The 55,967-nt window shown below is 69.8% G+C and carries 51 protein-coding genes (2 of these 51 running past the window's edge); 31 read left to right on the top strand and 20 right to left on the bottom strand.

Going from position 1 to position 55,967, the window contains the following annotated elements; all coding sequences use genetic code 11:
- On the bottom strand, nt 1-513 hold the 5' portion of the coding sequence (locus tag ACYVKZ_RS12835; RefSeq protein WP_460992639.1) for a dihydrodipicolinate synthase family protein. The gene continues 432 nt to the left of window position 1, outside the view; 513 of the gene's 945 nt are visible here — the first part of the coding sequence; it begins with the start codon at nt 511-513; its stop codon lies beyond the left edge, outside the window.
- Nucleotides 514-623: 110 nt separating this feature from the next.
- Here ACYVKZ_RS12835 and ACYVKZ_RS12830 point away from each other — a divergent pair, with 110 nt between their 5' ends.
- The gene (locus ACYVKZ_RS12830) at nt 624-1,670 is read left to right on the top strand and encodes a LacI family DNA-binding transcriptional regulator (RefSeq protein WP_460992638.1); all 1,047 of its coding nucleotides are present in this window, start codon (nt 624-626) and stop codon (nt 1,668-1,670) included.
- Between the two features lie 67 nt (nt 1,671-1,737).
- Nucleotides 1,738-2,532, top strand: a complete 795-nt coding sequence (locus ACYVKZ_RS12825; RefSeq protein ID WP_460992637.1) for a potassium channel family protein — start codon at nt 1,738-1,740, stop codon at nt 2,530-2,532.
- An 18-nt stretch (nt 2,533-2,550) separates the two neighbouring features.
- Here the strand turns inward: ACYVKZ_RS12825 and ACYVKZ_RS12820 are convergent, their stop codons facing one another.
- The 4 genes from ACYVKZ_RS12820 to ACYVKZ_RS12805 all read right to left on the bottom strand — a co-directional run bounded on the left by ACYVKZ_RS12820 (nt 2,551) and on the right by ACYVKZ_RS12805 (nt 7,130).
- A complete protein-coding gene (locus tag ACYVKZ_RS12820; RefSeq protein WP_460992636.1) occupies nt 2,551-4,044 on the bottom strand; it encodes a long-chain-fatty-acid--CoA ligase in 1,494 nt (497 codons plus the stop codon).
- 108 nt (nt 4,045-4,152) lie between these two features.
- The gene (locus ACYVKZ_RS12815; protein WP_460992635.1) at nt 4,153-4,914 is read right to left on the bottom strand and encodes a maleylpyruvate isomerase family mycothiol-dependent enzyme; all 762 of its coding nucleotides are present in this window, start codon (nt 4,912-4,914) and stop codon (nt 4,153-4,155) included.
- On the bottom strand, nt 4,911-5,714 hold the full coding sequence (locus ACYVKZ_RS12810) for an alpha/beta fold hydrolase (RefSeq protein WP_460992633.1): 804 nt from the start codon (nt 5,712-5,714) through the stop codon (nt 4,911-4,913). The genes ACYVKZ_RS12815 and ACYVKZ_RS12810 overlap by 4 nt, the downstream gene beginning before the upstream one ends.
- Nucleotides 5,715-5,723: 9 nt before the next feature.
- Nucleotides 5,724-7,130, bottom strand: coding sequence for a wax ester/triacylglycerol synthase domain-containing protein (locus ACYVKZ_RS12805; protein WP_460992632.1), 1,407 nt, complete (start codon nt 7,128-7,130; stop codon nt 5,724-5,726).
- A 147-nt stretch (nt 7,131-7,277) separates the two neighbouring features.
- On the opposite strand from ACYVKZ_RS12805, the gene ACYVKZ_RS12800 reads away from it, so the two are divergent.
- Nucleotides 7,278-9,971, top strand: a complete 2,694-nt coding sequence (locus ACYVKZ_RS12800; protein WP_460992631.1) for a PD-(D/E)XK nuclease family protein — start codon at nt 7,278-7,280, stop codon at nt 9,969-9,971.
- Nucleotides 9,968-13,189: a UvrD-helicase domain-containing protein gene (locus ACYVKZ_RS12795; protein ID WP_460992630.1), complete on the top strand. Its 3,222-nt coding sequence runs from the start codon at nt 9,968-9,970 to the stop codon at nt 13,187-13,189. Before ACYVKZ_RS12800 ends, ACYVKZ_RS12795 begins: the two co-directional genes overlap by 4 nt.
- Before the next feature lie 154 nt (nt 13,190-13,343).
- Here ACYVKZ_RS12795 and ACYVKZ_RS12790 read toward each other — a convergent pair whose 3' ends face one another.
- Nucleotides 13,344-13,772, bottom strand: a complete 429-nt coding sequence (locus tag ACYVKZ_RS12790) for a hypothetical protein (RefSeq protein ID WP_460992629.1) — start codon at nt 13,770-13,772, stop codon at nt 13,344-13,346.
- 149 nt (nt 13,773-13,921) lie between these two features.
- Between ACYVKZ_RS12790 and ACYVKZ_RS12785 the strand changes: the two genes are divergently transcribed.
- The gene (locus ACYVKZ_RS12785; protein WP_460992628.1) at nt 13,922-14,158 is read left to right on the top strand and encodes a hypothetical protein; all 237 of its coding nucleotides are present in this window, start codon (nt 13,922-13,924) and stop codon (nt 14,156-14,158) included.
- A gap of 117 nt (nt 14,159-14,275) precedes the next feature.
- Nucleotides 14,276-14,512, top strand: a complete 237-nt coding sequence (locus tag ACYVKZ_RS12780) for a hypothetical protein (RefSeq protein ID WP_460992627.1) — start codon at nt 14,276-14,278, stop codon at nt 14,510-14,512.
- A 67-nt stretch (nt 14,513-14,579) separates the two neighbouring features.
- Here the strand turns inward: ACYVKZ_RS12780 and ACYVKZ_RS12775 are convergent, their stop codons facing one another.
- Together ACYVKZ_RS12775 and ACYVKZ_RS12770 are read right to left on the bottom strand one after the other, a co-directional pair.
- Complete coding sequence (locus tag ACYVKZ_RS12775) at nt 14,580-16,136, bottom strand: polysaccharide deacetylase family protein (RefSeq protein ID WP_460992626.1); 1,557 nt, start codon at nt 16,134-16,136, stop codon at nt 14,580-14,582.
- Nucleotides 16,137-16,229: 93 nt separating this feature from the next.
- Entirely contained in the window at nt 16,230-17,474 is a 1,245-nt protein-coding gene (locus ACYVKZ_RS12770) for a S53 family peptidase (RefSeq protein WP_460992625.1), read from the bottom strand.
- Between the two features lie 248 nt (nt 17,475-17,722).
- Here ACYVKZ_RS12770 and ACYVKZ_RS12765 point away from each other — a divergent pair, with 248 nt between their 5' ends.
- Genes ACYVKZ_RS12765 through ACYVKZ_RS12755 form a run of 3 tightly spaced genes read left to right on the top strand, consistent with a single transcriptional unit; the run spans nt 17,723 to nt 21,088 of the window.
- Nucleotides 17,723-19,513 (top strand): MFS transporter, encoded by a 1,791-nt coding sequence (locus ACYVKZ_RS12765; protein WP_460992624.1) that lies wholly within the window; start codon nt 17,723-17,725, stop codon nt 19,511-19,513.
- Nucleotides 19,510-19,974 (top strand): MarR family winged helix-turn-helix transcriptional regulator, encoded by a 465-nt coding sequence (locus ACYVKZ_RS12760; RefSeq protein WP_460992623.1) that lies wholly within the window; start codon nt 19,510-19,512, stop codon nt 19,972-19,974. The genes ACYVKZ_RS12765 and ACYVKZ_RS12760 overlap by 4 nt, the downstream gene beginning before the upstream one ends.
- A 13-nt stretch (nt 19,975-19,987) precedes the next feature.
- Nucleotides 19,988-21,088 (top strand): aminotransferase class V-fold PLP-dependent enzyme, encoded by a 1,101-nt coding sequence (locus ACYVKZ_RS12755; protein ID WP_460992622.1) that lies wholly within the window; start codon nt 19,988-19,990, stop codon nt 21,086-21,088.
- Between the two features lie 45 nt (nt 21,089-21,133).
- Here the strand turns inward: ACYVKZ_RS12755 and ACYVKZ_RS12750 are convergent, their stop codons facing one another.
- The 3 genes from ACYVKZ_RS12750 to ACYVKZ_RS12740 form a co-directional block, all read right to left on the bottom strand.
- The gene (locus ACYVKZ_RS12750; RefSeq protein WP_460992621.1) at nt 21,134-22,423 is read right to left on the bottom strand and encodes an NAD-dependent epimerase/dehydratase family protein; all 1,290 of its coding nucleotides are present in this window, start codon (nt 22,421-22,423) and stop codon (nt 21,134-21,136) included.
- Between the two features lie 248 nt (nt 22,424-22,671).
- Nucleotides 22,672-23,967 carry a S53 family peptidase gene (locus ACYVKZ_RS12745; RefSeq protein ID WP_460992620.1) on the bottom strand — a complete coding sequence of 432 codons (1,296 nt, stop codon included), beginning with the start codon at nt 23,965-23,967 and terminating at the stop codon, nt 22,672-22,674.
- Between the two features lie 159 nt (nt 23,968-24,126).
- Nucleotides 24,127-25,524, bottom strand: coding sequence for an FAD-binding oxidoreductase (locus ACYVKZ_RS12740; RefSeq protein ID WP_460992619.1), 1,398 nt, complete (start codon nt 25,522-25,524; stop codon nt 24,127-24,129).
- A 280-nt stretch (nt 25,525-25,804) separates the two neighbouring features.
- On the opposite strand from ACYVKZ_RS12740, the gene ACYVKZ_RS12735 reads away from it, so the two are divergent.
- From ACYVKZ_RS12735 to ACYVKZ_RS12725, 3 genes are all read left to right on the top strand, one after another.
- The gene (locus tag ACYVKZ_RS12735) at nt 25,805-26,041 is read left to right on the top strand and encodes a hypothetical protein (protein ID WP_460992618.1); all 237 of its coding nucleotides are present in this window, start codon (nt 25,805-25,807) and stop codon (nt 26,039-26,041) included.
- A 67-nt stretch (nt 26,042-26,108) separates the two neighbouring features.
- Nucleotides 26,109-27,182, top strand: coding sequence for a DNA polymerase IV (locus ACYVKZ_RS12730; protein WP_460992617.1), 1,074 nt, complete (start codon nt 26,109-26,111; stop codon nt 27,180-27,182).
- Between the two features lie 75 nt (nt 27,183-27,257).
- A complete protein-coding gene (locus tag ACYVKZ_RS12725; protein ID WP_460992616.1) occupies nt 27,258-28,085 on the top strand; it encodes an alpha/beta fold hydrolase in 828 nt (275 codons plus the stop codon).
- Nucleotides 28,086-28,109: 24 nt separating this feature from the next.
- Here the strand turns inward: ACYVKZ_RS12725 and ACYVKZ_RS12720 are convergent, their stop codons facing one another.
- Together ACYVKZ_RS12720 and ACYVKZ_RS12715 are read right to left on the bottom strand one after the other, a co-directional pair.
- Nucleotides 28,110-28,616, bottom strand: a complete 507-nt coding sequence (locus tag ACYVKZ_RS12720) for a shikimate kinase (protein WP_460992615.1) — start codon at nt 28,614-28,616, stop codon at nt 28,110-28,112.
- Nucleotides 28,609-29,505 (bottom strand): LysR family transcriptional regulator, encoded by an 897-nt coding sequence (locus ACYVKZ_RS12715; RefSeq protein WP_460992614.1) that lies wholly within the window; start codon nt 29,503-29,505, stop codon nt 28,609-28,611. The genes ACYVKZ_RS12720 and ACYVKZ_RS12715 overlap by 8 nt, the downstream gene beginning before the upstream one ends.
- An 84-nt stretch (nt 29,506-29,589) precedes the next feature.
- Between ACYVKZ_RS12715 and ACYVKZ_RS12710 the strand changes: the two genes are divergently transcribed.
- The 5 genes from ACYVKZ_RS12710 to ACYVKZ_RS12690 all read left to right on the top strand — a co-directional run bounded on the left by ACYVKZ_RS12710 (nt 29,590) and on the right by ACYVKZ_RS12690 (nt 34,472).
- The gene (locus ACYVKZ_RS12710) at nt 29,590-30,849 is read left to right on the top strand and encodes an FAD-dependent oxidoreductase (protein WP_460992613.1); all 1,260 of its coding nucleotides are present in this window, start codon (nt 29,590-29,592) and stop codon (nt 30,847-30,849) included.
- Nucleotides 30,849-31,706: an NAD-dependent epimerase/dehydratase family protein gene (locus ACYVKZ_RS12705; protein ID WP_460992612.1), complete on the top strand. Its 858-nt coding sequence runs from the start codon at nt 30,849-30,851 to the stop codon at nt 31,704-31,706. The genes ACYVKZ_RS12710 and ACYVKZ_RS12705 overlap by 1 nt, the downstream gene beginning before the upstream one ends.
- A gap of 80 nt (nt 31,707-31,786) precedes the next feature.
- Nucleotides 31,787-32,590 carry an ABC transporter ATP-binding protein gene (locus tag ACYVKZ_RS12700; RefSeq protein WP_460992611.1) on the top strand — a complete coding sequence of 268 codons (804 nt, stop codon included), beginning with the start codon at nt 31,787-31,789 and terminating at the stop codon, nt 32,588-32,590.
- Complete coding sequence (locus tag ACYVKZ_RS12695) at nt 32,587-33,465, top strand: ABC transporter permease (protein ID WP_460992610.1); 879 nt, start codon at nt 32,587-32,589, stop codon at nt 33,463-33,465. Before ACYVKZ_RS12700 ends, ACYVKZ_RS12695 begins: the two co-directional genes overlap by 4 nt.
- On the top strand, nt 33,462-34,472 hold the full coding sequence (locus ACYVKZ_RS12690) for an ABC transporter substrate-binding protein (protein WP_460992609.1): 1,011 nt from the start codon (nt 33,462-33,464) through the stop codon (nt 34,470-34,472). The genes ACYVKZ_RS12695 and ACYVKZ_RS12690 overlap by 4 nt, the downstream gene beginning before the upstream one ends.
- A 76-nt stretch (nt 34,473-34,548) precedes the next feature.
- Here the strand turns inward: ACYVKZ_RS12690 and ACYVKZ_RS12685 are convergent, their stop codons facing one another.
- Entirely contained in the window at nt 34,549-35,478 is a 930-nt protein-coding gene (locus ACYVKZ_RS12685; protein WP_460992608.1) for an HNH endonuclease family protein, read from the bottom strand.
- 440 nt (nt 35,479-35,918) lie between these two features.
- Between ACYVKZ_RS12685 and ACYVKZ_RS12680 the strand changes: the two genes are divergently transcribed.
- On the top strand, nt 35,919-36,980 hold the full coding sequence (locus ACYVKZ_RS12680; protein ID WP_460992607.1) for a ribbon-helix-helix domain-containing protein: 1,062 nt from the start codon (nt 35,919-35,921) through the stop codon (nt 36,978-36,980).
- Nucleotides 36,981-37,056: 76 nt separating this feature from the next.
- Nucleotides 37,057-38,895, top strand: a complete 1,839-nt coding sequence (locus ACYVKZ_RS12675) for a hypothetical protein (RefSeq protein WP_460992606.1) — start codon at nt 37,057-37,059, stop codon at nt 38,893-38,895.
- A gap of 41 nt (nt 38,896-38,936) precedes the next feature.
- Here ACYVKZ_RS12675 and ACYVKZ_RS12670 read toward each other — a convergent pair whose 3' ends face one another.
- Nucleotides 38,937-39,329 (bottom strand): hypothetical protein, encoded by a 393-nt coding sequence (locus tag ACYVKZ_RS12670; protein WP_460992605.1) that lies wholly within the window; start codon nt 39,327-39,329, stop codon nt 38,937-38,939.
- Between the two features lie 24 nt (nt 39,330-39,353).
- Here ACYVKZ_RS12670 and ACYVKZ_RS12665 point away from each other — a divergent pair, with 24 nt between their 5' ends.
- The 3 genes from ACYVKZ_RS12665 to ACYVKZ_RS12655 all read left to right on the top strand — a co-directional run bounded on the left by ACYVKZ_RS12665 (nt 39,354) and on the right by ACYVKZ_RS12655 (nt 41,926).
- Nucleotides 39,354-39,677: a hypothetical protein gene (locus ACYVKZ_RS12665; RefSeq protein ID WP_460992604.1), complete on the top strand. Its 324-nt coding sequence runs from the start codon at nt 39,354-39,356 to the stop codon at nt 39,675-39,677.
- Nucleotides 39,670-40,392: a hypothetical protein gene (locus ACYVKZ_RS12660; protein WP_460992603.1), complete on the top strand. Its 723-nt coding sequence runs from the start codon at nt 39,670-39,672 to the stop codon at nt 40,390-40,392. The genes ACYVKZ_RS12665 and ACYVKZ_RS12660 overlap by 8 nt, the downstream gene beginning before the upstream one ends.
- A gap of 226 nt (nt 40,393-40,618) precedes the next feature.
- Nucleotides 40,619-41,926, top strand: a complete 1,308-nt coding sequence (locus tag ACYVKZ_RS12655; protein ID WP_460992602.1) for an MvaI/BcnI family restriction endonuclease — start codon at nt 40,619-40,621, stop codon at nt 41,924-41,926.
- A gap of 199 nt (nt 41,927-42,125) precedes the next feature.
- Here the strand turns inward: ACYVKZ_RS12655 and ACYVKZ_RS12650 are convergent, their stop codons facing one another.
- Nucleotides 42,126-43,415, bottom strand: a complete 1,290-nt coding sequence (locus tag ACYVKZ_RS12650) for a type II restriction endonuclease (RefSeq protein ID WP_460992601.1) — start codon at nt 43,413-43,415, stop codon at nt 42,126-42,128.
- On the bottom strand, nt 43,412-44,761 hold the full coding sequence (gene dcm / locus ACYVKZ_RS12645) for a DNA (cytosine-5-)-methyltransferase (protein ID WP_460992600.1): 1,350 nt from the start codon (nt 44,759-44,761) through the stop codon (nt 43,412-43,414). The genes ACYVKZ_RS12650 and dcm overlap by 4 nt, the downstream gene beginning before the upstream one ends.
- A gap of 770 nt (nt 44,762-45,531) precedes the next feature.
- Between dcm and ACYVKZ_RS12640 the strand changes: the two genes are divergently transcribed.
- The 4 genes from ACYVKZ_RS12640 to ACYVKZ_RS12625 all read left to right on the top strand — a co-directional run bounded on the left by ACYVKZ_RS12640 (nt 45,532) and on the right by ACYVKZ_RS12625 (nt 48,590).
- Nucleotides 45,532-45,870, top strand: coding sequence for a nucleotide pyrophosphohydrolase (locus ACYVKZ_RS12640; RefSeq protein WP_460992599.1), 339 nt, complete (start codon nt 45,532-45,534; stop codon nt 45,868-45,870).
- Nucleotides 45,857-46,417, top strand: coding sequence for a GIY-YIG nuclease family protein (locus tag ACYVKZ_RS12635; protein WP_460992598.1), 561 nt, complete (start codon nt 45,857-45,859; stop codon nt 46,415-46,417). The genes ACYVKZ_RS12640 and ACYVKZ_RS12635 overlap by 14 nt, the downstream gene beginning before the upstream one ends.
- Nucleotides 46,356-47,582, top strand: a complete 1,227-nt coding sequence (locus tag ACYVKZ_RS12630; protein WP_460992597.1) for a DNA/RNA helicase domain-containing protein — start codon at nt 46,356-46,358, stop codon at nt 47,580-47,582. The genes ACYVKZ_RS12635 and ACYVKZ_RS12630 overlap by 62 nt, the downstream gene beginning before the upstream one ends.
- A 321-nt stretch (nt 47,583-47,903) precedes the next feature.
- The gene (locus ACYVKZ_RS12625; protein WP_460992596.1) at nt 47,904-48,590 is read left to right on the top strand and encodes a hypothetical protein; all 687 of its coding nucleotides are present in this window, start codon (nt 47,904-47,906) and stop codon (nt 48,588-48,590) included.
- Nucleotides 48,591-48,651: 61 nt separating this feature from the next.
- Here the strand turns inward: ACYVKZ_RS12625 and ACYVKZ_RS12620 are convergent, their stop codons facing one another.
- Both ACYVKZ_RS12620 and ACYVKZ_RS12615 read right to left on the bottom strand, forming a co-directional pair.
- Nucleotides 48,652-49,416, bottom strand: a complete 765-nt coding sequence (locus ACYVKZ_RS12620; RefSeq protein ID WP_460992595.1) for an HpcH/HpaI aldolase family protein — start codon at nt 49,414-49,416, stop codon at nt 48,652-48,654.
- Nucleotides 49,416-50,345, bottom strand: coding sequence for a DUF6282 family protein (locus tag ACYVKZ_RS12615; protein WP_460992594.1), 930 nt, complete (start codon nt 50,343-50,345; stop codon nt 49,416-49,418). Before ACYVKZ_RS12615 ends, ACYVKZ_RS12620 begins: the two co-directional genes overlap by 1 nt.
- 130 nt (nt 50,346-50,475) lie before the next feature.
- Here ACYVKZ_RS12615 and ACYVKZ_RS12610 point away from each other — a divergent pair, with 130 nt between their 5' ends.
- From ACYVKZ_RS12610 to ACYVKZ_RS12590, 5 genes are all read left to right on the top strand, one after another.
- Nucleotides 50,476-50,889, top strand: coding sequence for a cupin domain-containing protein (locus ACYVKZ_RS12610; RefSeq protein WP_460992593.1), 414 nt, complete (start codon nt 50,476-50,478; stop codon nt 50,887-50,889).
- 32 nt (nt 50,890-50,921) lie between these two features.
- Nucleotides 50,922-52,244, top strand: a complete 1,323-nt coding sequence (locus tag ACYVKZ_RS12605) for an MFS transporter (protein WP_460992592.1) — start codon at nt 50,922-50,924, stop codon at nt 52,242-52,244.
- A 44-nt stretch (nt 52,245-52,288) separates the two neighbouring features.
- The gene (locus ACYVKZ_RS12600; protein ID WP_460992591.1) at nt 52,289-53,050 is read left to right on the top strand and encodes an IclR family transcriptional regulator; all 762 of its coding nucleotides are present in this window, start codon (nt 52,289-52,291) and stop codon (nt 53,048-53,050) included.
- A 369-nt stretch (nt 53,051-53,419) separates the two neighbouring features.
- Complete coding sequence (locus ACYVKZ_RS12595; RefSeq protein ID WP_460992590.1) at nt 53,420-54,775, top strand: MFS transporter; 1,356 nt, start codon at nt 53,420-53,422, stop codon at nt 54,773-54,775.
- A 236-nt stretch (nt 54,776-55,011) separates the two neighbouring features.
- The gene (locus tag ACYVKZ_RS12590; protein ID WP_460992589.1) at nt 55,012-55,680 is read left to right on the top strand and encodes an SRPBCC family protein; all 669 of its coding nucleotides are present in this window, start codon (nt 55,012-55,014) and stop codon (nt 55,678-55,680) included.
- A gap of 214 nt (nt 55,681-55,894) precedes the next feature.
- Here ACYVKZ_RS12590 and ACYVKZ_RS12585 read toward each other — a convergent pair whose 3' ends face one another.
- Nucleotides 55,895-55,967: the final stretch of a DUF3761 domain-containing protein gene (locus tag ACYVKZ_RS12585; RefSeq protein WP_460992588.1), read on the bottom strand. The gene runs 482 nt beyond the window's last position; only the last 73 of its 555 coding nucleotides appear in the window; its start codon lies off the right edge, out of view — the gene reads right to left on this strand; the stop codon is at nt 55,895-55,897.

Raw genomic sequence — 55,967 nt, 5'->3', positions numbered from 1 at the left:
GCCGTTCTTGGTCGCGAACACGCCCTCCTGGGCGGCGATCTCGAGCTGGGTGTCCAGATCGTAGGTGGCCTTCGTCGCGTCCGGGTACTGGAAGAGGATCAGCGGCAGCCCGCTGGTCTCGTAGATCTCCTGGTACCGGGTCTGGGGGGCACCCTTCTGGTAGCCGAAGCGCAGCCAGCCGTGCGAGGGGTAGACGAGGCCCGCCGAGGCGCCGGCCTCCACGGCCCGCTGGGCCTCCTCGGCGGCGACCTTGTTGCCCTCGCCGGTGATGCCGGCGATGATCGGCACCCGGCCCTCCGCTGCATCGCGGAAGGCGGAGATGACGAGGGCCTGCTCCGCCTGGGTCAGGAACGTGCCCTCCCCCGCGTGGCCGAGGACGACGAGTCCCTTGACGCCCTCGACCCCGGCAAGCCAGCCGCCGAGGCGGTGGATGGCGTCGACGTCGACGTCGCCGCTGCGGGTGAAGGGGGTGACGGGGGCGGGGACCAGGCCCCGGAGGTCGATGGTGCTCATGTGGCTCTCCTTCGAGTGATCGATCCAGTTTGTGCAATCGATTCCGTTATCGATTGCTTCGACTGTAAGCTTGATCACGAGGACACGTCAAGGGGGTCAGGAGAGGCACCATGGAGACCAGGGAATCGAGCGGGCCGCGGCCCACGATCGCCGATGTCGCGGCGGCCGCGGGCGTCGCGCGGTCAACGGTCTCGCGGGCCATGAACCGCGAGCACCGGTTCTACCGGAGCCCGTCCGCGGCCCGCATCCGCGCTGTCGCCGAGTCCCTCGGCTACGAGCCGAATCCCACAGCGGCGAATTTGAGGCGCCAGCAGACCAACACGGTCGGCGTGCTGGTCTCCCGGCTGACGGACACGGTCATGGCCATGCTGTTCGAGGAGATCGCGGCCGCCAGCGCCACCCGCGGCTACCACGCGCTCGTGGCGACGACCTATGACGATCCGGCGCTCGAGCGGGAGAACGGGCTGGCCATGCTCGCCTCGCGCGTGGACGGCCTCATCCTCACGACCGCGACGACCGAGGGGGGGCTGTGCACCGAGCTCCTCGCGCGCGGCATCCCCCATGTGCTGGCCCTCCGGTCGTACGGCGAGAGCCCGAGCGTGGTCGGCGACGACGCCTTGGGCGGGTACCTCGCCACCCGCCACCTCATCGACCTCGGCCACCGCGAGATCGGCCTCGTGGCCGGTCCCGACCATGCGCCGACGGCGCTCGCACGCCGTGAGGGCCACCGTCAGGCGCTCCGCGAGGCCGGCATCGACGACGCCCCCGAGCTGGTCTACCCGTCGACGTTCAGCATGGAGAGCGGCGAGGCGGCAGCGGAGGCCTTCCTCGCCGCCCGGCGTCGGCCCACGGCGGTCTTCGCCGTCAACGACAACACGGCCTTCGGCTTCACCTCGGTCATCCAGCGGGCGGGGCTGAGCATCCCGAAGGACCTCTCGATCGTCGGCTACAACGACATCCCCCTCGTGGCACGGCTCCCAGTGCCCCTCACCACCGTCCGGGTGCCCTTCGGGGACATCGCCGCGGCATCGGTCGACACGCTCCTGAACTCCATCCAGGGACGGCCCGCGCTGGCAGCGCACCGCACGCTGGCCCCCACGCTCATCCCCCGCGCCTCCACCGCGCGCCCCGCCGCCCCGCCGGACGCGCCCCGCTAGGGCTCCCGGCGGCCTAGAAGTGAGTCGGGGAGGCCGCACAGGCGCCGGACGGCGGTACCCTTCGGGCATGACGCAGGACCGTTGGCGCAAGCTCACCGAGTGGCCCACGCTCGTGGCCGCCCTCGTGTTCCTCGGCGCCTACTCCGTGCAGGTCATCGGCAACCTGCCGCCGCGGGAGGGCGCGTGGGCGGAGGGACTGCTGTGGGCCGCCTGGGCCGTGTTCGTGGTGGACTACGCCGGGCAGCTGTGGCTCGCGCCCCGGCGCGGCCGGTGGTTCGTGCGCAACCTGCACGAGCTCGCCATCCTGGCCCTGCCGGCGCTGCGGCCGCTGCGGCTCGTGACGTTCCTGCGGGTGGTGCACAACAAGGCCGGCTACGCCCTGCGCGGCCGCCTCGTGGTCTACGTGATCGCCGCGGCCGGGATGCTCATGTACTGCGGGGCGCTCACGGTCGAGGACGTCGAGCAGAACGTGCCGGGGTCGAACATCCGCAGCTTCGGGGCGGCGATCTGGTGGGCCCTCGAGACGATCACCACGGTGGGCTACGGCGACCACTACCCGGTGACGGTGATCGGCCGGCTCGTCGCGGCGGCGCTCATGGTCTCCGGCATCGCCGTCCTCGGCGTGGTCACCGCCTCCATCGCCGCGTGGCTCGTCGAGACGATGACGTCGCAGACCGCCGCGGAGTTCGAGGCCGGGGTCGAAGAGGTCGCGGCCGAGGTCCAGGACGTGGAGGCCGAGGTCGAGGCCATCGACCAGAGCCTCGAGGCGAAGGTCCAGGCGCTGACCGAGCGGGTCGAGCGGCTCACCGCGGCGCTCGAGGCCCGCGAGGCCGAGCGCCGCGGCACCTGGCCCGGGCCCTGACGCCCAGAGTCGCCCGACTCAGCCGGCCAGGCCGGCCCTCAGGTCCCGCTTGAGGATCTTGCCGGTGGGGCCCTTCGGCAGCTGCTCCACGATCCGCACCTCGCGCGGGTACTTGTAGGCGGCCACCTGGGACTTCACGAACTCGCGCAGCTCGTCGGCCGTCGCGGCGCCGGGGGCGCTGAGGGCGACGACGGCGACCACCTCCTCGCCGAGCTCGGCGTGCGGGGCGCCCACCACGGCGGCCTCGGCGACGGCCGGGTGCTCGTAGAGGACCTCCTCGACCTCCCGCGGGTAGACGTTGTAGCCGCCGCGGATGATGAGGTCCTTCTTCCGGTCCACGATCGCGTAGCAGCCGTCCGCGTCGACCCGGCCCATGTCCCCCGTGAGGAACCAGCCGTCGCGGATGGCCTCGGCCGTGGCATCGGGCCGCTTCCAGTAGCCCTTCATGATGTTGTGCCCGCGCACCGCGATCTCGCCCACCTCGCCCCGCGGGACCTCCTCGCCGCCGAGCCCCACGACCCGCAGCTCGACGCCTTCCACGGCGGTGCCGATCGAGCCGGGCTTGCGGAGGCGGTCCGGGTGGTTGAACGCGGCCACGGGCGAGGTCTCGGACAGTCCGTAGCCCTCGAGGATAATGCAGCCGAACTCGTCCTCGAATCGGTGCAGGACCTCCACGGGCAGCGCCGCGCCGCCGGAGATGCACACGCGCAGCGAGGACGTGTCGTAGCTGCGGTGGTCGGGCACGGCGAGGAGCGCGCTGTACATCGTGGGGACGCCGGCGAACACGGTCACGTGCTGGGCACCGATGATCTCGAGCGCAGCCTGGGCGGAGAACCGCGGCAGCAGCGCGATGGCCGCGCCCGCCATGACCGTCGTGTTGAGCGCGCAGGTCTGGCCGAAGGTGTGGAACAGGGGCAGCCCGCCGAAGACCACGTCCTCGGACGTCAGCGTCAGCAGGGTGCGCACGGTCAGGTCCGCGTTGCGGATGAGGTTGCTGTGGGTCAGCTCGGCGCCCTTGGGACGGCCGGTGGTGCCGGAGGTGTAGAGGATGACGGCGGTGTCCCCGTCCGCGCGCTCCGTGATCTGCCCGAGCGGCTCCTCGTCCGCGAGCGCCGCGGTGAACGTCCCGCGGCCGACGGCGACCACCCGCGCCCCGCCGGCGTGGGCGCCCTCGGCCGCCTCCTGGGCGACGTCCTCCGCCGCGAAGAGGACCGTGGCGCCGGAGTCCTCGAGGTAGTAGGAGATCTCGCGCTGCTTGAGCAGGGGGTTCATGGGGACTACCACGGCCCCGGCGCGGAGGGCCCCGTAGTAGAGGGCCGCGAACTCGGGCACGTTGGGCAGCATGACCCCGACCCGGTCCCCCGGCTCCACGCCCGAGCGGACGAGCAGCCCGGCGACGCGGGCGGCCGCGGACGCGAGGTCCGCGTACGTCCAGGCCTCCTCCCCGCACGTGATGGCGGTGCGCGTTCCGTGGGCGGCGGCGGTGGACTCGAGGTACGCGGCAAGGTTCATGGGGACTCCTCGGCAGGAAGCTACTGTGGCGTAGGCCACAGACGATTGAACCGTGAAACTGAGTCTCACGTCAATCGGAATCCAGTCCCAGCCGCGCGAGAGGACGGGCTACGGCGTGAGGCGGGCGCCGCGCAGGGCCGCCGCGAGGTCCTCGGGGGCACCCGGCAGCGGCCGCCGTCCCCACAGCCCCAGGTAGACCTCCGCTGCCGGCCCCTCGACCGTGCCCAGCAGCGCCTGGTCGCCCCCGTTCCCCGACACCGCCGGCGTGGCGAGCGCCGCCGCCGGCCGGCCGTCGTCGTGCGTCACGGCGAAGCGGACGACGCCGGGCAGTCCCCCCGAGCGGCCGAGCCTCACCTGGCGGGGGTAGAAGCCCTCGAGGACCTCCTGGATGCCGTCGAGGGCGAGGTCCTCGGGGACGCTCCAAAGGTCCGCGCGGCCGAGGGCGTCGAGGAGGTCGAAGGTGTGGACGGCGAGCTCGTGCACCTGGCGGCGGGCCCAGAACGACGCCGTCCGCCCGTCCCAGAGCGTCCACGCGGGGGCGTCGGGCCCGGCGGCGCGCAGCGCGGCGACCAGGTGCGCCGCGCTCGCGCGGTACCAGCCGATGGGCGCCTCCGTCTCCGGGCGCGCCTCGAGGCGCGGGGCGTGCTCGGCGCCGAGCGCGGCGGCAGCCCAGCGGTGGATGCCCGCGAGGTGGTCCACGAGGTCGTGCACCGTCCAGCCGGGGCAGCCCGCCACCGGTTGGGCGAGGTACGGATCCTGGTCCGCGGCCTCTGCGGCCGCGTCCGCGAAGCCCTCGGCGAGCGCGGAGACGCGGTCGAGGGCCTCGCCGAAGCCTTCCTTGCCTGCGTCAGCCGGCGGGGCGGGCGTCACGCGGGCGTCTGCTGTGCCGCGAGGAACTCCTTCACGGCCGCGGCGAAGACGGCGGCGTCGACGTTGTGGGTCTGCCCCTCGAGCGTGCCCGTGCGGGCACCGGGGATGGCCGCGGCTGCCTCCTGGGCGGCGGCGGGCATGAACGCCGGGCTCGCGCCGCCGGTGAGCACGAGGGTCGGGGCGGCGATGCGGCCGAACACGTCCTGCGGGACCACGCCGTCCCGGCCCATCGCGGCGTTGTCGTACGCGAGGGTCGGGGCGAGGCGCACGGCGGTGGCCCAGGTGGGCGACTGGCGGGTGCTGTCGATCGCCGCGTCCGGCAGGCCCACGTAGCGCAGGAAGGTGGTCAGGGCGCCGTCGTGGTCCCCGGCCTCGAGCCTCGCGTCGAGGGTCTCGGTGTACTCGCGGGCGCGGGCGCGGCCGCCGTCGTCGGTCATGAACGGCGGCTCCCACATCACCAGCGCGCGCACGGGAACCGCGGCGGCGGCCCGCGCGGCGAGGGCGGCGCCCGAGGAGAGGCCGACGACGGCGGCCGCGGTCCCGGCGTCGTGCGCGGCGCGGTCCAGGAGGGCGCCGATGTCCTCGATCTCCCGCTCGGGCGCGAACGGCAGGGTGTCCGTGCTGTCGCCGCGGCCGCGGCGGTCGTAGTTGTAGACCGTGAAGCTCTCGGCGAGGGCGTCCGCGAGGTGGGCGTCCCCGAGTCGGTCCACGGTGGCTCCCGAGACGAGGATGAGCGGGGCCCCGGTGCCGAGGCGGTCGTAGGCGATGGTGGTTCCGTCGGCTGAGGTGAGACGTTCCATGGGCCCACGCTACCCGGTGAACCGGGCCAGTTCACGGTGCAGCAGCACCGTGAGCCGATCCTGCTCGGGGACCACGTCCGGATCGCCGAGGACGGCGACGACGAGCTGGCCCGCGTAGGAGAGGACTGTGAAGCACACGCCCACGTTGCCGGGGGTCATGCTCGCCGGCACGATCCGGGTGATCCGGTTGCCGGCGAGGAAGAGCGGCTCGGCGGGCCCGCGCATGTTCGAGAGGAACGTGTTCACGAGGCGCTGACGGTCGATGAAGTGCTGGAAGGCTCCCGCGCGGGCGAGTGCCCGGAAGGCGACGCCGAGCGGGCCGGCGGAGGTCCCGCGGGGCGCGGTGCGGCGCGCCTGGGACTGCGCGGCGACGCGGGCGAGGCGCACGGCGGGGTCGGGGTCGGCGGGGACCTCGACCGGGACCACGCCGTTGGCGTTGCCGAGCGTGCCCGCCTCCGTTCTCCCGCGGGACGAGACCGGGACCGAGACGACGAACCGCCCGGGCGCCTCGCCGCGGGCCGCCAGGGCGGTGCCGAGGGCGCCCGCGACGGCGACGAGGAGCACATCGTTGACTGTGCAGCGGCGGGCGCGGGCGGCCTCGACGACGTCCTCGAGCGGGACCGAGAGGGCGGTGATGCGGCGCCGGCTGCCCGTGGGCCGGTTGAACGCCGTGTTCGGGGCGCGCAGCCGCTCCCGCGGGCCGCCGCCGCTTCCGCCGCTCCCGCTGCGGCGGCCGAGCAGGCCGAGCTCGCGCAGCCCGGCGGCGGCCGCCGCGAGCGTGCGCGGGGCCGCAGCAAGGGCGCCGAGGCGCTCGCTCCAGGCGTCCACGAAGAGCTCGCTCGGCCGGGGTGGAGGCTGGGGGAAGGCCGGTGGTGGCGGTGCGGGCGGGGTGGCGCCCGGCGCGGGCGTGGCCCACGGCGCGGGATCCGGCGCGGCCCCCGGCGCGGGATCCGCGAGGGCGGCGAGGACCGCGAGGCCGCCGAGCCCGTCCGCCAGGACGTGCTGTGCCACGAAGACGAGGGCCGCCGGCCGGTCCGGTCCCCCGGGCAGCCAGTGCGCCGCCCACGGCGGCCGGTCGCGCGGAAGCCGCTGGCACGCGATCCGGGCGGCGGCGTCCAGCAGCCGCTCGTCGGCCGCGAGCGGGTGGGCCTCGACGAGGTGGCGGGACAGGGTGAATTCCGGGTCGTCGATCCATACCGGCCGTCCGCAGCCGGGCGGAGGCGCCAGGAGCCGGCGGCGCAGGCGGGGGACCCTGGGAATCCGCTCCTGAAGGGCGGCCGCGACCTCCCCGAAGGTGGGCGCGGCCCCCGGGCCGAATTCGAGGACGGCGGCAATCTGCATGGGGACTGGGCCGCGGTCGGTCGCGAGCACGGTGAGGTCGTTGCTGCTGATGCGCTCGATCGGTGTCCGCGTCACCGCTGCTCCTCCGCTGGATTCCCGCCGCGTCGCCGGCGTGGGCGCCAGCGTAGATGCAGGTGTTCTCGGCGGGTAGGTGCATCCGGCCCGGTCACCACGTTCCGCCCGGGAGCCTGTTCTGTCGGAGGGGTTGGCTAGGGTGAGGAGATGATCGTCGAGTTCGGGTGGTTCCTCGATCGCGCGCCGTGGGCGTACGCGAGCCCGGGGCTGAACCGTGTGCGGGTGGGCCGCAAGAACCTCATCGGACTCCTGCAGACGCGTCTCGGGCTCACCCGCCCCGAGGTGCCCAACGCCGAGCGCGTGAGCCAGTACCTGCGCCGGCTCGAGCACCTCGACGCGCCGGACGCCTGGTTCCACCACTCGCTCGCCGCCGATCCCTGGTCCACCGCTCACGAGCTCCTCGCGGCCCGCGACGATGCGGTCGCCAACGGCTGGGACGGCACGCTCGACGGCGCGGTGTCGCCCCTGCTGGAGACCCTCGCCGCCGCGGAGCGCCTCGGCAGGGACGCGGGCCGCCCGCTGGCCGCGGACGGCCCGCTCGCTCCGTCGCTCGCGGACGACGTCGTTGAGCTGCTCGCGGAGCTCGAGTCCTCTCCCCTGCCGCTCGGCATCGACGAGCTCGTGCTCCAGCACCCCGAGGAGACCTTTCCGGCCGTGTGGCGCCGGATCATCGGGGCTCTGCGCCGGCGCGGGGTCAGGATCAGCGAGGCCCCGGAGCCCGCGCGCGCGCCCGAGCTGACGGTCCTGGCCGCGGAGACCGAGTGGGAGGCCGCCGAGCATGCCGCACGCTGGCTCGCGGCCGGCGCCAACGGGAGCACGGCCGTCGTCTGCTCGGACCCCACCGGAGTGCTGGACCAGTACCTCGCCCACCACGGCAGCCCGCGGCTCGGCGTGGGCGCCCGGTCGGCGTGGCGCGCCCAGGACCAGCTCATCCCCCTCTTCTTCGAACTCGTGTGGGAGCCGGTCAGCGTGCACCTGCTCGCGGAGTTCCTCACGCTCGAGGACTCTCCGGTCAAGCGCCGCGCTGCCCGGCACCTGCTGCGCGCGCTCAGCCGCGAGCCCGGCACCCGCGGGCCCGTGTGGGACGCCGCGATCCGGGCGATCGGCGAGGACGAGACCCTCGGCCCAGAGCTCGCCGCGACCCTGGACCGGCTCTTCAGCACGGGCCTGCTCCCCGACGCGGAGCACCGGCTGCCCAGCGGGGCGCAGCTCGTCGACGCCACGGCCTGGTTCGCGGCGGCGCTCACGGCGCGGGCCGCCGTCGTGCCACGGCTGCAGCCCACGGCCGCGCAGCTGCGCCGCGTCCTGGCGCTCGTGGCCCCGCTGCGGCACGTGGGCCGCAGGGACCTCCGGCGGATCATCGCCTCCGTCGTCACGCCCGGCGCCGAGGCGCTCGGGGCGGCCGAGGCGGCGCCCTGGCTGCGCCTGAACCACCTCGTGGAGCTCGGCGAGGACGTCGAGGACGTCCTCTGGTGGGGGTTCCAGTCAGCCTCCGCGCCCACGGTGCGGCGCTGGGACCCGCACGACGCCGCCTCGCTCGCCCGCGTGGGCGTCGAGCTGCCCACACCCCAGGACCTCACGGCGCTGGCGGTGCGCGAGACCCTCGCCGCCGCGGGCCGGTGCCGCAGGCTCGTGCTCGTGCAGGCCGCGCAGCGCAACGGAGAGCGCGTGGGCCCGAATCCGCTGCTCGAATCCCTCGTGGAACGCTACGGCCCCCCTGCCGAGACGGGGACCGGACTCGGCGGGCGGATCGAGCGGGCCACGCGGGCGCCGCGGCAGCTCACCGACGGGGACGGCGTGTGGCGCCTCGCGGGCCGCACCGCACGGCTCGCCCAGGCCGCCGCACACCGGCCGGCGGCGCCCGATCCGCTGCAGGAGGTCGGAGCGAACCCCGCGCTGGCCCCGGAGACCATGTCCTACTCGCAGCTCGACGTGCTGCTGGGCTGCTCGATGCGGTGGGCGCTCGAGCGCAAGGGCGGCCTGCGCGTGCCGGACGCGGCGGACATCCCGGAGGGCAGCCGCATGATCGGCTCGTTCGCGCACCGGGTCATCGAGGTCCTGCACGGGCGGCTGCGCGGGGCCCACCGGGCCGTGCCCGAGGACCGGGAGATCGCCGAGGTCATCGATCAGCTGCTCCCCCAGCTCGCCTCCGAGCTGCTCCTGCCCGGGCAGAAGGCGCGCCGGCTCACGGTGGTGGACGCGGTCACGGTCGCCGCGCGGGAATTCTTCCGCGGCCTCGAGAAGGGCGGCGTGACGCTGCAGGAAGTCGAGAAGCCGATCACGAAGGACCTGCAGCTGGTGACCCCGGACGGCGTCCTGACTGTCCCGGTGCGCGGCAGCGCCGACGCGGTGGGGATCGACGAGGCGGGCCGCACCGTGGTGGTGGACCTCAAGTGGTACAGCTCCGCCAAGCACCTGCGCCAGAAGATCAAGGAGGGCACCGCCCTGCAGCTGGCCCTGTACCAGTGGGCGCTGCACGAGGGCGAGGCCCCGCCGGACGACCCGACCGCGTACTTCCTCCTCAAGCAGCACGCGTTCGCCTCCGCGCACACCCACTTCGGGGCACCCATCCCGCGCGACGAGGACCCCGGCCAGCTGTGGGGCCGGGCTGTCCGCTCGGCAGAGTTCACGGTCGAGCAGGTCCTCGCCGGCAGGGTGACGGCGACCGGGCCAGTGGAGCAGGCGTTCGCCGCGGCGCAGGCCGAGGCGGCGGCCGCCGAGGGCGGGGAGCCCACCACCGTCAAGGACGCGGAGACCGCGGTGGGCCGCCTGTACGTCGAGCCGGGCTGCCGGTTCTGCCGGTTCGGGGCCCTGTGCGGGCTGAAGGGGGACTACTCATGAGCGCGCGCCTGCTGCAGAACGTCACGATGGTCTCCGCGAGCGCGGGAACGGGGAAGACCTACACGCTCACGGAGAAGATCGTCCAGGAGATCGCTGCCGGCACCCCGGCGGAGAAGATCATGGCCACGACCTTCACCAAGAAGGCCGCCGGCGAGCTGCGGGAGCGGATCGCGGCCCGGCTCCTCGACGCCGAGCGCACGTCGCCTGCCCTCGCGGCGGCGTCCCAGCAGCTCGGGGCGAGCCTGATCGGCACGGTCAACAGCGTCTGCGGGCAGCTGCTCGCGGAGTACGCGATCGACGCCGGCCTCTCCCCCGCGCTCGAGGTGATCGGCGAGGACCAGCTCCAGGCCATGTTCCGGCTCGCCACCGACGAGGTCCGGGCGCGGCACGCCGAGGAGCTCGCCCCCATCGCCGTGCGCCTGGGCACCCACCCCGACCTCGCCCAGGGGTATGGGGTGGAGTCGTGGGAGGAGACCCTCCAGCGGATCGTGAACCTGGCCCGCGCCAACCAGCTGGACGCCAACGCGGTCCGGGGGTGCGCGGACCCCTCGTGGGCCGGCTTCCGGGGCTTCCTGGACCCCGCCGGGGAGGACCGCCGCGCCGAGTGGTTCCGCGAGCTGCACGCGCTGCGGGCCGAGCTGGACCGGACCGTGGCCCGCGGCGTGCACGAGGACGGCAGCGCCGCGAACCTCACCACGAAGTCCTTCCAGGAGAACCACCCCAAGGTCCTCGACAGGATCGCCCGGGCCCAGAGCGTCGAGACGACCCCGTGGGAGGTGTGGCGCGGCTTCCTCGGCTCGGGCGCCCCGGCGCCGCTGAAGAAGATCTTCGGCCCGCTGCGCGACCGGATCGCTGCCGAGCTGCTCTCCAACCCGGTGCTCCACGCGGACCTCGAGGGCTACGTCCGCGGGCTGTTCCGCTGCGCGGCGGACTCTCTCGACGCGTACGAGCAGTTCAAACGGGACAACGCCCTCATGGACTTCGTGGACCAGGAGGCCAGGGTCCTCGACCTCGCCCGGCACAACCGCGCCTTCCAGGAGTCGTTCCGCGCCCGCATCGACGTGCTCGTCGTGGACGAGTTCCAGGACACGAGCCCGCTCCAGCTGGCCCTGTTCCTCGAGCTCGGAGCCCTCGTGCGCCGCTCGGTGTGGGTGGGAGACCCGAAGCAGGCCATCTACGAGTTCCGCGGCACGGACCCGGAGCTCATGGAGGCCGTGATGGCCCAGGTCCCGGCCGAGCGGCGCGAGCAGCTCTCGCACACGTGGCGTTCGCGGCAGGCGGTCGTGGACCTCTCCAATGCCGTGTTCGAGCGGGTCTTCGCCGACCACGGGATGGCGGCCGAGTCCGTGCACCTCGAGCTGCCGCCCGCCCGCGCCGCCGCCTACGGCGCGGACACGGGGAGCGTCGAGGCATGGACCCGGCCGGCGGGCCGGGCCGAGGACCGGCTCCGGGCCACCGCAGCCGGGGTGCAGGACCTGCTGGAACGGCGCCCCGGGCTGCGGCCCTGCGACGTGGCCGTCCTGGCCCGCACCAACGCCGAGGTCCGCGCGGTCGCGGCGGCGCTCGACGCGCTGGGCCTGCGGGCCAGCCTGGACCCGCGCGCGCTCGGCGGCGCCCGCGAGGTGCAGCTCACCCGCGCTGGGATGGCGTACGTCGCCGACCGGTACGACACCGTGGCCCTCGCCGAGCTCGTGGCCCTGCATCCGGAGCACCCCTCGCACCTGGTGTGGCAGCAGGAGCTGCTAGGCGCCGTCGTGCCCCGGGAGCGCGTCCGCAACGAGGCGGGCGAGGTGGTGGCCGGGCCCCGCCTGGTGCACGATGCGTGGCGGGCCGCGCCCGTGGTCGCGGCCCTCGACACGCTGCGCAGGCAGGCCGCGGCCGCGACGCCCACGGAGGTCCTCGAGGCCGTGACCGGCGTGCTGGGCCTGCCGCGGCTGATCGCGGGCTGGTCCGCCCCCGAGCGGCGGCTGCGGAACCTGGATGCCTTCCGGGGCGCCGTGGAGCTGTACTACGAGCGGTGCCGGGCGCTCCGGGAGCCGGCCACCCTGCGCGGGTTCCTCGAGTTCTTCGCCTCGGACGAGCACGAGTCGGCGGAGAACTCCGGCCCGGATGTGGTCAACGTGCTCACGTACCACCGGGCCAAGGGGCTCGAGTGGCCCGTGGTGGTCATGGAGAGCCTGGACAAGGAGGCGAAGGCGCGGCCGTTCGGCACGGGTGTGGAGCAGACCCGCGAGCTGGACCTCGCCGATCCCCTCGCGGGGCGGTGGATCCGGCTGTGGCCCAGCCCGTTCCCCTACGGCGGGTCGGCGCTGGACCAGCGGGCCCAGCAGTCCGAGGCCGCCGCGCGGTTCCTCGCCCGCGAGCAGCGCAACCAGGCCCGGCTCATGTACGTCGGCATGACCCGCGCCGCGGAGACCACCGTGCTCACGGCGAAGAACGGCTCCCCCGGGCTGCTCAACGACCTCGGGATCGAGGGCCTCGTCGCGTGGAAGGCGGCCGAGGAGCCCGCCGACGGATCCGTGACGGTGTGCCGGGAGACGGCGGTGCCGGCCCGGCTCGCGTGCCTGCAGCCGGCGGAACCGGTGGCGGACGACGCCGAGTGGTCGCCGCGGTTCGTCGACGCGCCCGCGGCAGGGGCCGGCGTCGTGCGGCGGCCGGCCCGGCTGAAGGCGAGCGAGGTGCCCTCGGAGGGGCTCGAGGCCGAGATCAGGGAGGCCGCCGTGCTCGGCACGCCCCTGGCAGCGCACGGCGCCGAAGACTGGGGCGCGGTGGGCAGCGCGGTGCACGCCTACCTCGGGACGGAGTTCCGCACCCTCGACCCCGCCGGGCGCACGCGCCTCGCCGAGCGCCTCGTCGGACGCTGGGGCGTCGCGAGGACCATCGACGCCTCGCTGCTCACGGCCGCCGGCGAGCGCTTCGAGGCCTGGCTGGACGCCGAGTTCCCCGGCTGGGTGCGCCACCGCGAGGCGGCCATCGGCTGGCGGCCGGAGGGGCAGACCATGGAGGGCTGGATCGACCTGCTGCTCGAGGGCCCGGACGGGTTCGTGCTCGTGGACCACAAGACGTATCCCGGCCACGACCCGGCGGGGCACATCCGCGCCCACTACCTCGGGCAGATGGACACCTACCGGCGCGCGGTCCAGGCGGCGACCGGGCGGCCCGTGGTGCGGGTGCTGATGCACCTGCCGGCGCTCGGGAGGGTCTACGAGGTGGCGTGAGTCCAGGCGCCCCGCGCCGCCGGCCCACGGGCCTACGGGCTGAGCTGAGGGGTCATGTCCCTGAGTTGAGGGGTCATGTCCCTGAGGGATATGACCCCTCAACGTTGGGACATGACCCCTCACGTTGGGGCTACGGGGTTACGGGCCTACGGGGTTACGGCGCGTCGCCCGCGGCGCTGTCCCGCAGTCCGGTGAGCGGCGGCCCGGCGTACCCGTACTGGTCGAGGTCCTTGCCGTCGGTGATCACGGTGCGCGCCGGGACGTCGGCGAAGACGATCGGCCAGTCGTTGGCTGCGTCGTCGTCACGCATCGCGTGCTGGCGCGCGTAGTCCTGGGAGAGCGTGACCCAGTCACCGGGGTTGATCTGGCCGACGCCGGGGGGAAGGGCGCGGTAGATGCGGACCAGGGCCTCGGGGGCGTGGCGCACCCTGTGCAGCTGGTGCCTCGTCTCCTCGTCGCACTCGCCGTAACCGTGGTAGCGCGGATTGCTGAAGGCGTCAGCGCCGAGGACGTCGGCCAGTTCGGGGATCGTCAGTGCCCGCTCGCCACCCCTCGGGGCCAGGGGCGAGCTAGTGTAGGGCATCCCTCCACGGTACCGCACGCTTCCCGGCCCAGAGTTCGCCGCTGTCCTCAGGGCCCGGAGTGGAGGATACTGGTCCGTTACGGCCGTCGGCCGTCCGCGGCGTCTCCTCTGGCCCGGCTCCGCTCCTTCCCCCGTGAGGAAGTTCCCCCATGAACGAACTTGAGGCGTCCCTGGTGGTGCGCGCCGGAGCAGAGCTGCTCGCGGGTGTTTCCTCGGACCCGCGCTCGAACGAGGGCTACAGCGCCGTGAAGGCCAACATCTCCGCCGCCCTGGACAGCCTCGCCGAGGCGCTGCAGAACTTCGAAGGTGCCGGCCGGCAGCCGAACCGGTCGAAGGGCTGGATGGAAGACCTCCGGCGGGTGGCAGACGACCTCGCGGGCCGATAGGTGATGGTCCGCACTGACTTCGGGGCGCCGTCCGTTGACCGGGGAGACCGGCGCCCGGGACAATGGCTGGACTGAGGGAACCTGTCTCCTGGTCTCGGGGTCTCGACAGGATGGACCATGAAGATGAAGAAGCTCAGGGGCACGGTGGCGGTCGCCGCCTCGCTGCTCCTGATCGGGCCGGCAGTGGAAGCTGCCGCGACCCCGCCGCCTCCCCCTGCGTGCGGCTACTCGTGTCCGGGCCTCGTGGTGGTAGGCAACTGGCTGTGGCTGCCGAGCATCGGGGTCGACGAGTACCAGTGGGCCTACGTCACGCCGGGCTCGCCCTACTGGCACCTGCTGCGGTTCCCCGTGTGAGCCCGCAGCTGTGAGCCCGCATCCGGGTCACCGCGCCTGAGACCACCGTGCCCTGGGCCGCGAGGCGCTAGCCGAGCGCGGCGTCGAGCGTCACGAATCCGTAGCCCGCGGCGCGCAGCTGCGCGATGACCGCAGGGAGGGCGGCCGCGTCCAGGGTCGAGCCGTCGTCCGGGTTCGAACCGAGGTGCATGAGCACAATCTCGCCAGGCTGCGCCGCGGCCAGGACCCGCTGCAGGACGAAGTCCGGCCCGCGGGTCCCGCCCACGGTGCCCTCCCAGCCGAGCGTGTCCACGGTCCAGCGGATCGCGGCGTACCCGGCGGCGTTGACGTCCGCGATGGTCCGGGCGTTCCGGTCGCCGTAGGGGAACCGGAAGAACGGCCGGGGATCGGCGCCCGCGCCGAGGATCGCGGACTGCGCGCCGCCCACCTCGGCGGCGATCTGGGCGTCCGTGAGCGCGGTGAAGTACGGGTGCGTCATGGAGTGGTTCCCCACGGTGTGCCCGCCTGCGACGATCGCGGCCACGTCGGAGCGGAACAGGTTCGCCCACGCGCCCGTGAGGAAGAACGTCGCGGGGACGCCGTTGACCGCGAGGGTGTTGAGGATGGAGCGGACGGCGGCGTTGTTGGCGCCGGCATCGAAGGTCAGGGCGACGACCCTGTGGGTGGTCGGGATGCGCTCGAGGTCCGCACCCATCAGCGCGGACGGGAGGCCCGCGTAGACCACCTGGCTCGTGGAGCTGGCCGAGCTCCACAGGACGGCGCCGTGCTGGAAGTCGCTGCGCCGGCCGCCGGTGATGCTGTACTCGCCGGTGAGCGGGTAGCCGAGCCGGCCGTGCTCCCAGCCGAGCGACGCCCAGCGGGCCCGGATCCCGCCGATCACCTCATGCGCGCCCGTGGCCGGGCTCCAGTAGACCGAGGAGCCGTTCGTGCCGCTGAAGTGGTTGTAGCGGCCCACGCCGTCCGGGGCCGCGATCTCGTCCGTCACCGGGAAGCCCAGGATGCCCGCGGTGCCGCCCAGCCCGACGTACCGGGTCCGGATGGCCCCGTGGACCTCGTGCGCCCCCGTCGCGGGGCTCCAGTACACCGAGCCGCCCGTGAAGTCGCTGTAGCGGCCGGTCGGCGCCTGGGTGGGGCTCTCATCCCGGAGGGGGAAGCCGAGGAAGCCGGCCGGGCCGCCGCGGGCGAGGTACTCGGCGCGGATTCCGCCGTGGACCTCGTGCGCCCCGGTGGCGGGGCTCCAGTACACCGAGCCGCCGGCGAAGTCGTTGTAGCGTCCGGCCGCCCCGGGCGTGGTGGTCTCGTCGGTGCGCGGGAAGCCGAGGAAGCCGCCGGGCCCGCCCCGCCCGAGGTACTCGGTGCGGATCCCGCCATGGACCTCCCAGGCGCCCGTGGCCGCGCTCCAGTAGATGCTCCCGCCCTGGTAGTCCCGCGCGGCGCCGCCGGCCAGTGGGTACTCCGGGCCCAGCGGCGTGCCGAGGAACGAGGCGGCGCCGCCGAGCTGCTCGTAGTGCGTGTCGATCCCGTTGAGGGCGGGGACGAGGACGGGCAGCGGGCCGCCCCCGGCCGTCCAGCCGGTGAGGACCAGCAGCGCGACCATCGCAAGGACGGCTGGGAAGCGGCGCATCATGACCCCTCAGGCCGGCCCAGGAAGATCCCGGGCTGTGGTGCCCATGATCCTCCTGGGAGGCCTGCTGCCGCGTGAGGCTTTGGTCCCCGGTCAGAACCCCCAGATGCCGTTCGGGGTGCCGAGCCCGGTCGGGCCGTCCCAGCCCGGACCGGCGGTGCACCACAGGGCGGGGGTGCAGGTGCCGTTGGAGCCGGACTCCACGTCGAACAGCCCCTCCGAATGCGCGTACGGGATGCTGTTCGCGTACGTGTCCTTGGCCTTCGAGCCCGTGTGGCCGGCGAGGGCGTAGACGGAGGCGATGATCGGGGACGCCTCGCTGGTGCCGCCGAACTGGCCCCACGTGGAGCTCGTCGCCGAAGTCGGGTAGTAGACCGCGAGGCCGCCGTGGGCGGGGTCGGAGGCCGCGGCGACGTCGTTCATCGCGCGGTTGTCGCACCCGGTGCCGTACTCGTCGGCCGCGCCCAGCGGGTCGTTGAAGGCCGAGCAGCCGGAGCCGGTGCCTGCCCAGGCGCTCTCGGCCCAGCCCCGCTTGGTTCCGGGCGCCGGGCTCAGGCTCGTGCCGCCCACCGCGGTGACGTAGGAGGACGTCGCGGGGTAGGACCCGCCCTGGTAGCCGGAGTCGCCGGCGCTGGCGGTCACGGCGATGCCGGGCACGTTGTAGTACTTCCCGTAGGCGTCGTCGGAGGCGTCGGCGCCGCCGTAGCTGTTGGAGATCGCCACGACGCCGCGCATCTTCGCCGCGGTCTGGACGGCGGTGCCCACGCTCGTGAGCTCGGTGGTGCTGGCCTGCAGGACCACGATCCTGCAGTCCGGGCAGGCGGCAGAGACGGCGTCGACGTCGAGGGCCTGCTCCTGGGCCCAGCCGAGGTCGAACCTGGGCAGGGCCTTGCCGCCGTTCTCGTTGACGATCTTCAGGCATCCGCTCGCCGTGGTGCACGCGGGAAGGCCGAAGTGCTTCCGGTAGGCGGCGAGGTCCCGCTCGAGGTTCGGGTAGCCGAACACGTCCACGATCGCGACCGTCCGGCCGCCCGAGGCGGTGCCCTTGAGGTTGTAGGCCGCGCGCAGCTGGGCGGGCGTGAGGGCTCCGGCGGGCGGGGCCGCCGCGCCGCCGGCGGCCCGGCCGACGGCGTCGATCGCCTGGCGGGCGGCGCAGGCCACCTGCCCGGGTCCCGGGGGCGGGCAGATCTGGATGGACGGGTCAGCGGCGCCCCGCACCACGAGGGGGGCGGCGTGGGCCGCGGCGGGCGGTGCGGCGCTGGCTGCTGGGGCCCCGGCGGTGAGCGCCGCCACCACGAGCAGTCCAGCCCCGGCGGCGGACAGTAGCTTGCTGATCATGGGGGGCTCCTCCTGGCGTCCGGACGCAGCAGGCCGACCTTGTGCCTGCCGCATCTGCCCTTGTCGCTGGCGACGGCCAGCCCTTGCTTAGAGGGTAGGTGCCCTCGGCGCCGGGCAGTAGGGCAACTGGGCAGTAGCTGGAAGAAACCTCGCCGTGGCAGGCCCCGGGGCAGGGCACCGGGCGTACGGTAGTTAGTGGACGTCAACTAACTCGCACCCGCCTCGCAAGAGCAGAGTTGGGAGTCCGCGTGGGCCTGAACACCGTCAGCACGTACCGGGCACGCCGCGCGGCCCACGCAGAGCGCGATCTCGCGAGCCCGCACTACAAGTGGATCGTCCTGTCGAACACGACGCTGGGCGTCCTCATGGCCACCATCAACTCCTCGATCCTGCTGATCGCGCTGCCGGACATCTTCCGCGGGATCGGCATCAACCCGCTCGAGCCCTCCAACACGAGCCTGCTGCTGTGGCTCATCATGGGCTACCTCGTGGTCACGGCGGTGCTCGTGGTCAGCTTCGGCCGCCTCGGGGACATGTACGGGCGGGTGAAGATGTACAACGCCGGGTTCGCGATCTTCACCGCCTTCTCGATCCTGCTCTCGGCCACGTGGCTGACGGGCACGGCCGGGGCGGTGTGGCTCATCGCGATGCGCATCCTGCAGGGCGTGGGCGGGGCGCTGCTCATGGCCAACTCGAGCGCGATCATCACGGACGCGTTCCCGGTCAACCAGCGCGGGCTGGGTCTGGGCCTGAACCAGGTGGCGGGCATCGCCGGCTCGTTCCTCGGCCTGATCCTCGGCGGCGTCCTCGCCCCGCTCGAGTGGCATCTCGTGTTCCTCGTCTCGGTGCCCGTGGGCCTGTTCGGGACGGTCTGGGCGTCCCTGCGCCTGCACGAGCAGGGCACCCGGCCGCGCTCGCGCATGGACTGGTGGGGCAACCTGACCTTCGCCGTGGGCCTGGTCGCGGTGCTCGTGGGCATCACCTACGGCATCCAGCCCTACGGCGGGGCCACCATGGGCTGGGCCAACCCGTGGGTCCTCGCGGCCCTGCTCGGCGGCGTGGGCGTGCTCGTGGTGTTCTGCGTGATCGAGCTGCGCACCTCGGACCCGATGTTCCGGCTGGACCTGTTCCGCATCCGGGCGTTCTCCGCCGGGAACCTCGCGAGCCTGCTCTCCGGGCTGGGGCGCGGCGGGCTCATGTTCATCCTCATCATCTGGCTGCAGGGGATCTGGCTCCCCCGGCACGGCTACAGCTTCGAGTCCACCCCGCTGTGGGCCGGCATCTACATGCTCCCCCTCACCGTGGGCTTCCTCGTGGCCGGCCCCACCTCGGGCTGGCTCTCGGACCGCTTCGGCGCCCGCTTCCTCGCCACCGGCGGCATGGTGGTCGCGGCCGCGAGCTTCCTGTGGCTGCTGGCCCTGCCGGTGGACTTCGACTACTGGGTCTTCGCCCTGGCCCTGCTCGCCAACGGCGTGGGCATGGGCCTGTTCGCCGCCCCGAACCGGGCCGGCATCATGAACAGCCTCCCGCCGGGCCAGCGCGGGGTGGGCGGCGGGATGAGCACCACGTTCCAGAACTCCTCGATGGTGCTCTCGATCGGGATCTTCTTCTCCCTCATGATCACGGGCCTGGCCGGCTCCCTCCCGCAGACCCTCACCGCGGGCCTCACGGCGCAGGGCGTGCCGGCCGCCGCTGCCAGCCGCGTCGCCTCCCTCCCGCCCGTGGGGGTGCTGTTCGCCTCGCTGCTGGGCTACAACCCGGTCCAGACGCTCCTGGGCCCGCAGGTGCTCGGGGCGCTGCCGGCGCAGAACGTCCAGTACCTCACCGGGCGGGCGTTCTTCCCCTCGCTCATCTCCGGCCCGTTCGCCGCCGGCCTTGCCGTGGCGTTCGGGTTCGCGGTGGCGGCGTGCCTCATCGCCGCGGTCGCCTCGGCCCTGCGCGGCGAGCGCTATGTGGACCCCGGCACCTCCTCCGGCGTGGACTCGGGCGCCGCGGCCGGCGCGGGGGCCGGCGACCCTGCTGAGGAGGGCCGGCGGTGAACGCGGACGACGCCGGCGCGGTGGCCCTCGCGGCCGGGCTGCGGACCGCGGTCAACCGGCTCGCGTTCTACCTGCGGGCCGACGCCGGCGAGCGCGGCCTCACCCCGTCCCGGCTCGCCGCCCTCGCGGCCCTGGACCGGTGCGGGACGCAGCGCCCCGCCGACCTCGCGGCGAACCTGGGGATCACGGCGCCCAGCATGTCCCGGCTCACGGAGGTGCTGGAGGCGGGCGGCTGGGTGCGGCGACGGGCGCACGACGGCGACCGGCGCGCCGTCGTCCTCGATCTCACCGAGGCGGGCCGCGCCACCCTCAACGACGTGCGGCGGGAGGGGACGAGCCGGCTGGCCGCGGACATCTCCCGGCTCTCCCCCGCCGAGCGCGCCGCGCTCGAGGCGGCGCTGCCCGTGCTGACCGGGCTCGCCGACCGCAACCTCTCCCCCGCGAGGGCACCGGTCCAGTAGGCTGCGCAGCACCATGAAGCCGCTCTCCGAGAAGACCTTCTTCAGCTACGCGACCGTCGCCCCGATGAGCCGGACCGCCTACGAGGCCGCCCGGGACTTCATGGCGGACTTCTACCAGTACGGGCCCCCCGAGGTGCTCTACCGCTACGACCGCCTGGCCGAGGAGATGGCCGAGGAGGCCGCGCGGCTCCTGAACTGCGCGCCGGAGGAGGTCACGTACCTCAAGAACACGACCGAGGGCATCGTCATCGCCAGCGAGGTGCTGCCCCTCGACCCGGGCGACGAGGTGCTGGTCCTCGGCAACGAGTACCCGGCCAACCTCCTGCCCTGGCTGCGCAAGCGCCACGACGGGGTGACGGTCACTGTCATCACGGGCCGCGACAACGAGGCGGCCTTCCACCGCCTGCTCGGGGCCATCGGCCCCAGGACCCGGGCCATCAGCATGTCCTCGGCCCAGCGCTACGACGGGTTCATGCCGGACCTGGCCCTCCTCTCGCGCGTGTGCCGCGAACGGGGCATCTTCCTCGTGATCGACGCCGTCCAGCACATCGGCGTGCGCTCGATCGACCTGGCCGAGACGCCCGTGGACCTCCTCGTGTGCGGCGGCCAGAAGTACCTGCGTGCGGGCATGGGCATCGGGTTCATGTATGTGCGGCGCGGGCTGATGCCGTCCCTGCGCCACAGCCGCGTGGGCATCCGCAGCATGGAGCGCTTCGACGAGGAGTCCTACGTCCTCAAGGACACGGCCGCGCGCTTCCAGGACGGCACCCAGAACGTCGCCGGGCTCGCGGCCCTGCACGCGTCGCTGCACGAGCTCAACGCCCTGGGCATGGACGCGGTCCAGGAGAAGAACGTCGCCCTGCTGGCGGGGATCAAGGCCGTCCTGCGGGAGCACGGGATCGACTTCATCGACCACGGCACGCGCCAGAGCAACATCGTCTCCCTGCGCGCCGCCGATCCGGCCGCCCTGGCCGCGTACCTCCAGGAGCGCAACGTCTACATCAAGGTCATCGAGGACGTGGCGCGGATGTCCTTCATCCACGAGTCCACGCTCGAGGAGGCCGAGGTCCTCGCCCGGCATACCCGCGACTTCCTGGACCGCGCCCGGAGCTGACCGCGCCCCGGAGCTGATCGGGGTGGGAGCTGATCGAGTCCGGAGCTAGCCCTCGGCGACCTCGCGGTAGAAGGCCGGGGCGGGGCGGACGCCCAGGTCCCGCCGGGCCGGTGCCGGGGCCTCGGTCTCCTCCACCGACCACTCCACGGTGGGCAGGATGATCGAGGGGTCGATGTTGTCCCGGTAGCGGTCGGTGAACTCGAGCATGGCGGCCATGTCCGCCTGGAGCCGGGCCTCCTTGTCGGCGTGCCGGGCCGCGATGGCCCCGTGCACCTCGACGTGGGGGTCCAGCCGGCCGACCGGCTCCTGCCGGGGGTTGGCGAGGTGCCTGATCTCGGTGGAGGGGTCGATGGCCGCGAGCCGCTGGGCGATCTCGCTGATGCTCAGCCGGTGCGTGTAGTTGTGCAGCACCTGGTGCTCGCCCGGGGCGACGTCGAGGTCGGTGAACTCGAGGAAGTTCTCGACGGTGTCCTCGAGGCTGATCAGGCCCGTCTTCTGGCTTCCGTCCCCGTAGACCGTGAGGGGGTGGCCGATCACCATCTGGCACACGAACCGGTTGAAGACGGTGCCGAAGACCGAGTCGTAGTTGAACCGGGCGGCGAGGCCGGCGCACTCCTCGGGGTGGTTCTCCGGGATCGTGGCGCCGAAGATCGTGGCCTGCTGGACGGTGATCACCTTCAGGCCCCAGATCTTCGAGCAGAGGTCGTCGATGAGCAGGTCGGTGATCTTTGACTGGTGGTAGAAGTCGGTGGCCTGCATGGGCAGGAAGCCCTGCAGGACCTGGTGTTGGGCCCCGTGGTCCTCGAAGGTGAAGTCCTTCTTCTCCAGCGGGATGTAGTCCGTGTCCGTGCCCATGTAGCAGCCGGCCGAGCCGAGCTTGATGTAGGTGGTCGCCTTGCTCAGGCCGGCGAGGGCCCACAGGACGTTGAGGTGGCCCACGATGTTGTTCGAGAACGTGGCGGCGGCGTTCTTGGCGCTGCTCATCGAGAACGGGGCCGAGGGCTGCTGGGCGGCGTTGATGACGACGGCGGGCCGGTACTTCGCGATGACCCGCTCCACGGCGCCGGAGTCCAGGAGCTCGACCTTCTCGAACGAGAGGTTCTGGCCGCCGAAGAGCCGCTCGTACTCGGCGATGCGCGCCTTGGGGGTCTTGAGGGGCACGAGGACCTTCGCCCCCGCCTCCTTCTCCCACCGGCGCTTGATGAGGTTGTCCACGAGGACCACCTGCCGGCCGGTGCGGCTGGCGAGGGCCAGCCCCAGCGTCCAGCCGAGGTAGCCGTCGCCGCCGAGGACCATGATCGTGCCCGCCGGGGAGGAGGAGCTCTGGGGGTGCATGGGCGTGCCTTCCGCTCTTCGCCATGGCCGGACAGAGTCCGACCCTGTGCTGCGGGGCCCCAGATTTCCTCGCCGACCCATGGTGGAACGCACAGGTTGCCCGGGGCAAACACCGATAACGCGGCAGCAACACCCGGCACTCCGGAGCACGCCTGAAACACCGGAAACGCCCGGCGGCCCGGTCCCGCGTCCCCCCATGAGAAACGCGGGCCCGGGCCGCCAGGGCCTGTGGCCGAAGGGCCGGGCGGTCAGAAGCCGCCGGTGCCGTTCGGGGTGCCGAGTCCGGTGGGGCCGTCCCAGCCGGTGCGGGCGGTGCACCACTGGGCGGTGGTGCAGGTGCCGTTGGAGCCGGAGGCGACGTCGTACAGCGACCCGGTGTGGGCGTACGGGATGCTGTTGGCGTAGGTGCCGGCGGCCTTCGAGCCGGTGTTGCCGGAGAGGGCGTAGACGGAGGCGATGATCGGGGAGGCCTCGCTGGTGCCGCCGAACTCGCCCCACGTGGAGCTCGTGCTCGAGGTCGGGTAGTAGACGGCGAGGCCGCCGTTGGACGGGTCGGAGGCGGCGGCGACGTCGTTCATCGCCCGCTTCGCGCAACCCGTGGTGGAGCCGGCCGCCGCGGCGAGCGGGGCGTTGTAGGCCGAGCAGCCCGAGCCGGTGCCGGACCAGACGGACTCGGTCCAGCCGCGCCCGGTCGAGGCCTGGTTGAGGCTCGTGCCGCCCACCGCCGTGACGTAGGAGGAGGCCGCCGGGTAGGAGGCGCCCTGGTAGCCGTTGTCGCCGGCGCTGGCCGTGACCGCGATGCCGGGGAAGTTGTAGTACTTCCCGTAGGTGGCGTCGGAGGCGTCCGAGCCGCCGTAGCTGTTGGAGATGGCCACGACGCCGGCCAGCTTGGCCGCCGTCTGGACGGCGGTGCCGAGGTTGGTGAAGGACGCCGTGCTGGCCTGCAGGACCACGATCTTGCAGTCCGGGCAGGCGGCGGAGACGGCGTCGACGTCGAGGGCCTGCTCCTGCGCCCAGCCGAGGTCGAACCGGGGCAGCTTGGTGCCGCCCGTCTGGTTCAGGACCTTGAGGCAGCCGCCGGCCGTGGTGCACGCCGGCAGGCCGAACTGCTTCCGGTAGGCGGCGAGGTCGCGCTCAAGGTTCGGGTAGCCGTAGGCGTCGACGATCGCGACGGTCCTGCCGCCGGAGGCGGTGCCGGTGAGGTTGTAGGCCGAGCGCAGCTGGGCGGGCGTGAGGGCGCTCGCGGGCGGCAGGGCGTTGCTGGTGATGCGCCTGCCGGCCGGGTCGGTGGCTGCCCGGGCGGCGCACGCGGCCTCGCCCGGCCTGGCGTCGGCGCAGACCTTGACCGAGTGGCTGGCCGCCTTGGCGGGTGGTGCCGCGGTCGCGGCGGTGGTGCCGGTGGCGAGCGCTGCCGCGATGAGCAGCGCCGTTCCCGCGGCGGAGAGTAGCTTCCTGATGAGGACCGCCCCCTTGTGAACGTGCGCGGCAGGGGGTCCAGGGCCTGCCGCGGGTGCGTTGACGCTGGCCGGCGGCCAGCTCCGCACACCACGCTACGGACGGGTAGGGGCCGGGCAGGGCGATCTTGGGGGAAACTCGCACAAGCCTTGCAGAGGGCGTGCGCGGAGGAGGAAAGCGCGGCGGCCGGCGGGCGTCCCCGCCCGGGCCGGCCGCCCGCCGTCGTGCGCGGCGCTCCCCTGCCCCGCCTACGCGAGCGGCGGGATGGCGCGGCCGGGGTTGAGGATGCCGTGCGGGTCGAGGGCGTGCTTGACCGCGTGGTGCAGGGCCAGGCTCGCCGGCGGGAGCTCCTTGGCGAGCCCGTCCAGCTTGAGGGTTCCCACGCCGTGCTCGCCGCTGACGGTGCCGCCGGCGGCGAGGGCGGCGTCGATGATCTCGGTGAACGCGGCGTGGGCGCGGGCCTTCGCGGCCTCGTCCCCGGGCTCGGTGATGATGAGCGGGTGGAGGTTGCCGTCCCCGGCGTGGGCGATGTTGGCGATGAGCACGTCATGGGCCGCGGCGATCTCCTCGATCCGGGCGAGGACCTCGGGGACCCTGGCCCTGGGCACGCACACGTCCTCGGTGAGGACGGGCCCGAGCCGCTCGAGCGCCGGGTAGGCCAGGCGGCGGGCGGCGTAGAGGGCCTCGGACTCCTGCTCGTCGGCCGAGACGGCGGCGACGCTGGCCCCGGCCTCCTCGAAGCAGCGGGCGAGCTCGGCGGCCTCGAACCGGCCCTGCTCGCCGCGCGCATCGGTGCGGCCGATCAGCACCGCGTTCGCGTCGGTGGAGAGGCCCATGTGCTTCCAGTCGTCCACGGCCTTGAGGCAGTGGCGGTCCACGAGCTCGAGCACCGAGGGGCTGATCCCGGACTCGGCCACGAGCGCCACGGCGCGGCCGGCGTCGACGAGGGAGTCGAACATGCCGGCCACCGTGATCGGCGCCGGCGGCAGCGGCCGCAGCCGCACCACGACCTCGGTCACCACGGCGAGCGTGCCCTCGGAGCCGACGATGAGGCCCACGAGGTTGTAGCCCGCCACGCCCTTCGCCGTGCGGGTGCCCAGCCGGGTGACCTCGCCGCTGCCCGTGACCACCTCGAGCTCGAGCACGTAGTCCCGGGTCACGCCGTACTTGACGCAGCACATGCCGCCGGCGTTGGTGGCGACGTTGCCGCCGATCGTGGACCACGGCGACGACGCTGGGTCCGGCGGGTACCACAGGCCGTGGTGGGCCACGTGGGCGCGCAGGTCGTCGTTGACCACGCCCGGCTGGACCCGCGCCCACCGCTCAGCAGCGTTGACCTCGAGGACCGCGTTCATCCGCTCGAAGGAGACGACGACGCAGCCCTCGATCGCGTTCGCCGCCCCGGAGAGCCCCGTCCCGGCCCCGCGCGCCACGAGCGGGGTGCCGGTCTGCGCGCACCAGCGCACCACCTCGGCCACCTCCTCGGTGCTCTCCGGACGCACGACGGCGCGTGGGGCGCCGTAGACGGCCCACTCGCCCTCGTCGTGGAGGTAGCCGGCGAGGGAGGCCTGCGCCGTGAGGACCCGGCCCTCCGGGAGGAGGGCTTCGAGGGTGGCGGTGTCGGCGGCGGGTTCGGAGGTCGGCATGGCTGGACTCTACCGGGGCCGGCGGTAGTGGAGCTGGACGGTCCCGTTGGCGTACGGGGTGCTGGCCACGAGCTCGAGGCCGCGTCCATGAACGCCAGCATGGCGCAGGCGCTCCGGGTCCTGGGAGGGGCGGTGCTGGCATGCTCGCCCGTGTTGACGGGGCGACGACGCAGGCTCCGCCATTGAGGGCTTTCAGCTCTAAGCCGCTGTGGTCGGGCAGGGCACACTGTTTCCCACGGTCCGGTCAGCCGGGATCGAACCAGGTGCGGGAGGGGATCTCATGGACGTCCGGGTCGTGGAGTCGCTGGCCATGGCAGAGATCGGGGACGGGGTGCTTACCGCTCTGTTCCCGGTAGAGCATTGCGCACGGTGGGAGTTCGGGCCGTGGGCTCCGCTCATGGGCTGGTTCAAGAAGCGTCCGGGCCTCACACGGCTCCTTGGGGTGGCGCAGGTGGCCGTCGCGGTGGCTGTGGTCGCCGGCCTGTCCAAGACCCCGGGGCCGGCCTGGAAGAAATGAATCCTGGCGCCATCGAGCGGTGCGATCCGCAAGTAGGGCCCGGGCGCTTCAGGGGCACACTGGTGGGATGAGCGGAAGCCCGTGGGTGCTGCACGTGGACCTCGACCAGTTCCTCGCGGCGGTCGAGGTGCTGCGCAGGCCCGAGCTCGCGGGCCTGCCCGTCATCGTGGGCGGCCGGGGCGACCCCGCCGAGCGGGCGGTGGTCTCGACCGCGTCCTACGAGGCGCGCGCCTACGGCGTGCGCTCCGGGATGCCGCTGCGGATCGCCGCGCGGAAGGTGCCCGACGCCGTCATCCTCCCCGTGGACCGGGAGGCCTACCTCGAGGCGTCCGACGCCGTGATGGCCGCCCTCCGCGACCAGCCCGGCGCGACCGTGCAGGTGATCGGCTGGGACGAGGCCTTCATCGGCGTCGAGACCGACGACCCCGAGGCCTACGCCCGCTCGCTCCAGGCCGCCGTCCTCGAGCGGACGCGGCTGCACTGCAGCGTGGGCATCGGCGACACCCTGGTCCGGGCCAAGGTGGCCACCGGCTTCGGCAAGCCGGCCGGCGTCTTCCGCCTCACCGCGGCCAACTGGCTCGAGGTCATGGGCGGTCTGCCCACCAAGGAGCTGTGGGGCGTCGGGTCCAAGGTGTCGGCGCGGCTGGCCGCGCTCGGCATCCGGACCGTCACCGAGCTCGCCGCGGCCGATCCGCAGGACCTGGTGCCGGAGTTCGGCCCGAAGATGGGCCCGTGGTACGCGCAGCTGGGGCGCGGGGACGGCTCGAGCGTGGTGGACAGCACGCCGTGGGTGGCGCGCGGGCACAGCCGCGAGACCACCTTCCAACGGGACCTGACGGACGCGGCGCAGGTGGACGGTGCCGTGCGGGAGCTGGCCGCGCGGGTCCTCGAGGACGTCGCGGCCGAGGGGCGGCCGGTGGTCGGGCTGACCCTCAAGGTCCGGTACGCCCCGTTCGACACCACGAGCCACGGGCGGAAGATCCCCGAGACCTCCGATCCAGGCGAGGTCCTCGCCCGGGCCCTCGAGCTCGCTGCCTCGATCGAGCCCGGCCGGCCCATCCGGCTCCTCGGCCTGCGGGCGGAGCTGGCCATGCCCGCCGAGGCCAGGGAGGGGCACACGCCCACGCGCAGCGGCTGGTGAGCGCGCGGCCGGCGGGTCTATCCTGTCCGCACAGTGGTGCGGGCTGGGGCGCAGCAGTCGAGGAAGAAGCCCGCCGTGGTCGCCATCAAGCTCCGCTCCATCAGGACCGCAGACGGCGGCTCCTTACGCGTCTACAGCTTCGGCGCCGGGCCGGGCGCTGTCCTCGCGGCGGGCAGCCTGACTCGCACCGCCGTCTACGGCAGATTCGCCAGCAGCCTCTCGGCGACCATCCCGGTCCACCTGTACGACCGCCGGGGCCGCGGCGGTTCGGGCCCGCAGCCGGCCGGGTACTCGATGGAGACCGAGCTCGAGGACCTCGAGGCCGTCCTGGAGGCGACGGGCAGCTCGGTGGTCCTCGGGCACAGCTTCGGCGGGGGCATCGCGCTGGAGGCTGCGCTCCGCCTGCCGGTGAGCCGGGTGGCGGTCTACGACCCCGCCGTCAACATCGACGGCTGCCTTCCCACGCGCACGCTCCCCGCGTTGGCGGCCGCGGCCGACAGGGGCGACCACGTCGGGGCGGTCATGGTCTTCTCGCGGGAGATGGACCCGCTGCTGGCGAAGGTGCCGCTGCCCGACCCCGCGGCGCGGGCGCTCGTGTGGGCCGCGGCCCACCTGACGAAGGACGGGCACGCGTGGGAGGAGCTGGTCCCCTCCCTGGCGCACGAGCTCGCGCTGCTGGACAGCCGGCGGGCCGCCGCCGAGTACGCCGGCATCGCGGTCCCCCTCCTGGTCCTCGCGGGAGCGCACAGCCCCGCGTACTTCCGGAGCATCGCCGCCGGGCTCGCGGCGTCCCTCCCGGGGAGCACCAGCCTGGTGGTCCCGCGGGCCGGCCACGGCGCGCTGCACCGCCCCTCCGAGGTGATCCTCTCCGCCTTCCGGGGGTTCCTCGCGCAGGCGGCGTAGGCCGGGCTTCCGGCTGGCTCCGCGTCACCGGGAGCCGGGGAGGCCCTCCGCGATCTCGGCGGCCAGCGCCTCCGGCGTCCCCCGGCGCGCGTCGATCCGCAGGCTCGCCACCTTCTGGTACAGGGGACGCCGGCGGTCGTAGTTGCGCTGCCAGGCCTCCGCGACGTCGCCTCCGAACAGCGGGCGCCCTCCCTCGATCCGCGGCAGGACGGTGGCCAGATCGGTGTCCAGCCACACCACCGTGGCGGCTCCGAGCAGGCGGCGCGTGCCGTCGTCCAGCACCGCCCCGCCGCCGAGCGAGAGCACCGCGGGGCCCCGGTCCGCGAGCAGCGAGGCCACCGCGGACGCCTCGGCCCGGCGGAACGCCTCCTCCCCCAGCGACCGGTAGAGCTCGGGGATGGGGCCCAGCTCTGCGGCGAGCGCGTGGTCGCTGTCCCGGAACGGGACGCCGAGGAGCCGCGCGAGGGCGTTCCCGACGGCGGACTTCCCGGCCCCGGTCGGGCCGACGAGCACGATCGTGCGCTCAGCCACGGGCGCCCAGTCCCTCCGCGCGGAGCAGCTCGATGAACCGCTGCACGTAGGGATGCCCGCTGCTGCTCGTGGCGGCCCAGGTCTCGACGGTCAACGGGTGTCCCTCGGCATCGACTTCCTTCACCTCGACCCAGCGCCAGCTGGGCATGTTGTGGGTCGCGGAGGCCTCGGTCATGAGCGCGGCGTCCGCCCGCGAGCTCATGGCGATGAGCTCGCTGTGCTGGGAGAACCTCCGGAAGATCCAGTCGGTCGTGACGCCGGCGGCCTTGGAGGCGGCCCGGAGCCGCGTCTCCTCCCCGGCCACCTCGCCGTTCGCGTGGGCCATGACCCGCAGTCCCGCGAGGTCCGCGAAGCGGATGGAGGGCCTAGAGGCAAGCGGCGAGTCGGGCGGGAGCGCCACGCCGATCCGCTGTGTGAGCACCCGCTCCGCGGGGTACTCCGGCGGGGCGAGGTGGAGCAGCCCGATCTCGAGGCGGCCGTCCTTGAGCATGAGCCGCTGCTCGTCGCTGCTGGCCTCGTGGAGGGAGATGTCCGCCTGCGGGATGGCCTCCTGCGCGCGGCGGACCACGGCCGAGAGCCAGCCGTGCGGCACGCCCGGCGGCAGCCCGACCCGGACCAGTTCCTTGCTCTCGCTCGCCGTCCGGAGCACCTCGGGGATCCGGTCCACCTCGGCGAAGACCACCCTGAGGTGCCCGTGGAGGCCGCGGCCGGCCGGGGTGAGCTGCGCGCCCCGCGACGTGCGGGTGAACAGCTCGTGCCCGAGCTCCCGCTCGAGGGCCGCCAGCTGGCGGCTGAGCGAGGGCTGGGTCAGATGGAGGGCGACGGCGGCCCTGCTGATGGAGCCGAGCTCGGCGACCGTCGAGAAGTAGTGCAGGCTCCTGAGCTCCATGGGGCCATGGTATGCCCGCAAAGCATGGGACCGGAGCCCAAGGGGCAATTGTAACATGCCGTGATCCGGGTCACGATGAGGGGGATGACACAAGTATCGAAAGACCCACACGTCGATGTCGCCGTGGTCGGCGGAGGCGCAGCAGGGGTGGCGGCAGCCGTCGGCGCCGCGCAGGCCGGCGCCTCGGTCTGCCTCGTCGAGCAGTACGGCTTCCTCGGCGGCGCCGCGACCGTGAGCTCGGTGCTGACCCACTGCGGGTTCTTCGACCAGACGCGCGAGCAGGTGGTGGCCGGCGTCGGCCAGCAGTTCCTGGACGCGCTGCAGAAGCGGGACATCTACCGCACGGAGACCTTCCAGGCCTCGGGCAACACGGTGGTGCTGCTCGACCTCGAGACCACCAAGACCGTGTTCGACGAGCTCGTCGCGGAGGCCGGCATCACCCTGCTGCTGCACAGCCACCTCGTCGGCGCGGCCGCGCAGGACGGGCGCCTCACCGCAGTGGACGTCTCCCACCGCGGCGGCCGCCTCCGCGTCCACGCCCGCGCCTTCGTCGACGCGAGCGGGGACGGCGCGCTCATCGCGGCCGCCGACGCCGAGGCGCTCGTCTCCCCCGTGGACGAGCGGCAGGCCAGCACCCTCGTGATGCGCGTTGGCGGGGTCCCGCCCGAGGCAGACCTCTCGGCGGACGGGATGGCCCTCGCCGTCCGGCGCTACGAGTCCCTGACCGGCACGGCGCTCACGCGCGACCACGGCATCGCCGTCCGCATGCCCATCTCGGGCGAGGTCATGCTGCTGCTCGCCGACCAGCACCGCGACGTCTTCGACGTCCAGGACCTCTCCGCCGCCGAGGTGGAGGCCCGGCGCCTGACCTGGCACTACCTCGAGGCATTCCGGCTCTCCCTCCCCGGGTGGGAAGCATCCTTCCTGGCCGCCACCGGCCCCCAGCTCGGCATCCGCGAGGGGCGGCGCCTCAAGGGCCTCGAGACCGTGGCGGCAGAGGACGTCGCGGCGGGCCGCAAGCGCGGCGACGAGGGGATCGCCCGGTGCGGCTGGCCCATGGAGGACCACACCGTTCCCGGCGTCACCGACTACAACGGCATCCGGGACAAGGGCTGGTACCACATCCCCTACGGGAGCATCTGCTCCGCCTCCCTCGAGAACCTGTGGGCCGCTGGCAGACTGGTCAGCGCTGACCGGCGCGCCTTCGCGTCCCTGCGCGTCATGGGCACGGCCTTCGCGACGGGGCACGCGGCCGGCGTCGCCGCGGCCGTCTACGCGGACTCGGGCGGGCACGACCTCCCCGCCGTCCGCGACCTGCTTTCCCGGCAAGGAGCCCTGATCTGATGACAGCACCGGCCTCCGCGCCCCGCGGCCCCATCGCCCTCACCGGCGCCGCCGGGAGCCTCGCGCGCGACATCATCCCCCACCTGCGCCGCTGCGGGTACGAGCTGGTCTGCCTCGACCAGGCCGAGCCAGCAGACCCGATGGGCTGCGAGTGGGTCATCGCCTCGATCCACGACGCCGACCGGCTGCGGGAAGCGTTCGCCGGCTGCGCCGCCGTCGTCCATCTCGCCGGCATCCCGCTCGAGGCGAGCTGGGAGGAGATCTCCCGGACCAACATCGACGGGACCCAGGCCGTGCTCGAGGCGGCGCGCGCCGCGGGCGTGCCCAAGGCGGTGCTCGCGAGCTCGATCCACGCCACCGGCTACACCCCTGTGCCCGCCGAGGGCGACCTCCTGCCCGACGACGTCCCCGTCCGGCCGAACACCTTCTACGGGGTGTCCAAGGCCGCGGTCGAGGCGCTCGGGAGCCTCTACGCGGACCGGTACGGCCTGGACGTGGTGTGCCTGCGGATCGCCTCGAGGTTCGCCAGGCCCGAGAACGAGCGCATGCTCAGCACCTGGCTCTCGCCCGCCGACGCCGGGCGCCTGTTCGAGGCCGCCCTCTCCGAGGCGGCGAAGGGCTTCCGGATCGTGTGGGGCGTCTCCCGCAACACCCGCGGCTACCTCTCCCCGGACGGCGGCCGGGCCATCGGCTTCTTCGCCGAGGACGACGCCGAGGCCTACGCCGGCGAGCTGCCGGCGGACGCGTCCGGGGCCGCCCAGGGATCGGAGTGGGACCGGCGCTGCATCGGGGGCGTGTTCTCCTCGCCGGAGCCGCCGATGTTCTCTCCTCCGGTCACGCGTGTGACGACAGGCTGACATATGGGCACAGGGCCCAGTGAACCCGCCAGTAGGATCGCGACGTGGCGTTGACCGCCATTGGGGAAAAGGAAGTTCATGTGACCACATCCGCACTGCCCGTGAATACCGGGACCAATGCCTTCGAAATCAACGATGTCTCGAAGGTGTTCGTCGGCAAGACCCCGGTCCAAGCACTGGCGAATATCAATCTGGAACTCAAGGCAGGCTCGTTCACCTGCATTGTCGGGCCCTCGGGCTGCGGCAAATCGACGCTGCTGCGCATTCTCGGCGACCTCGAGACGGCGACCGAGGGCCACGTCACCACCAACCTCCCGTCCTCGAACGTCCCGAAGTCGGCGTTCGTGTTCCAGGAGCACGGGGTCTTCCCGTGGTTCAACGTCCTGCAGAACGTCGCGTTCGGCGAGCAGATGGCAGCGGTCGGGAAGAGGGAGCGCGAGGAGCACGCCCGGCACTGGATCGCCGAGGTGGGGCTCACCGGCTTCGAGCAGTCCTACCCGCACCAGCTCTCCGGCGGCATGCGCCAGCGCATCGCCATCGCGCGGGCGTTCGCCACAGGGTCGCCGTCGCTCCTCATGGACGAGCCCCTCGGCGCCCTCGATGCCCAGACCCGCATGCTCATGCAGGAGCAGCTCGTGCGGCTCTGGGAGGCCGAGCGCAAGACCGTGGTCCTCGTGACGCACGCGATCGAGGAGGCGCTGCTCCTGGGCGACCAGATCGTGGTGATGTCCGCGCGCCCCGGCCGCATCAAGGAAGTCATCGACTTCCCCTTCCCCCGGCCGCGCAAGGTCGAGATCGAGGGCACGGAGGAGTTCGCCCACATGCGGCAGGCCATCTGGGAGTCGCTCCGCGACGAAGTCCAAGCATCTCTGAGGTATTCATGAGCACCCCCACCACCCAGGCCCCCCGCGCCGACGCGTTCCAGCCCTCGGCCGAGCTCGAGGGCGCGATCGCCCGCGAGTACCGCCGCGAGCGGCGGCTCCGGACCCGCGACCTGCTCCTGTCCATCCTGACGCCGGTCGTCCTCATGGCGTGCTGGGAGGCCGCGGCCCGCGGCGGGCTGCTCGATGCGCGCCTGTTCACTCCCCCGACCAAGATCGTGGAGCGCGGCGCACAGATGATCGCCGACGGCGAGCTGTGGGACCACATCGTGGCCACCACCGGGCGCCTGTTGGCCGGGTTCGTGGTCGGCTCCGCCCTCGGGGTCGTCGCCGGCCTCGCGATGGGCGTGTGGCGCCCGGTCCGCGCGGCGCTCGGGCCCACGTTCACCGCACTCTACGCCCTGCCGAAGATCGCCATCCTGCCGCTCCTGCTGCTCATCTTCGGGCTGACCGAGACGCCGAAGGTCCTCGCCGTGGTCATCTCGGTCTTCTTCGTGGTGCAGATCAACACGCTGGCCGGGATCGTGCAGATCGACGCTCGCATCCTCGAGGCGGCGCGGGCCTACAAGGCCACCGGCTGGCGGCTCTTCCGCTACATCCTGCTGCCGGGCGCCATCCCGGCGATCATGACGGGCCTGCGGGTCTCCGCGGGAATGTCCGTCATTGTGATCACCGCGGTCGAATTCGTCGCATCCAATGACGGTCTCGGCTATCTCATCTGGAATTCGTGGCAGCTGTTCCAGCCCCAGGACATGTACGTGGGGCTCATTACCGTCTCGCTGCTCGGGGCGCTGCTCACCGGTCTCATCATCGTTCTCGAACGGGCGCTGCTTCCGTGGCGGTGGCCCGGCGGATCCCACAGGAAGGTCAAGAAATGATCAGGGCAAAGCTAGGGGCCCTCGCGGCCGTCGTCGGACTCGCGCTGACGGGATGCGGCGCATCGTCGGCCGCCGATCAGAAGGCCACCGACGCCGGTGGGCTGCAGACCGTCAACGTGGGCCAGGTGCAGCTGCCGATCTTCGCGCCGATGTACGTCGCGGATGCGAAGGGCTACTTCAAGGATGCGGGCATCAAGCTGAACCTGCAGAACGTGAAGTCCGGGCAGGACGCCGTCCCGCTCGCCTCCAGCGGGAAGCTCGACGTTGTGGTCGCCGGCTTCTCCGCCGGCATGTTCAGCGCCATGGAGGCCGGGCTCGACATCAAGGTGGTCGGCTCCATGGGCGTCTCGGACGGGACGGAGAAGTCCCCCACCGACCTCGTGGTCGCCAAGAAGCTGGTCGACGCGGGCACCGTGAAGGGCATCGGCGACCTCAAGGGCAAGAAGATCGCCGTGGCCGGCGGCGCGGGCGGCACCGGCGCGTACCTCACGGCGCTCGCGCTCAAGGGCGCCGGGCTCACCCTCAAGGACGTGACCCTGGTCAACCTGGGCAACCCGGACATGCCCACGGCGCTCAAGAACGGCAGCGTGGACGCCGCCCTCGAGAGCGCGCCGTTCTCCTCGCAGTCGATCAAGGACGGCACTGGCGTCTCCTTCGCCGTTCCGCCCAAGGGCGTCTCCGGGACCGGCGTCGTCTACGGCGGCAAGTTCGCCTCCTCGCCGCTGGCCCAGAAGTTCTTCGACGCCCTCGCCAAGGGCGCCAAGGACCTCCAGGGCGACGCGCGCTACTCGGACGCGAACGTGAAGATCATCGCCGACGCGACCAAGCAGACCCCGGAGCAGGTCAAGGCCGTCCCGCTCTACACCTGGCTGCCCAACCTCGCCCCTCTCCCCGACCAGCTGGCCGACATGGAGAAGGTCTGGATGGAGGCCGGGGCGATCAAGTACACGAAGCCGCTGGACCTGACCAAGTACGTGGACGCGAGCTTCTCGAAGAACGTGAAGTAGCTCCTCGTTGAACGAGGGGGGCCGCGCGGTGATCCGTGCGGCCCCCTTTTCGCTGCCTGCGTTCTGTCTGCGGCGGCTACTGCCGCCAGCGCAGGCGCGCGTCCGTGGCCGAGGTCTTGCACGTGTAGAGGACGCCGGTGGAGCTCACGCCCTGGGCGCCCGCGGTGCTGCAGTAGGCGCCGGGGGTGACGATGGGCAGCGCGGGCGCCGGGGCGGGGGCCTGCGGCGCGGACGGGTCGGGCCGGTCCGTGGGGGCGAGCTGGTCGGGGCACTGGGCGAGGATGCCGGCGATGGCGTCGTGCTCGGCCTTGGTGACCCACAGGCCGTAGGTGGCCTTCACCGAGACCTGGCGGGCGACGTACGCGCAGCGGAAGGCGGTGTTCGGCGGCAGCCAGGTGGCGGCGTCGCCGTCGCCCTTCTGCTCGTTGGTGGGCCCGCTGGTGGACTGGAGGTTGAGCGGGTCGTTGGCGAGGGCCACGCGCTGGGAGTAGGTGAGCTGCTGGGCGCCCTTCTGCCAGGCGTCGGAGAGGGCGACGACGTGGTCGATCTGGACCGCGTCGCTCGTGCCCACCCCGCGCAGGAACGCGATGGTGGTGGCGGTGTAAGGGTCGGCGAGGGTGCCGGAGGCGACCGTGCAGGGGACGGAGGTGACGTAGGCGATGTCCGTCAGGTCGCGGTTGAGCATGTCGTTGCGGGTATCGCAGCCGTTGCCGTCGGCGTCGAGCCACCCCGGGCCGAACTGGGAGCGGTCGTAGCCGGTCTTCGGGGCGCGGCCCTTGACCGGGATCGTCTCGAGGAGGGCTGCGGCCTCGGTGCCGTAGGCCGGCTCCGGGTTCGGGGCGGTGTAGGCGGTGGTCGTCGTGGTCTGAGGCACGACGCCGGCCGCCTGGGCGGGTGCGGTCGTCGCCGCTGCGAGGCCCGCCACGGCGAGGGAGGCGGCCAGGAAGGCGGAGAGGGCGAGCGGGCGCTTGGCAGTGGCTGAGCGTGGGCGGTGCAGGTGCGGCATTGAGTGGTCCCCCGGTGGCGAGCAGGTGTCGACCTCACTGTGCTGGCTGGCCCTGCAGACCCGGACACGACGCCTACGCGTTTCCTGACGGAAGCCCGCGACCCAAACTGGGCCTTCCGCCTCTGATCTCCGGCTCATTGCGCACGCACAACCAGATCCGATCCCCTGCTCCCTGCCTCGAGGTTAGACGCGGGCACCATAGCCGAGACGCGCTGGCGGCAGAATCGAGCACTGTACTGCCCACACCTCCTCCAACAAGCGCGGGCCCACGCGCCTCCGAGATTCCTCTCCCTTGCTGGGCGGGTATCGGGAATCGCTTTGAATCGGGGTGAAGAGCGTAGGCCGCACACCGCTCGGGCCCGGCGCTAGCGTGAGGGCGAGGAAGGCCTCGATCAACGCTCTCTCCAATATATTGACAGGGGCTCGAATATAGTAGATGCTTGCAGCAATACATCGACTACATCCCGAGGAGCGCTGTGATACAAGCTCAGAGGCCGGTCCGGCTGCTGCTCAACGCGCACCTGATCCGCCGCGTCGACGACGTCATAGCTTCCGGTGCAGGAGGATTCAGCACCCGAGAAGAGCTGATCGAAGAGGCCCTCAACTCTTACCTCTTGGAACTACAAGAGGTCGAACGGTTATCTGCCGAAGCCTCGGTACAGATGCCCCCGACCGTCGACCCACAAAAGGGGCCCCCTCACCACCGAGGGCAGACGCTGACCACAAAAGTAGTCGCCAGAATTTCCTCCCCACCGCCGGCGTTCGCAGCCGAGGGAGACGAGATCCTCGTGGAGGACGTTCCGCTCCTGGGGCTCCACAATCGGGATTGGCCCTCCTTATGGGCCTTGAGTCGACTGGCGCACGCTGCGGCCGCCGGGCCGGTCTCCTTTCCCGGCTACCTAGAGGCAGTGACCGCCGAAGCTTGGCAGCTAGCCGCGTCCCTGCACGAGCAGTTAGGTGCCGATGCCAAGGCGGCCACCAAGATGCTGCCAACCAATGTCCTCAAGAAGCAGGCTGCCGACACTGGCTTCCAAAACTTCGCCGTAGGCGCCCTGTCGAACAAGCCGCTTCGCCAAGGATTGCGGAAGGCGACAGGCCCTTTACCAGCATGGCGAGCTATTGCGTTCTTCATCTCCGATGGAAATGTTCGAGCGGCGCTTACAGCACAAGGCTGGAGACTCCTCCAGATCGTTGAGGGACTAGACCCCAGGCAACCTCACGACCCACAAGTAGCTGGAGAATTTTTCGAATACCTTCGAACCAATGCGCCCGCTGATTGGTGGGGATTCAAAACCGTACTTCGCGAAGTCTCGATTGCGCCCACTCGCGATTCCCTGCTGGCATCCATGGAGTCTGCACGGGAGTGGTCGCCGTCGATCGCCTCGTCCGCCACCCAAGGATATATCGCCCGCTGCCGCGAGTGGGGTCTGGTTGAACCGAAACTGGTGTCCGGAACCTATCTCCTAACAGAATTCGGAAAGGAAACTCTTCACAGTGTCTAGTGTCTCGATTCCCGCTTGGCGCTTCGTCAAGCACCGTCCAGAGGCCAAGTCCCGAGATCCGCTCCAGTCAGAGCTGTTGAACCAGGAGTCGTTCAAGCCGGCTGATGCCTTAGTCAGAGAAAGCATCCAGAATTCGCTCGATGCGAAGCTTCCCGGGGGCGAGGAGGTGCGGGTCCGGATTCATGTATCGGGAACGGCCGGAAGCCTCAGCGCTCTCGAAGCCTCCCCCTACTTCCAAGCCTTCTGGCCCCACATTGCCGAGTGTGAAAACGGTGGCCAAGTCGCTTCCAATCTTGAACAGGGCCGGTGCCGTTTCGTGGTCATCGAAGACTTCGGAACCAGTGGCCTTACTGGCGATCCAACCGCAGGCCGCGTCCAAGAGGGAGAGCTCAACAACTACTATTACTTCCTGCGGGCTGAGGGCATTTCCGGGAAGAGCGCCGGCAATTTGGGACGATGGGGCGTCGGAAAGTACGTTTTTCCCAAAACCAGCGGCGTCAACGCGTTCATCGCGCTCACCAACAGGGCAGACGATCCCGACAACACGTTATTAGTCGGCCAAACAGTTCTGATGAACCATACGTTGGACGGAATCGATTATGATCCAGACGGCTGGTGGGCGAGACCCGGAGAAGGCATCCAGATGCCCATCACCGATGCTGGACTTATCTCTGAAACCGCGAAACGATGGAACATTACCCGAACCAAAGAATCCGGACTGAGCATTGTCATCCCTTACGTGGACGAGAATCTAGGAGGCACGGACTTCATCCGCGCCGTCATCCGGGCCTATTCTGGGGCAATTCTCGCCGGCGGCCTCCTCGTCGAAATCGACGACGTAGCGGCCGGCGAGCCGGTGACACTGACTAAGGACAACATCTTAGTCCTCGCGGAGACGTTCTTCGAAGGCACCGAACGCGACAAGATCGTTGGCGAAATCCAGCTATTGAAAGTGCGGGATTCCATTCCCTCGGAAGGACGCTTCACTACCGGTACCCTCGCGGGGAGCGCAGGCGGGGGCTGGTCCTCGGCAACAATCGATCCGGAAACGGCAAACGCGATTCGAAGGCGGCTCGAAGGAGGCCACCCCGTCGAAGTGACCGTTCCGCTCGAGCTACGTTTGAAAGGCCAGACGGGCAGCCCCATCTCCACGCGGTTCCAGGTGCTGCTACAGCAGGACGAGTCCCTGCGTCAGAAGCCTCTCTTCCTGCGTAGGGGAATCGTGATTTCCGATGCCTACCGCTTCAAGCTGCCTGGCATCCGCGCCATCTGTCTCGTCGAGGACGAACCTCTCACCAAAATGCTCGGCGATGCAGAGAACCCTGCGCACACCACGTGGACCGAGAACGATAAGGTCAAGGCGCGTTACATCCGGGTGGCGGACGTCCTCAACTTGGTCAAACAAGCCCCGCACAAGATTCATCAGCTCGTGTTGGACGCTGCTCTGGAGGAGCAGCGCATCATCTTCTCGGACATCTTCGCCGCGCCCCTCACGAACAGCCAAAACAGTCGCCAGAGCAAGAGGGCGTCCGGGAAACGAAGCACCACGCCCACGCGCAAGCCTCAAGCGGGTAACGGCTCCAAGAAACGGGGGCAATCCTTGATTGTCTTGCAGCGCGAAGATGCCGGGGGATTCTCCATTACACCCACAGACCACGGCCGTTCGGGGGAGCTGAAGAGAGTGGAACTTGCTGTCGGCTACACCACTCGTCGCGGCGACGCACTCGCCAAATGGACGAAAGACGACTTCGAGCTGTCCGCACTCTCGCCGGCAATCTCCGGCGGCAAGCTCGCCAAGATCAATGGAAATACTTTGACGGCAGAGGTCAGCGATGCCGCAAACTTCAAGATCACTGTCACAGGTTTCGACACCAATCGCGACCTGACCATTCGCACAAGGGGATACTCCAAGTAATGGCCACCCTAAACTTCACTGGACGCCGAGAGATCGATAGATCACGAATCCAGCTTCGACTCCGAGAGGACGGCCGAAAAATCCTCCTGGATGTACACTCCATAGACCTTTCCGACCTCGACCTGCCCTCCACGGCCGAAGTCACCGTAGAAGCCTACCGACAGACTATAAAGGTGCGTGTGTCCTGCGGGTCCGTCGCCGATCCAGAGCGTCCGCAAGATGTCCACCTCAGCGCTTTCGATGTAATCGACAACATACAACTGCGACTTCGTATCATCGGAACAGAAGGTGATGCACACGGGAAGGTGCTCGCCGTTGCAGATCACCTTCTCAAAGCCGGTGGCGACAATGAAGCTGAGGCCGAGCCGCTCCTGAAGCTGCAACGGGCGGAGCTTGGTGAGCGGGTCTGGATGTTCGGTCTCGATGACGATCAACCAATTCTGTACATCAATAAGCACTTGGAAAACTACGACCAATTAATTCAGTCGGCACAGTTTAAGGCGCTAGTACTGCCCGAGTTCTTCCAGCACGTGGCCTTATGGATCGCCCGCAACCGCGAGGATGCCGATGATCCCAACTCGACGATCAGCCATTGGCTGCTCTTTTGCGAAGAAATTGAGGTCGACCCATCAGACGTCGACCTTGAGGATGGGGACCTAGGGACCTCCGATGTAGTTGAGGAGTGGGCTACTCAAGCCGCCACAACGTTTGCGTCTCACATGAGCGCCCTTTTGTTGTTGAACAGTCATATGGAACCTGAGGAAGACGAAGAGCATGACTGAGATTCGCCGTTTCAACGAGATTGGCCTGACGGCTGCCCGCGAGTTACTCGGCAAACTCCGAAGGGGAGAATCCGCCGACGTCGAGGGTCTGCTGGCCAACGACGAATACACCGTCCTGATCACGAGCGCCATCGACTATGACGTCGTCTCCTTCGACGACAGGATGCACGCCGCGAGGTTCTTCTTCGAGCTGCTGACGCCCCTCACTAAGCTGCATCCCGATTTGGAGATGGACGCGGGTCTCTGGTCGTGGCTTGCCTTCAAGTGGCTACCAGTCCTTGCTCCGGTTGACTCGTCAACAGGTACACGGACAGTGCGGGCGACGGCCTACTTCATCTTGAATCCGTACGACTATAAGACCTACTACAGGCATTACCTCTGCGGGCCCTACCGAATCTACAAGGCGCACCAAAAGAACCCTGCCGAAGCGTATGGCGTTCTCGCCACACCTGTGAATAGTCCAGGCGAAGTGGTCGAACAAATTGCCTCAAATCAAGAGATCGTGAGCAACTCCACTCTTCTGGGCGTGGTCACTCGACTTTACGTCGATGCCAACACCATGAAGCTCAAGCGTGGGTCGGGCGGCAGTAAGGGCGGCTCCCCCCGGCGCCTAGCCGCGGTCCTCGCCCAACTCGATCTGACCTGGGACACGTACGCCATGACGCCGGACGAAATCGTTGCGCTTCTCCCTGAGGAGTTCACGAAGTTCAAGTAATAGCCCGCACCGCCGACCGCAGGAGCAGTGGGAGGAACATCGATTTGACTCAATGGCTCGTCGACGAACGCCAAGGGGTAGGCCAGCGCCCGCCGGCCCGGAGCTCTGACCTCAAGCCGCTGAAACTGGCGGCCCAAGGCGGCGAAGGAATATGGTTTTCTGCGGGAGAAATGGGGCACCTATTCCTGCCTGATGACTGTGCGAATGGTGACTACCGACCGAGTGAGTGCCCGGTCTGAATCCAAGTCAACAACGTGCCTTCAAGGCGATGTGGGACGGCCTCACACAACAGCACGAATGTAAGGGACAATTGAAACTCGAAACACCGCTCGACTATCTCAATTCGATTGATGTGTCGTATGCTTCGGATGGTCCGAGGCAGGCCGAGGTTTTTGTCAAAATTCTCGCCCAGAACGACGATAATAGCCGACACGGGGTTCTCATACCTCGATCGGCTTATGCCCTTTTTCCCGACCTAGTTATCTCGGACGATAGCCGAAACGCGAGGACCGCATTCGAGGTTTTCGACGTCGTCGCCAGAGAAACGAAGAACGTGTCGTGGATCTACTACCAGCGTTATCCTGAGCGGCGGATCACCAGGGCCGGAAGGGCATTAGATCCGCAAGGCTTGCGACGTCGCTTGTTGATCGTCACGCGGCTCGGGTCACGATATCTCGTGGACTACTCGGTGGAAGGATTAGATGCGAGATTCAGCGCCCTGACACGGCTCTTCTTCTCGGGGGCCGCCTTAGCCGCTAGCACCTACGCTATCCTCCCGGTGGTCCCTGCGCGTTTTACGCCCGACGCAGCACTATCCGAACTTCTCGTGAAGTTCGACGAGATCAAGTCCCAAGGGTTTGTGCCGACCCTCCGCCGGGGAACGACGGGAGTCGGCTATACGTTTGAAACCATGGTCGGAATCGAGGAGAACAACAGCCCGGACGCAGATTATAAGGGCATCGAAATAAAGTGCATTCTGGACAATGAGAATGGTGCGCAAAAAGGTAACCTCAACCTTTTCCAATGTGGGCCCAAGTGGGAGCTGCCCGCACCCAATGCAAAACGGCTTGAAACTATTGGCGCCATCAATGGTGAGGGCCGATTGGCCTGTTATTCTGCTGTCACCACTGTTCCGAACAACAGGGGGCTTTGGTTGTCACGCGATCCGGAGGAGTCTCTCCTTCGTATTCAAAAATCGGGCCCGGCTGGGCACATTCCGGTGGGCACTTGGCCCTTGGAACGTCTCGCCAAGCGCCTAGCGCAGAAACACACGCGCGCAGTATTCGTGAGCACTAAGAGAAGACGCGGTGACGATGGGATCGATTCCTACTACTACGATGAACTTTTATACTGTGAGGAGCCAAGCATCGAGCGCTTCATCGATTTGATGCACAACCGTCGGGTTATTTTTGAGTTTGCCATGAGCCAGAAGGAAAGCGGTGGGATACGTAACCACGGATACCCGTGGCGACTGGTTGACGAGCGGGACCTCGATCTGCTTTTCGCCCGCCAGATCAAGCTGCGCCTATCCTGATTGTATAGGCGGCGGCGTCCTCCTCCGCCGCGATCTTCGCCCGCTGTTCGAGCGCGGCGGATGGTTGTGCATCCAGACGTTTGACTCTGGACGCTAGAGCCGAATTGCTGGTCGATCTGATTTACGCGTCTTTTGGCGCCCCGATGCCAGGAAAGGGTAGGCGGGGCCGCGGCCGCTGTTTCTTTTAGGAACACCACGATCAGTACCTACTTGACGGCGTCAGGGGTAGCTCCTTGAGCGCCGTGCTGAACTCGACAGGCTGTCGGGTACGCAATTCGTCAAGGAAATCTTGGACCGTTAGCAGCCACGACTGCTGCCGAAGGCTGAACCCGTGGCCATGCAGGCTCCGGGGAATGACAAGGCTGAGGCTCTCGGCTTTCATCTCGTCGGTCTGGTCTTCGGAAATGCCCGGCTGGAGTGTCAGGAGGTGCTTGTTCGGAATCCGGTCTGCCTCGTTAAGAACCTGCCTCCATCGGTCCTTAAGAGTAGTCTTCGAACCCAGCATCGTCAGTCGGGCTGCAGGGTAGCCGGGGTCGCGATAAGCATCGACAGAGGGAAAGAGGAAGTCGGGCCGCTTCTTCCCCTCGGTGGTGGCCTGACGGGCATACTGGACATTGTTCGCCTTCAGGACAGCCTCCATATGGAGCTCTAGGGAGCCGCCGGCACGCGACTTGCGCCTGTTGTTGACCGACAGGGACAGGCGGAGGAAGCCTTCAATGTCCACGTCTCCGGTAGGCGTCCTGAAGCCCGCTCCGATCTGGTCCGTTATCTTATGTTTCTCGAGAGTCTGGAAGAGTCTTGTCTCCATTTGGACCCATTGCATCAGGGCAACGTCCGGCTCTGTGCAGGCATCGGCGTCCGGCACGAGTGATTGGGCGAGCTGAGCCATCTCCACACCCGTGGGCCACGCCTCGGTCAGCAGGAAGCGGCTTGGCATTTTTCCGAGAAGTGAGGCATCGCTGAGGTCGACCTCGATACCGAGCAGCCCAAGGAGGTCTTCAACGGGCAGGGATTCGAGCTCGGGCTGCAAAGCGATCTCGGGCCCGACCTGAACCACCTCCTGGGCCTCCATGCCGAACATCCACTGCAGTTGCCGGAGGACAGTGGATCCCTCCTTGACGAAAAGCATGTAAACGTTCCGCTCGTCCTGCTGCGCCACGAATAGGGTGTCGCCGGGCTGTACGCGGGAGATGACGGGGCGGGCCTTGGTGCGGTAGAGAAGCCGGTATTCGGGCCTCCTGCCGGGTTTGAACCTACGTGGGTCGTACCAGGTGACGGGAGCGTCTATGATCTCCGGCGCCTGCTCCATTTCGTCGTCAAGGTAGACGTACTTGCCCTCGAGATAGAGCTTGTCATCGGGGGTGCCGAACATCGAACGAAGCCCGTCAGTGCCGCCTATCTCGCTCTGGCGGGAACGGGTGGCGTCAATGTCCACTGCGGAGAGCTTCTTGGCGGCGTAGGCCTTGAAGTAGTCCCCGATTCTGATCACGCTGCAGCCTCGCCGGCCGGCGCCAGCTCCTCCCCCACCTTCACCTCGAGATCCCCGGCTGCGGTGGCGACAACTTCTTCCGCCGCAGCAGCCACAGCCTGCTGCTCCTGGACGATCGTGTCCTTGACCTGCAGAAGATGTGGTTTGACGATACGTGCGACTTCTCGGAACACGGGCATGACGACCGAGTTGCCGAACTGGCGGTACGCCTGGGTATCGGAGACCGGGATGACGAAGTCGTCGCTGTATCCCATGAGGCGTGCGCACTCCCTCGGGGTGAGGCGGCGGGGCCGGCTGCCCGACCCCTGGTCCACTAGGATCTCGGAGCCGTCCTTGTGGTAGCGCGCGGAGAGGGTGCGGGTCCGGCCGTCAGGGGTTACGAGCCCGAAGCCGAAACCGTTTCCCGCGGCCTTGTGCTTGGCGGAGTAGTCCTGCAGGTACTTCCAGAGATTCGGCGTCAGCGTGTAGCGGTCCGGGACCGTGCGCGCGTCGTGGTCGAAGTACTTGTCACCATCATGCGGGATGACCGGCTCGCTGCCGTCCGTCCTATGCAGGATGTCCGCGAGCCGGTGATCCGAGATGGATGGAAGCTGCAGGTCGTCCCAGCTGAAGCTGGTCTCTCTGGCGAAGCCGACGATCACGATCCGCTCCCGGTGCTGGGGCGTGAAGTGCCCACCGTCGATGATGCGCTCGTGGACCTCGTATTCGAGCTCGTCCTCGAGGACCGTGCGGATGACCTTGAAGGTGTTTCCCCGATCGTGGGACTTGAGGTTCTTCACGTTCTCCAGCACGAAGGCAGCGGGGCGCCGGGCCTTGAGGATCTCCTTGATCTCGAAGAACAGCGTCCCTTGGGTGGGGTCCTCGAAGCCGTGTGGGCGTCCCAGCGCGTTCTTCTTCGATACCCCAGCAATGCTGAAGGGCTGGCAGGGGAAGCCGGCGAGCAGGACATCATGCTCTGGGACGGCCTCGTGCTGGCCGACGATGTTGCCGATGAAGGGGTGCTCGTCGCCGTAGTTGACGGTGTAGGTGCGCTTGGAGAACTCGTTCCACTCCGATGTGAAGACGCACTTGCCGCCGTGCTGTTCGAACCCCTGGCGGATGCCGCCTATGCCGGCGAAGAGGTCGATGAAGGTGAAGTCAGGCTTCTCGTTCGCGTTGCGGAAGGCAGGAGTCAGCAGGGCATCGAGCGCCTTCCCGACGTACGGCTGAGGATGGGTTTCCCCGTTGACCCACCGACTGACACTGCGCGCATCGACCCCGAGGGCCTTGGCCAGCTCGGCCTTCGTGAAACGGTCAAGGGCACGGGCAAGCTTGGCCGCGAACGGCTCATCCATCGGGGTCATCATGAAGTCATCCTGTCAGGTTTTCGACCCGGCGAGTGCAGGCACGCCGAGCCGGGGCTTTGACGGTCTCGTGGGGTTTGCGACGTGCACCCCCGGGGACCGAAACTAGTTCGCTGAGTCTCCAACAGGACACTGACACTTCTGCTGGCTTTACACCCCAGCCCGGGGCCATGGATGCGGCGCGTGTGGTCGAGTTCGACCGCTCGAAGTTCCGCCGGGTCATGCTCATGCCGTAGCACGCGGCCGGCTGCGCCAGCGAGGCCGACCGGGTCCCCAGCGGCGGGTACGAGACCAGCTTCCGCAGCTCCCCGCCGCCGCGCCGAGCCCCGGGCGAGCTGGATCCCGGCCGCGCCGGCCTCGAGCAGGCGGTTGACGTCGCCCGGGTCCACGGCGGGGGCCCGCACCAGGACTGCAAGGCCGCGCGCCCGCACGACGCCGCACGCGTGGCCCACCGCATCTGCGAGTGCTCGTAGTCGCAGACCACGATGTCGAATCCGCAGAGGGCCGGATATCCACGATGTCGAACCGCGGGATCTTCAGGAACGTGCCGGGAACGAGACGCTCGGCCATAAGCTTGCGCAGCGACATCAGATCCGCAGTGGCGTCGGCATGGTTGTCCGCGATGACCCCGGGCACGTGCTCCTTGGATACGCCCGCCTCCAGCAGGCGCCGGACCGTGCGTGTTGCGTCCACCGGCCGCGGGTGCGTTCATCGTCCGCGTACGAGCCGGCTGCGAGTGAGGCGCACCTGAGATCTCGCACGGTGTTGATAGCGTGGCCCGCGTGAGTCAGGACCGGATCGAACGCGTTCTAGGGGAGCTCCGCGAGTTTGTCCGTGAGCGAGAGTGGGAGCAGTTTCATTCACCCGAGAACCTCGCGAAGAGTGTGGCCATCGAAGCTGGCGAACTCCTCGAGTGTTTTCAGTGGGGCCAGCCCAAAGACATCGCAGGCGTTCGGCACGAGCTCGCCGACGTGCTCACCTATTGCTTGCTCTTGGCGGACAGACTGGGGATGGACCCGCTAGAAATCGTGCTCGAAAAGCTTGAGGTCACCCGCGCCAAGTACCCAGTCGAGCTTTCTCGGGGGCGGAGCACCAAGCATGACCAGCTTTAGGATCGAGCACCTCGCGCTCGACAACGAATCAGTCAGGGTGTGGGCAGCCGGGGACTCGCGCCACCGCAACTGGCCCGTGGTCTACACGCTCAACAACGACAACAGCATCTACGTCGGCGAGTCCTTGAATGCGGCAACACGGATGACCCAGCACATCACAAACGGGCGTGGCAGCCTCAACGCCGTTCGAGTCATCGTGGATGACCGCTTCAACAAGTCAGCGTGCCTCGATCTCGAGTCTTACCTCATTCGATTCTTCGCCGGCGACGGCAAGTTCACGGTGGAGAACCGCAACGAGGGGATCACCGATGCCGATTACTTCGACAGAGGCCGATACCACCAGACGTTCGGCCAAATCTTCGAGACCCTCCGCAAGGAGGGCATGTTCAGCCAGACGATCCCTCAGATTGTCAACAGTGACCTCTTCAAGCTCTCGCCATTCAAGGCCACTCACCCAAGACCAGGCCGGCGCAGTCAACGACATCTTGGAGGGCCTCTTCGAGGACCTCGAGAACAGTCGGCCGAGCACCATCGTCATCCAAGGTGACCCCGGCACGGGCAAAACCATCGTTGCGATCTACCTCATGAAACTGCTCAGCGACATCCGAGCGCACCACAACGAAGACGTCGTCGAGAGTGACTCGATCTTCGCCGAGTACTTTCTGGAGGGGTACCCCGAGCTGCTCCGCGACTTCCGCGTGGCACTCGTTGTACCTCAGCAGTCCCTGCGCCAGTCAATTCAGAACGTCTTCGCAAAGACTCCCGGGCTGGGAAAGGGAATGGTCCTCTCACAGTTCGACGTCGGCTTCAGTGAGACACCATACGATCTGCTGATCGTCGACGAGGCCCATCGGCTCTCGCAACGCGCGAACCAGTCCTCAGGTGTGCGCAACAGAGATTTCCAGACGATCAACGAATGTCTGTTCGGGTCGGGCGACGACGCACTTACCCAGCTCGATTGGATCAAGAAGCAAAGCACCCACCAGATCTTCCTAGTCGATGCCGCCCAAAGCGTCCGTCCCGCCGACCTGCCTAGAGAGCGCATGAAATCTCTGCTCTGTGAGGCGAAGGACAGCCACCGTTTGTACCGCCTGCTGACCCAGATGCGCCTTCAGGCTGGTGAGGACTACGTAACCTACGTCAGGTCGATGCTCACTGAATCTGCGCCGGAGCCCCAGCGGTTCGGCGAGTACGAGTTCGCGCTCTACGACGATCTGACGGACATGCTCGGGACGATCCGTGAGAAGGAGCGTGAGTCCAAGCTGGCGCGGCTTGTCGCTGGTTATGCCTGGCCATGGGTGAGCAAGAAGAACCCGAAGGCCTACGATATCGAGATTGACGGCTGCAAGCTCCGATGGAACTCGACGGACCGCGACTGGATCAACTCGCCGAAGTCGGTCAACGAAGTCGGATCAATCCACACCGTTCAGGGGTACGACCTCAACTACGCTGGCGTGATCATCGGGCCCGAACTCAAGTACGACCCCACGCTGCAGCGCATCGTGGTTGACCGCAGCAACTATCAGGACAATAAGGGCAAAGAGAACAACCCGCGCCTCGGCCTCGTGTATGCCGCCGAGCAACTACTGGAATACATCGTCAACATCTACGGCGTTCTGCTCACCCGAGGAATGCGGGGCACCTACGTCTACGTCTGCGATCCCGCCCTTCGCACGTACCTGAGTCGGTTCATCCCTCGCGGCAGGGGATGAAGGGGACCGGCCCAGGCGAGCCAAGCACCGCCCACATTGTTCGTGGCTTTGGCTGGAGCTCCCGCCAACCTGGTCTCCACTTCGCTCCACCAGCCCACGGATCCACAACCAGCCAAGCGCACAAGTGGGCTTGACGTGGTGCGCCCAAGCGCTGGCATCATCAGTTCTGCGACTATGACAACTGAGAGGTAGCCGTAACGGTGTCGGCCTCGGTCTCCCTTAGCGCGGAATACCCGAAGCTCGGTCCCTGCCGACTGTCCTAGTCGCAACGATCCGCGCGGCCAACGCGATGCTAGAACATCCATATGGCATGCTGTGGGCGTGGATTCATTACTTACGGCTGGAATCGGAGCGACTTTCGGACTCTTGGGATCGCTGCTGCTGAAGTATTTTGAGCACAGACAGACGCTGGCGCGAACTCGCGAGGAACGCCGTTTCTCCGACTGGCGTAGGCTAGAAGAGCTCCGAGATCCCCTATATCAAGCGGCTTATGCGCTCCACGAGCGTATTGACAACTTCCGCAATCGAGACTTCTTCGTTTATCTGGACGATCCGAATCCTGAAAGGAGTCGCTTGGCGCTACTCGGCACTATGTATCGTTTCGGAGTCTACTGGAGTGTCGCCGAAGAGCTGATGGACTCCAGCAAGCTCGGTGGTGCTGGACCGATGGCTCGGGGAAGTGGGGACGCTGGGCTCTTGAACGAGATCTCCCGAACGATGGCAAGCGACCGCGACGGCACGAAATTCATGGTCTGGCGAGAGGAACAGCGCGCCATAGCCGAACTAATTAGGGACACGCGGACGCAGGGCGCAGCCCCGGCAATTGGCTTCGCGTCTTTTGCGGAGAACTACGAAAAGAAATTTCAATTTTGGTTTTCGAACCTTGAACGCGACCTGAATGACGAAGTCGTGGCCAACAACGATAGGCTAGCTCGACTTCAAGACCTTCTTTCTCAGCTTATTGACGAACTGATGACTTACCGGCTAGAGGCTCCAGCCTCACGGTAGTTAGCAACTCTTGGACAACTCGGGTGACAAGTCGCGCTGTCGACGGCGGGCTATGCCCGGCTCAGCCACCGACCGGCAGCAGCGAGCTGAACTGCCTCGCACCGGCGGCGAGCATGGTCAGGTCCGAGCCGGCGACGATGTAGCGGTAGCCGCGCGCCACGGCGTCGGCCGCGGCCTCCGCCGAGCCGGCGAAGATGCCCATGGGCACGCCATGCGCCGAAGCGGCCGCCTCGATCGCCTCCGCTGCGGCCCGCATCGGCGCCGAGTCCAGCTGCCCCGGCGTGCCGAGGTCCACGGAGAGGTCCACGGGCCCGATGAACGCGACGTCCAGGGTGGCCATGGCGGCGTCGATCCCGTCGGCGTAGTCGGCGGTCTCAAACTGCCCCACGGCCAGCACCGTCGAGTTGGACCGCTCGAAGTGCTGAGCCAAGGAAACGCCCATGCCGTAGTCCGCCGCCGGCTGCGCGAGCGAGACCGACCGGGTGCCCAGCGGCGGGTACGAGACCAGCTTCCGCAGCTCTCCGGCCCCCGCGCCGGAGCCGCGGGCGAGCTGGATCCCGGCGGCGCCGGCCTCGAGCAGGCGGTTGATGTCGCCGCGGTCCAGGGCGGGGACCCGCACCAGAACCGGAAGCCCGCGCGCCCGGCCGGCCCGCACGACGTCGCACGCCTCCCTAACCGACATCTGCGAGTGCTCATAGTCGCAGACCACGAAGTCGAAGCCGGAGAGGGCCAGAACGTCCACGATCTCGAAGCGCGGGATCTTCAGGAACGTGCCGAGGACGGGGCGCTCGGCCATGAGCTCGCGCAGGGATGTAGGCAGCGACATCAGATCCCCAGCAGGTCGGCGGGGTTGTCCGCGATGAGGCGGCGCACGTCCTCCTTGGACACTCCCGCGTCCAGCAGGCCGCGGACCATGCGCGCGTAGGCGTCCACCGGCAGCGGGTTGTTCGCCTGGCCCAGGTCCGAGCCGAGCAGCGTGTTCTCCACGCCGGCCGCCTTGACGAAGCCGAGCAGGGTGTCGAGGCCCCACTGGTAGAAGGAGGTGCGGTCGTCGTACTGGCAGATCGAGTGCTCGATCCGCGCCCCGAGGCCCACCCAGCGGCGCACGCGCTCGGGCTCGGCGCCGATCACGAAGTTCGGGTGGTTCACGAGGATGCGCTTGATGCCCATGGAGGAGGCCTGCTCGATGAGCCGCTCCGTCTGGTCGGCGTCGAGGTGCCCGCAGGACATGATCGCGTCGTGGGCCTTGATGACCTCGAGGATGTCCAGGACCTCGGGCTTGAGCGCGCCCTCGGCGTCGAGGATGCCGATCTCGGTGGTGTGGCGCAGGCCCAGGTTGTTGGTGGGGAAGCGCATGTTCTGGCCCTCGGCCTCGTGCACGCAGATGTGGGCGTGCGAGGAAATGGTGGGGAACCAGACCATCCGGCCGCCCTGGGCGAGCGCGAGCTCGGCCGCGTACGGGTTGAGGCCGCCCACGTAGTTGTTCAGTGCCACCCCGGAGACCACCGGGATCGGCAGGCCGCCGAGCGCCTCGGACGCCGCGCGGATGTCCGTGACCATCGAGTGGTGGTGGCTCTTGACCAGGATCGCGCGGAACCCGGCCTCGTGCGCCTGCCACGCGGCCTCGGCGATGGGCAGCCGGCGCGGGAACGGCGAGGGGCTGGGGTGGACATGGAGGTCGACGGCGCCGTCCAGGATCGCGGCGACCTCCGGGTCGTCGATGGTGACGGGCTCGTGGCCTTCGGGCTTCAGCATCGTTGCTGTCCTTCCGTTGGTTCTGCCCCTCGAGGGGCATTGACAGTGACCGTGATCACGATGCTACGCTCGTTCCACATTGCGCACAAGCTGTTCCGAAGATCGGAACACAAGGTCAAAGGAGATCGCGGTGTCCCTCAACGAATCGCTCTACTCGGAGGTCGTCAGCTTCGACGACGTCCCGCTCGAAGTCGCCCGCCCGGGCATCACCCGCAAGGCCTACGCCACGGACGAGGTCATGATCGTGTGGAACACCGTGGAGAAGGGCCTCGAGCTCCGCCCCCACTCCCACGAGGACTTCGACCAGCTCGTGTTCATCCTCGAGGGCGAGGCCGACTACTACGTGGACGGCGTGGCCCACCACATGGGCCCGCGCGACCTCATGCTCGTGGAGCGCGGCAAGGAGCACTACATCGACGTGACCTCCGGCCCCTGCGTGAACATCGACATCTTCGTCCCGCCCCGGGCCGACTACGCCCACCTCACCGCCTGGGTGGCGAACCTGGCCAACAAGGAGCCGCTCACGATCGGGGCGCAGTCATGACGGCGCCGGCCCTGCACGGCCACACTGGGACCGTGGGCACCGCAGCATCCGGGCACGAGCGCCGCGCCGTGGTGGGCGCGAGCGCCGGGTTCTTCATCGACATGTTCGACATCTACCTGCCCGTGATCGCGCTCGCCCCGGCGATGGCGTTCTTCACCCCCGCCTCGATCGACGCAGGCACCACGGCGATCCTCGGCGGCCTCGTCTTCGCCTCCACCCTCGTGGCGCGCCCGCTCGGATCCGTCATCTTCGGCTGGCTCGGGGACAAGGTGGGCCGCAAGAGGGCGACCGTCGTCGCCGTGGCCGGCGCCGGGGTGGCCACCGGGCTCATCGCCGCGCTGCCGGGCTACCAGAGCGTGGGGATCGCCGGCGTGGTCGCGCTGATCGTGCTCCGGTTCATCGGCGGGGTGTTCCTCGGCGGCGAGTACACCGGCGCGGTGCCGCTCGCGATGGAGCACTCGGCCAAGCGCAACCGCGGCCGCAACGCCGGCCTGATCGCGCTCGGCTTCCCGTCCTCCTACGTAGTGATCTCGGCGCTGACGCTGCTCGTGCTCACGTTCGCCCCGGCCGGCAGCCCGGCCTCGGCCTACTCGCAGTGGGGCTGGCGGATCGCGTTCATCGTCGGGGCAGTCATCTCGATCGGCTTCGCGATCGCGTACGCCCGCGGCGTCGAGGAGAGCCCGGCCTGGGAGAACACCTCCACGAAGCGGGTCAACCCGTTCAAGGAACTCCTCGCCGGGCCCAACCGGAAGCCGCTCGCGCAGGCGTTCCTGCTCATGACGGGCGTGTGGTTCTCCTCCAACGCCTCGATCGTGATCCTCCCGCCCACCATCGCCTCCACCACCGGGCTCACCGCGGTGCAGACCTCGACCCTGATGATCATCGCGTTCGCCGTGGTGACCGTGGCGTACCCGCTGTTCGGGATGCTCTCCCAGCGCATCGGGCGCCGGGCGTTCTTCGTCCTGTGCGGCGTCGGCTCGCTGCTGGCGATCCCGCTGTTCGTGCTCTTCGCCTCCGGGGCGGTCAGGGGCTTCTGGGCCGCGACCGTGGCCGTCGCCGCGATCGCGCTCCTGGGAGTGCCGGCCTTCGGGGCCATCGGGGCCTACATGTCCGAGCGGTTCCCCGTGGAGATCCGCGCGACGGGCTACGGCGTCGGCTACTCCCTGGCGCTCATCATCCCCTCGTTCTACGCCTTCTACATGGCCGCGCTCTCCGGGCTCATGCCGCTCAAGCTCGCGCCCACGGTGCTGCTCGCCGTCGGCGGGATCTGCCTCATCGTGGGTGCGCTGTGGGGGCCCGAGACGAAGGATCGCAACCTCGCCGAGCACACGATCGCATCAGAGCGTCAGCCGTGACGGCCGCGCCGGTGCGGGCCGTGGCACGGGCTAGAGTGTGGGCTATGCCAACGGAGAGGGACGATGCCGCGCCGGCGGGCGGTCTGCAGGTGGTGAGCCGGAGCGCGCAGATCCTGCGGATGTTCAGCTCCGACCGCACCGAGGTGCGCATCAACGACGTCGCCGAGGAGCTCGGGATCGGGCGGACCTCCGCCCACCGCTACCTCCAGTCGCTCGCCTCCGAGGGGTTCCTGCAGCGGATCAACGACAACGACTACCGGCCCGGGCCCCTCATCATGGGCATCGCCGCCTCGATGCTGACCGGGCCCAAGATCATCGACGTGGCCGAGCCGCTCCTCGCCACGCTCGCCGAGCTCACTGGCCAGACCGCTGTGCTGGGGCTCTGGACGGGCTCCAGCGCCGTGGCCGTGGCGTCCAAGGAGCCGGCCGGGAAGTCCGTGAACATGACGGTGCGGATCGGGGCACCGCTCGGCCCGCAGTCCGCCCAGGGGCTGGCGTTCCTCGCGTGGGGCTCGCCGGCCGTGCGGGAGCGGGCGCTGGCGAAGCTCGGGACGGCGCGGGGCGAGGTGGAGCGGAAGCTCGCCGAGGCCCTGGCCGTCGGGTTCGCGGTGAGCGAGGCGGTGATCGACGGGGTCGCGGCGGTCGCCGCGCCCGTCTTCGACGCCGGCGGCAGCGTTATCGCGACCCTGGCCCTCGTTGCGCCGGTCGGGGTGCTGGACACCTCGGCGGAGGGCCGGCACATCACCGACCTGAAGGCCTCCGCGGCCGCGCTGTCGGGGCTGCTCGGGGCGTCGACGGCGGCGTAGGTCCCGCGTGCGTTCGTCGTCGTCACACCGGCGCCGCACGCCAGCTCGCTCGACCGAGCTCGCGGCGACGACTTGGCATTCGTTTCCGGGGGCGGTCAGGCCCCCGCAACACAGGTACGCCGGTGGGCCGGCGCTCTTGGGACTGCTCGCCAACAGCTTGTCCGAGCGAGCACTCCGACACGTCGAAGGCACAGGTGCGCGGAACGAAAAGAGCCAGCGCCATGGGCGACGATCACCCATTCCCGCCCCGTCTCAATCGCGCCAAAACAGGTATTTCTCTCCGCCCCAGCCCCGCGCATAGCCTCGCACAGCAGGCCAAACCCGGGGGACGCCGTCGTCCTCCGCGCACCCCGCTGTGAGGAGTCAACGATGACCAGACAGACCCTGAGCGTCCAGGACGCGATGGACCATCCCCGCATGGGGCCGTGGCGCTGGACCGCGGTGGCCCTGTGCTTCGTGGTCGCACTGCTCGATGGGTTCGACACGCAGTCGATCGCCTTCATCGGCACCGCCATCGCCGGCGAGTTCAAGCTCTCCGCAACCGACATGACGTGGGTCATCACCGCGAGCACCATCGGGATGGCGATCGGGGCGATGACGCTCGGGACGTTCGGGGACCGGATCGGCCGCAAGCGCACCATCCTCGTGGCGCTGGCCCTCTTCGGCGCGTTCTCGCTGGCGGGCGCCTTCGCCGCTACCGCGTGGCAGGTGGTGGCGCTCCGCTTCCTCATCGGCCTCGGCATGGGCGGCGCCACGCCGGCCCTGCTCGCCCTGACGGCCGAATTCAGCCCCCGCCGGCGCCGCGGCTTCCTCATGACGCTCGTGCTCCTCGGCCTGCCCGGCGGGGCGATGATCGGGGGCCTCGTCGCCGCGGCGTGGCTCCCGGCCGTTGGCTGGCGCGGCATCTTCCTCATCGGCGGCGCCCTCCCCGTGGTGCTCCTGGCCGCCGTGATCGCCCTCCTGCCCGAATCACCCGCCTTCCTCGTCGCCAAGGGCACGCCCGAGGGCGACCGGCGCGCCCGCGCGCTCATCGCCCGCACCACCGGGCGAGCCGTCCCGGACGCCATGCAGCTCACGGTCGAGGACGCCGGGGAGAAGCGCGGCTCCGTCGCCGCGCTCCTCTCCCCCGCCTACCGCACCGCGACCGTCGCTGTCTGGGCGACCTACCTCTTCAACTGGATCGCCTGGTACCTGCTGCTCCTCTGGATGCCGACGGCGCTCAAGGGCCTCGGGCTCGACGCCGGCACCGCCGCTCTGGGCACGGTGACCGTCAACGGCGCCTTCATCCTGTTCGCCGTCCCGCTCTCCGCGGTCCTCCCGCGGGCCAACGCACGCACCCTCCTGCTGGGCATGTTCGGCGCCGGCATCCTCGTCGCCCTCGGGCTCGGCGCCGCAGGGAGGAACTTCGGACTCGTGTTCACACTCATCGGCCTCGCCGGATTCGGCATCGGCGGCCAGCAGCTCGCCCTGAACTACCTCATCGCCAACGCCTACCCCACCCAGCTCCGCGCCACCGCAACCGGCTGGGGCATCGGGATCGGCCGGCTCGGCTCGATCGTCGGCTCCGCGCTCGGCGGCCTGCTGCTCACGGGCCTCGGTCCGTCCGGGTACTTCGCCTCACTCGCGGTGCCGCTCGTCGTGGCTGGCCTCGCCACGCTCCTGGTGAGGGGTGCCCGCGCCGAGACGTCGGAGGGCGAGCTCGAGACGGCACCAGCCACGGCCTGAGGCGCCCCTCCTCAGGCGCGCGGACGACGGCGGGTGCGCGCCCGCCGTCGTCCGCCTGCGGGTCATGAGTGGGGGGTTGTCGTGCACAGCAGCAGCATTCACCTCGCTGGTGGAACGAGTCGCGAGGGCGCGCCGTGGCTCGCGGGCCGGAGGCAGCTGCGGCCTTTAGACGGCACTGCACCATGCGGTGACGTTGTCCCCTTGCGGGCCCCGTGGTCGCTCGGGACGCTGGACGCATGAAGAAGGTGCTCACCGCCTTCGGCGCGTCCACCGTGGCGGCCATCGCCTGCCTCGCAGCCCTCCGCCCCGTGTTCAGGCATTGGGGCGCGACCCCTGACGAGGTCACCGGCCCCTACCCGGGGGCGGACATCGTCCCCGACGGCGAGCGGGGCGCGACGATGGCCGTGACGATCGATGCACCGCCCGAGGCCGTCTGGCCCTGGCTCGTCCAGCTCGGGGGCGACCGCGGCGGCTGGTACTCGTGGGACCGGCTCGACAACGGCGGCCGCCCGAGCGCCGACCGGATCCATCCTGAGTGGCAGGACCTCAAGCTCGGCGACACCGTCAAGTACTGGACCAAGCGCTACGGAGCGGTGGATGCCTGGACCGTCGCCGCCCTCGAGCCGAACCGCTTCCTCGGGCTCCACGGGCTCAGCGACCTTATGGGCAGGCCGCTCGACCCCGCGCAGCCTCGCCCCTCGGCCTACACGGAAGGCCTCTGGGGCTTCCAGCTCAAGGAGCTTACTGGCGGCAGGACGCGCCTCGTGATCGGCGGCTACGAGACCTTCCGGCCGCGAGCAGCGGGCTGGCTGCTCTCGCAGTGGATCTTCCCGCCGATCGTGTGGGTCATGCAGGCCCGCATGCTCGCGGTTCTCAAGCGCAACGCCGAGCGGGCGCCCGGGTAGAAGACGAGGTCGGCGGAGAGGGCGAGCGGGCTCTTGGCGCTTTGGCGCGGGCGGTGCAGGTGCAGCATGAGTGGTCCCCCGGGTGGCGGCTGAGTGGGCGGCCCTATTCTGCTCGGCGGTGCGCCCGCAGGTCCCGTTCTGACGTCTTCCTGAGGACGGCCTGTTCGCGCGTCTACGGTTCAGCCTCTCAGCCCCCACCCAACGAGCCGCGGAGCTACTTGTACCAGACAGCGACTCCATGATGGTGCGAACACGTTCCACTGTGGTTTGCCGAATACGAGTACGTG

It is taken from the genome of Sinomonas soli, from assembly GCF_054782415.1.
The sequence above is the reverse complement of the archived record's forward strand: the minus strand, read 5'-3'. Positions and strand labels throughout refer to the sequence as shown.

Excerpts from the sequence above, each read along its gene's own strand:
- ACYVKZ_RS12775 (WP_460992626.1), bottom strand. The coding sequence starts at position 16,136 with ATGCGCCGCTTCCCAGCCGTCCTTGCGATGGTCGCGCTGCTGGTCCTC.
- ACYVKZ_RS12790 (WP_460992629.1), bottom strand. The coding sequence starts at position 13,772 with ATGCCCTACACTAGCTCGCCCCTGGCCCCGAGGGGTGGCGAGCGGGCA.
- ACYVKZ_RS12600 (WP_460992591.1), top strand. The coding sequence starts at position 52,289 with ATGCCAACGGAGAGGGACGATGCCGCGCCGGCGGGCGGTCTGCAGGTG.
- ACYVKZ_RS12705 (WP_460992612.1), top strand. The coding sequence starts at position 30,849 with ATGACAGCACCGGCCTCCGCGCCCCGCGGCCCCATCGCCCTCACCGGC.
- ACYVKZ_RS12785 (WP_460992628.1), top strand. The coding sequence starts at position 13,922 with ATGAACGAACTTGAGGCGTCCCTGGTGGTGCGCGCCGGAGCAGAGCTG.
- ACYVKZ_RS12615 (WP_460992594.1), bottom strand. The coding sequence starts at position 50,345 with ATGCTGAAGCCCGAAGGCCACGAGCCCGTCACCATCGACGACCCGGAG.
- ACYVKZ_RS12755 (WP_460992622.1), top strand. The coding sequence starts at position 19,988 with ATGAAGCCGCTCTCCGAGAAGACCTTCTTCAGCTACGCGACCGTCGCC.
- ACYVKZ_RS12710 (WP_460992613.1), top strand. The coding sequence starts at position 29,590 with ATGACACAAGTATCGAAAGACCCACACGTCGATGTCGCCGTGGTCGGC.
- ACYVKZ_RS12695 (WP_460992610.1), top strand. The coding sequence starts at position 32,587 with ATGAGCACCCCCACCACCCAGGCCCCCCGCGCCGACGCGTTCCAGCCC.
- ACYVKZ_RS12590 (WP_460992589.1), top strand. The coding sequence starts at position 55,012 with ATGAAGAAGGTGCTCACCGCCTTCGGCGCGTCCACCGTGGCGGCCATC.
- ACYVKZ_RS12820 (WP_460992636.1), bottom strand. The coding sequence starts at position 4,044 with ATGAACCTTGCCGCGTACCTCGAGTCCACCGCCGCCGCCCACGGAACG.
- ACYVKZ_RS12735 (WP_460992618.1), top strand. The coding sequence starts at position 25,805 with ATGGACGTCCGGGTCGTGGAGTCGCTGGCCATGGCAGAGATCGGGGAC.
- ACYVKZ_RS12620 (WP_460992595.1), bottom strand. The coding sequence starts at position 49,416 with ATGTCGCTGCCTACATCCCTGCGCGAGCTCATGGCCGAGCGCCCCGTC.
- ACYVKZ_RS12810 (WP_460992633.1), bottom strand. The coding sequence starts at position 5,714 with ATGGAACGTCTCACCTCAGCCGACGGAACCACCATCGCCTACGACCGC.
- ACYVKZ_RS12715 (WP_460992614.1), bottom strand. The coding sequence starts at position 29,505 with ATGGAGCTCAGGAGCCTGCACTACTTCTCGACGGTCGCCGAGCTCGGC.
- ACYVKZ_RS12830 (WP_460992638.1), top strand. The coding sequence starts at position 624 with ATGGAGACCAGGGAATCGAGCGGGCCGCGGCCCACGATCGCCGATGTC.
- ACYVKZ_RS12595 (WP_460992590.1), top strand. The coding sequence starts at position 53,420 with ATGACCAGACAGACCCTGAGCGTCCAGGACGCGATGGACCATCCCCGC.
- ACYVKZ_RS12690 (WP_460992609.1), top strand. The coding sequence starts at position 33,462 with ATGATCAGGGCAAAGCTAGGGGCCCTCGCGGCCGTCGTCGGACTCGCG.
- ACYVKZ_RS12685 (WP_460992608.1), bottom strand. The coding sequence starts at position 35,478 with ATGCCGCACCTGCACCGCCCACGCTCAGCCACTGCCAAGCGCCCGCTC.
- ACYVKZ_RS12795 (WP_460992630.1), top strand. The coding sequence starts at position 9,968 with ATGAGCGCGCGCCTGCTGCAGAACGTCACGATGGTCTCCGCGAGCGCG.
- ACYVKZ_RS12740 (WP_460992619.1), bottom strand. The coding sequence starts at position 25,524 with ATGCCGACCTCCGAACCCGCCGCCGACACCGCCACCCTCGAAGCCCTC.
- ACYVKZ_RS12825 (WP_460992637.1), top strand. The coding sequence starts at position 1,738 with ATGACGCAGGACCGTTGGCGCAAGCTCACCGAGTGGCCCACGCTCGTG.
- dcm (WP_460992600.1), bottom strand. The coding sequence starts at position 44,761 with ATGATGACCCCGATGGATGAGCCGTTCGCGGCCAAGCTTGCCCGTGCC.
- ACYVKZ_RS12800 (WP_460992631.1), top strand. The coding sequence starts at position 7,278 with ATGATCGTCGAGTTCGGGTGGTTCCTCGATCGCGCGCCGTGGGCGTAC.
- ACYVKZ_RS12660 (WP_460992603.1), top strand. The coding sequence starts at position 39,670 with ATGACTGAGATTCGCCGTTTCAACGAGATTGGCCTGACGGCTGCCCGC.
- ACYVKZ_RS12770 (WP_460992625.1), bottom strand. The coding sequence starts at position 17,474 with ATGATCAGCAAGCTACTGTCCGCCGCCGGGGCTGGACTGCTCGTGGTG.
- ACYVKZ_RS12750 (WP_460992621.1), bottom strand. The coding sequence starts at position 22,423 with ATGCACCCCCAGAGCTCCTCCTCCCCGGCGGGCACGATCATGGTCCTC.
- ACYVKZ_RS12730 (WP_460992617.1), top strand. The coding sequence starts at position 26,109 with ATGAGCGGAAGCCCGTGGGTGCTGCACGTGGACCTCGACCAGTTCCTC.
- ACYVKZ_RS12780 (WP_460992627.1), top strand. The coding sequence starts at position 14,276 with ATGAAGATGAAGAAGCTCAGGGGCACGGTGGCGGTCGCCGCCTCGCTG.
- ACYVKZ_RS12635 (WP_460992598.1), top strand. The coding sequence starts at position 45,857 with ATGACCAGCTTTAGGATCGAGCACCTCGCGCTCGACAACGAATCAGTC.